This is a genomic window from Olsenella intestinalis (genome assembly GCF_023276655.1).
Lineage (GTDB): Bacteria > Actinomycetota > Coriobacteriia > Coriobacteriales > Atopobiaceae > Olsenella_J > Olsenella_J intestinalis.
This window is the reverse complement of the sequence record NZ_JALGRK010000002.1, coordinates 865071-922741: the sequence shown is the minus strand read 5'-3', so window position 1 is coordinate 922741 and position 57671 is coordinate 865071. Positions and strand designations below refer to the sequence as shown.

The window sequence follows — 57671 nt, the reverse complement described above, 5'->3', positions numbered from 1 at the left end:
GCAGCTCTCGATCGCCGTCGGCTGCACGGGCGGCCAGCACCGCAGCGTCGCCATCGCCAACGTCACGGCCGACTACCTCACCAAGCAGGGTTACCACGTGACGCTCTCGCACCGCAACCTGCCCCACGGCGCGTCTGCGAGGTGACATGTCCTTCACGGCCCAGGTAAAAGACGAGCTCTCGCGCGTCGAGGGTGACTGCGATCTGTGCGCCTACGCGCAGCTCTCCGCCATCACGCGCGTCTGCGGCACCCTCTCCTTCCACGGACCGGGGCGCTACTCGGTGCGCGTCGCCACCGAGACCGGCGCGGTCGCGCGAACCATGATCAAGCTCACCCACGAGCTGTTCGACCTCGAGACCCCGCTCACCGTGCGCCACTCCAATCTGCACAAGACGAGGAACTACCTCATCGAGGTGCCCGAGCAGGACGAGCTCGAGGCCGACCTCGAGCGCCTCGGCATCCTGCTCCCGGGCCGCGGCCTCGCTCCGGGCGTGGCGCGCGACCTCGTCCAGAACGACTGCTGCCGGCGCGCCTTCGTGCGCGGCGCCTTCATGGCCGGCGGGTTCATCGCCGACCCGCGCGGCGACTTCCACCTCGAGATCGCCGTCTCGGGGGAGGAGTTCGCCCACGACCTCGTCGAGCTCTTCTCGGCCCTCGGCGTCTCCGCCCGCCTCAACCGCCGCCGCGGCGCCTACGCCATCTACGTCAAGAGCTTCGACGACATCATCTGCCTGCTCAAGGCCATGGGCGCCCGCCGCTGCGCGCTCGCGGTCAAGAACGTCCGCCACATGAAGTCGCTCAAGAACGACGTCAACCGACGCGTCAACGCCGAGCTTGCCAACCAGGCGCGCTCCACCGGCGCCGCCGCCGACCAGGTGCAGCTCATTGCCCAGGCCGAGCGCCTCATCGGCCTGCGCGCCCTGCCGCCGGCGCTGCGCGAGTTCTGCCTCCTGCGCCGCGCCAACCCCGACGTCTCCCTTGCCGCGCTCGGCCAGCGCTGCTCGCCTCCCGCCTCCAAGTCCGCGATGTACCACCGCTTCCTCAGGCTTCAGTCCCTCGTGGACGAGAAGATCGCGGCCTCTGCAGACGACACGACCTCTGCCACTCGCTAGACGTGGGCTGCCGTCCGCCGATGCCCCCTTGCGTCTTTAGGCCCGAAAATGAATACGCATGCGTAGTCATCTATTTGCAATGGGTGTTTTTTCGGGATGTATGCATCAGAATTCATCCCTTGGTCCACGAGTTTTAGTAAGATGGCAAAAGTGCTTGTTACTAGGCCAGCTTGGGGAAGGGCCCCGAGTGGTCTCGTGAAAGGAGATAGCATGGCAGTTAAGGTTGCTATTAACGGCTTTGGTCGCATCGGCCGTCTGGCCTTCCGTCAGATGTTCGGTCACGAGGGCTCCGAGATCGTCGCGATCAACGACCTCACCTCGCCGGAGATGCTCGCCTACCTTCTGAAGTACGACTCCACTCAGGGCAACTACTCCCGTGATCACGAGGTTTCCGCCACCGATCACTCCATCATCGTTGATGGCAAGGAGATCACCATCTACAAGGAGGCGGACGCCAACAACCTGCCTTGGGGCAAGCTCGGCGTCGACGTCGTCCTCGAGTGCACCGGCTTCTACACCTCCAAGGACAAGGCTCAGGCCCACGTCAACGCTGGCGCCAAGAAGGTCGTCATCTCCGCTCCCGCGGGCAACGACCTCCCCACGATCGTCTACAACGTCAACCACGAGCAGCTGACCGCTGAGGACAACATCATCTCCGCTGCCTCCTGCACCACCAACTGCCTCGCCCCGATGGCCAAGGGTCTGAACGACTTCGCCCCCATCGTCTCCGGCATCATGACCACCATCCACGCCTACACCGGCGACCAGATGATCCTCGACGGCCCCCAGCGCAAGGGCAACTTCCGTCGCTCCCGCGCCGGCGCCGAGAACATCGTCCCCAACTCCACCGGTGCCGCCAAGGCCATCGGCCTGGTTCTCCCCGAGCTCAACGGCAAGCTCATCGGTGCCGCCCAGCGCGTTCCGACGCCGACCGGCTCCCTCACCAACCTCTACGCCGTCGTTGACAAGAAGGTCACCGTCGACGAGGTCAACGCTGCGATGAAGGCCTACGCCGAGACCATCCCCGAGACCTTCGGCTACAACGAGGACCAGATCGTCTCCCACGACATCGTCGGCGAGACCCACGGCTCCATCTTCGACGCCACCCAGACCATGGTCCAGGACCTCGGCAACGGCCAGAGCCTCGTTCAGGTTACCTCCTGGTACGACAACGAGAACTCCTACACCTCGCAGATGGTCCGCACCATCAAGTACTTCGAGAAGTTCGTCGCCTAAGTTGCGCGTCTAACCTCGAGCAACCTAAGGGGTGCGGTCGCCGGTCCAAGGGCCGCGGCCGTGCCCCTTTTTCTGTAAGCACACGTATCGATAGGAGAAACGATGGCCTTTACCAAGAAGACCGTTCGTGACGTCGACGTCGAGGGCAAGCGCATCATCATGCGCGTCGACTTCAACGTGCCCCTGGACGAGAACCAGAACGTCACCGATGACACGCGCGTCCGCGCTGCCATCCCCACCATCAAGTACCTCAAGGAGCACGGTGCCGGCATCGTCCTCATGAGCCACCTCGGCCGCCCCAAGGGCGACGGCTTCGAGCCCGAGCTCTCCCTCAAGCCCGCCGCCGAGAAGCTCGCCGAGCTCACCGGCTACGAGGTGAAGTTCGTCGACGACACCTACGGTGACAAGGCCGCCGAGGCCGTCGCCGCCGTCAAGCCCGGTGACATCCTCGTCCTCGAGAACGTCCGCTTCCTCAAGGCCGAGAAGAAGAACGACCCCGAGGTCGCCAAGAAGCTCGCCTCCTACGGCGACATCTTCGTCCTCGACGCCTTCGGCACGGCCCACCGCGCCCAGGGCTCCGTCGTCGGCCCGGCCGCCCACATCCCGGCTGTCGCCGGCTTCCTGCTCGAGAAGGAGGTCGACACCCTGACCTCGATCTTCTCCGAGCCCGAGCGTCCCTTCGTCGCCATCGTCGGCGGCTCCAAGGTGTCCTCCAAGATCGGCGTCCTCGATCACCTCATCGACGCCGCTGACACCATCATCATCGGTGGCGGCATGGCCTACACCTTCTTCCTCGCCAAGGGCTACAAGACCGTCGGCACCTCCCTCAAGGAGGAGGACTGGGTCGAGCGCGCGGCCGAGATGCTCAAGAAGGCCGAGGACAAGGGCGTCAAGATCCTGCTTCCCGTCGACAACGTCGTGACCGACGACTTCGCCGAGAACAACGTCATCGAGACCGTCCCCTCTGACCAGATCCCCGAGGATCGCATGGGCATGGACATCGGCCCCAAGACCGAGGCCCTCTACGCCGAGGCCATCAAGGGCGCCAAGACCGTGTTCTGGAACGGCCCCATGGGCGTCTTCGAGAAGGACGCGTTCGCGCACGGAACCGAGGTCGTCGCCCGCGCGGTCGCCGACTCCGACTGCACGTCCATCATCGGCGGCGGTGACTCCGTCGCTGCTATCAACAAGTTCGGCCTGGCTGACAAGATGAGCTGGATCTCCACCGGCGGTGGCGCTTCCATGGAGCTCGTCGAGGGCAAGGCCCTTCCCGGAGTGGAGGCGCTTCTCGATGCGTAACAGGATGATTGCTGGCAACTGGAAGATGAACAAGACCTACAGCGAGGGCGTCGTCCTCGCCCAGGGCCTCGCTCGCGAGCTCGAGGGCGGCACCGGCTCCGTCGACGTCGTCGTCGCGCCTCCCGCGGTCGACCTCAAGGGCGTCGCCGAGGTCATCGAGCAGGAGCAGGCACCGTTTGCCCTCTCCGCCCAGAACGTCTACTGGGAGGAGTCCGGCGCCTTCACCGGCGAGACCGCTCCCGGCATGCTCAACGCCATCGGTGCGACCTACTGCATCATCGGCCACTCCGAGCGTCGCGGCTACTTCGGCGAGACCGACGAGGACATCAACAAGAAGGCCAAGGCCCTGATGGCCCGCGACATCGTCCCCATCAGCTGCTGCGGCGAGCCGCTCGAGGTCCGCGAGGCCGGCGAGCACGTCTCCTTCGTCGTCGACCAGATCAAGAAGGACACCGAGGGCCTCGAGATCTCTGATCCCTCCAAGTACGTCATCGCCTACGAGCCCATCTGGGCCATCGGCACCGGTAAGACCGCCACTGCCGACGACGCCCAGGAGGTCTGCGGCGCCATCCGCAAGACCCTCGCCGAGATCTTCGGCCAGGAGACCGCTGACGGCATCCGCGTCCTCTACGGCGGCTCCGCCAAGCCCGAGAACGTCGCCGGCTTCCTCGAGAAGGAGGACGTCGACGGTGCGCTCGTCGGTGGCGCCTCCCTCAAGGCCGACTCGTTCGCTGCGATGGTTAAGGCGGCAATGTAATGAGTGACGTTCGCACCCCCGCTCTTCTCGTCATCATGGACGGCTGCGGCCTCGCGCCCGCCGGCCCCGAGAACGCGGTCTCGCTCGCCAAGAGGCCCTTCTTCGACTCGCTGACCGAGAAGTACGCGACCACCACGCTCGGCGCCTCGGGCGAGGACGTCGGCCTTCCCGACGGCCAGATGGGCAACTCCGAGGTCGGCCACCTCAACATCGGTGCCGGCCGCATCGTGTACCAGTCGCTCTCGCTGATCAACAACGCGATCAAGGACGGCTCCTTCAAGGCCAACGAGGTTCTCACCAAGGCCATGGACGGCGTCGTCGCCAACGGCGGCACCCTCCACGTCATGGGCCTCATCTCCAACGGCGGCGTCCACTCTGAGATGAGCCACTGCGAGGCCCTTCTCGAGATGGCGGCTGAGCGCGGCGTCAAGCGCGTCCGCGTCGACGCCTTCACCGACGGCCGCGACGTCCCGACCCAGTCGGGTGCCGGCTTCCTCGCCGACCTCGAGGCCTTCTGCGCCAAGGTGTCCGCCGAGCACGGCAACGACACCAAGGTCGGCACCGTCGCCGGCCGCTACTGGGGCATGGACCGCGACAACCGCTGGGAGAGGGAGCAGAAGTCCTACGACGCCATCGTGCTCGGCAAGGGCGTCAGCGCCTCCACCGCGGAGCAGGGCCTTCTCGACTACTACAAGGAGGACCCGCGCGGCGACGAGTTCGTCACGCCGTTCGTGCTCGACGACGGTGGAGTGGATGACGGCGACGCCGTGATCTTCTTCAACTTCCGTCCCGACCGCGCCCGCGAGATGACCCGCGCCATGACCGACGCCGACTTCGACGGCTTCGTTCGCGAGAAGTGGCCCAAGCTCTCCTCGTTCGTCACCATGACCGAGTACGACCCGACCTTCGACGTCGACGTCGCGTACCCCAAGACGGTGCCGGCCCACGTCCTGGCCGACGTGCTCGCCGACGGTGGCTACAAGCAGCTCCACACCGCCGAGACCGAGAAGTACGCCCACGTGACGTTCTTCCTCAACGGCGGCGTCGAGGAGCCCAAGAAGAACGAGGAGCGCGTCCTCATCCCGTCGCCCAAGGTCGCGACCTACGACCTGCAGCCCGAGATGAGCGAGCCCGAGGTCACCGAGAAGCTCGCCGAGGCAATCGCCAACGACGAGGCCGACTTCTACGTGGTCAACTACGCCAACTGCGACATGGTCGGCCACACCGGCGTCGTCGACGCCGCCGTCAAGGCCGTCGAGGCGGTCGACCACGGCCTGTCCAAGATCATCCCGGCGATCCTGGCCAAGGGCGGCTTCGCCCTCATCACGGCCGACCACGGCAACGCGGACCACATGTATGACGTCGTCGACGGCGAGAAGAAGCCGTTCACGGCCCACACGACCAACCGCGTGCCGCTGATCATCGTCGACGACAAGCCCGTGAAGCTTGCCGGCATCGAGGACGGCCGCCTGTCCGACATCGCCCCCACGATCCTTGCCATGATGGGCATCGACCGTCCTGAGGAGATGACGGGGAGGGTCCTGGTTGAGCAGTAGCCATCTGCTCGTTGTGTGATATGCTTTCACACTGTCGTGTGAAGCTTGATGGTCGGCGTCGCATGCGGCGCCGACCTTTTTCTAAAAGGAGTAGCTCGTGGGTGTGCTCAACGTCATTCTGCTGATCATCCTCGCCATCTCGGCGATCCTGACCATCATCCTTATCCTCATGCACTCGGGCAAGGGCACCGGCGTCTCCGACATGATCGCCGCGTCGATGTACAACTCCACCGCCGGCTCAGGCATCTGGGAGCGCAACCTCGACCGACTCACGGTCATCACGGCCGTCGTCTTCGGCCTCTGCGTCTGCATCATGGCGCTCACCTTCCCGCAGGGCGTCATCTAGGCGAGAAGAGCATGGCCCTCGCCGGGGGGCACACATTGGATATTCGAGGGGCCTCGCCTTCAGGCGAGGCCCCTCTTTGCTTCGGCGGGGGAGAGGCGCGCCCGCGCGTCCCCGACGCGACGGCGGACGTGCGGCTGGGCCACGGTCGCCTTCCCAGGGGGTCTGTTTCCTGGCGGTTAACTCTCATGTGGGGCATCGGGGTTCAGGGTGGGTTCACGGTCGGCGAAAGCCATTGTTGTACCTGCGGCAACATAATTATTGCTGGACGCGCCTGACAATTCGACGGACGGCGCGTGGTTTGCAAAGCCCTGCATATTGCGCAAAAATCATTCCTAATAATGCGGGGGTCTACCCTGTGTTTTTCGGTGGCGGGGCAACGTGTCCCGCCGAAGCAACCATAGGAGGAAAGAATGGCGGATAAGCTGATGATGGGTCGTCGTACCTTCGTCGCGGGCAGCCTCGCCGCAAGTGCGCTCGCTGCCCTCGCAGGCTGCGGAAAGAAGGACGCCGGTGCCGGCGCCGGTGCCGCTGCCGGTGGCACCATGAAGTTCTACATCAATGACCCCGTCGCCATCGATCCCTACAACACCCAGGAGTCTGAGGGCACCCAGGTCGAGCACATCCTGTTCGACGCCCTCACCGACTACGACTGGAACAAGAAGGAGATCGTCCCCAAGGCCGCCGAGTCCTGGGAGGCCAACGCCGACGCGACCGAGTGGACCTTCCACCTGGTCAAGGGTGCCAAGTTCCACAACGGCGACACCGTCGACGCCAAGAGCTTCAAGCGTGCGTGGGAGCGCATCTGCGACCCCAAGATGACCACGCCCTCCAAGATCTCCTACCACCTCGCGCCCGTCATGGGCTACGACGCCATCTCCGAGGGCAACGCCAAGGAGCTCTCCGGCGTCACCTGCCCCGACGAGTACACCCTCAAGGTGAAGCTGACCGCCCCCATGGCTGACTTCCCCTACGTCGTCGCCCACCCCGCGCTCGCTCCCGTCCCGCAGGCGGCCCTCGACGACCCCGCGTCGTTCCTCACCGCGCCGATCGGCAACGGCCCCTTCAAGATGGATGGCAAGTGGGAGAGCGGCCAGTACATCAACGTCGTCCGCTTCGACGACTACTATGGCCAGAAGGCCACCCTCGCCGGCATCAACTTCTCCATCCAGAAGGACCCGGACACCGCCTTCCGTGAGTTCGAGGCCGGCAACATGGACTTCACCGACATCCCCGCCGGTCGCCTGAAGGAGATCAGCGACAAGTACGGCACCTCCAAGGACGGCTACACCGTCACGAAGGGTGCCCAGGCCCTGACTGGTGCCGAGGCGTCCATCTACTTCCTCGCCATCAACATGAAGGACCCCGTCATGCAGGACCTCAACCTGCGCAAGGCGATGTCGCTCGCGATCAACCGCCAGAACATCGTCGACACCCTCTTCGAGGGCAGCCGCAAGGCCGCCAACAGCGCCTTCCCGGCCATCATCGACGACAACGCCTCCAACGCTTGGGAGTTCTGCAAGTACGACAAGGACGCCGCGAAGAAGATCGTCGACGACAACGGCCTTGCCGGCACCGAGATCACCCTCTCCTACAACTCCGGCGGCGGCCACGAGGACATCATGTCCATCATCCAGGCCGACCTCGAGGCCGTCGGCCTCAAGGTGAAGCAGGCCTCCATGGAGTGGGCAAGCTACCTCACCGCCCTGGGCGACGGCAACTACCAGGTGGGTCGCCTCGGCTGGAACGCCGACTACCCCACGATGGACAACTTCCTCTACCCGAACTTCTACAGCACCGCTGACAACAACTACAGCGCGTACAAGAACGAGGAGGTCGACGCCGCCATCGACGCCGCCCGCCAGATCGTCGACGAGGAGGCCCGCAAGGCCGAGTACCGTCGCATCAACGTGATGATCGGCAACGACCTGCCCATCATCCCCATCATGTTCTACGGTCACAACAAGGTCGGCTCCGCGCGCATCCAGAACTTCTACTTTGACGCGCAGAACAAGGGCGAGTTCGCCACCGCCAAGCTCGAGGGCTAACGCTCGAAGCTGGCATCGCGCAGCCTAGACAGCACGTGCTGAGTGGGGCACCCAATGTGGTGCCCCACCTGCTGTTTAGGAGCCAGGCCAAGCTCTTCTCACTATTTACGTGTAGGGACGTGGCCGGCGCTATAATAAGGAACATATGTCGCTACGTATGTGGCGAATGTGGCAACTGTTGGGCTATCAGAGGGATTCCTAGTATGGGAAAGTACATTCTCAAACGAGTTCTCCAGTTCATACCCGTTTTTCTGGGTGTGACGCTGATTCTCTTCGCGATGGAGAACATCGTTCCGGGTGATCCGATCAAGCTGATGGCGGGCGAGAAGAAGCTCGACCCCCAGACCGAGATCACCCTCCGCGCCTCGTATCACATGATCGAGACCGACGACAACGGCAACCCGATCTATGACGAGGCCGGCAACACCATCGAGACCCCGATGTGGAAGCGCTACGGCCTCTACGTCGGCGGCCTGCTCCACGGAGACCTGGGCACGTCGTTCCAGCGCACCGGCCAGCCGGTCGCGGACATCCTGCTCCAGAAGTACCCCTACACCGTGAGGCTCGCCATCGTGGCGATCATCCTCGAGGCGATCGTGGGCATCGGTGCCGGCATGGTCTCGGCGATCAAGCGCTACTCGTTCTGGGACATCCTCGTGACGCTCATCACGTCCATCCTCGTCGCAATGCCCGCCTTCTGGTTCGGCATGCTGCTCCAGCTGTTCTTCGGCATCGTGCTGAAGGACGTCACGGGCGGATCGGTGTACCTTCCGATCTCCGGCGCCGGCGGACCCAACGCCGAGTTCGCCGACTGGGTCTACTACATCCTGCCGGCGTGCACGCTCGCCGCGGTCTCGACCGCCTACTGCGCCCGCATCATGCGCTCGCAGCTGCTCGAGGTCCTCAACCAGGACTACATCCGCACGGCGCGCGCCAAGGGCCTCTCGCGCAGGGACGTCATCTGGCACCACGCGCTCAAGAACGCCCTCATCCCCGTCGTCACCTACATCGGCATCGACTTCGGTGCCATGATGGCCGGCGCCATCCTGACCGAGACGGTCTTCAACTGGCCCGGCGTCGGCTACGAGACCTATCGCGCCATCACCCAGCGCGACTGGCCGATCGTGCTCGGTTCCGTAACTGTCATCGTCGTTGTCGTCATGGTCATCAACCTGATCGTCGACGTCTCCTACGCCTTCCTCGATCCCCGCATCAGGTACGGCGCGGGCAAGAGCGAATAGGAGGTGCGCGACATGACTGAAGAGATGGAGAAGAACGAGGTGACGGAGAGCCCCGTCACCACCGACGGCGACATCGACACGTCTGCCCCCGCACGTACCCTGTGGGGCGACGCTTGGAGCCGCCTGCGCAGGAACAAGCTTGCTATCTTCGGTGCCGTCTGGATCGTGCTCATGATCCTCGTGGCCCTCACCGCCGACCTCTGGGTGCCCCAGACGCTGGGCAGCCCGACCGAGGCCGACTCCACCACCATGACGCAGGACTCGCGCCTGCCGCCCTCGCCCGAGCACCCCTTCGGCACCGACACGCTCGGCCGCGACGTGCTCTGCCGCGTCATCTACGGCGCGCGCATCTCGCTGGCCGTCGGCGTCCTCGCGACCGCGATCTCGACCATCATCGGTCTGGTCATGGGCGCGCTCGCCGCCTACTACGGCGGGATCTGGGACACGATCATCATGCGCCTGGCGGACATCTTCCTGGCGTTCCCGTACATCCTGTTCGTCATCGCGATGCTCGCCGTCATCGGCCCTGGCATCCAGAACGTCTTCATCGCGATCGGCATCCTCGGCTGGCCCTCGATCGCCCGCGTCTTCCGCTCGGCGATCCTGTCGGTCAAGGAGAACGACTACGTTGACGCGGCCCGCGCGATGGGCGCCTCCGACGCCCGCATCGTCGCCCGCCACATCTTCCCGAACTCGGTCGCCTCGATCGTCGTCTACGCGACGATGAACATCGGCGGCGCCATCCTGACCGAGAGCGCCCTTTCCTACCTCGGCATGGGCGTCGTTCCCCCCGATCCTTCCTGGGGCATCATGATCCAGGACGGCCAGACCTACCTGGCCACCCAGCCCTGGCTCATGCTCATGCCCGGTCTCGCAATCCTCACCACGGTGCTCGCCTTCACGCTTCTCGGTGACGGCCTGCGCGACGCACTCGACGTTAAGATGAAGGACGCATAATGGCACGCAAGAAGAATGACAACTGGGTCGAGCTCAAGGACCAGCCGGTTCCTGAGGGCTCGCACCTCCTCGAGGTCGACGACCTCAAGATGTACTTCCACACCCAGGACGGCGTGGTCAAGGCAGTCGATGGCGTCTCGTACACCCTCGACCGCGGCGAGACCCTCGGCGTCGTCGGCGAGTCGGGATCGGGCAAGTCGGTCACGTCGCTGACGATCATGGGCCTCATCGACATGCCCCCGGGAAAGATCGAGGGCGGCGACGTCCGCTACCGCGGCAAGTCTCTTCTCGCCATGAGCGAGCGCGAGATGGAGCACGTCCGCGGCAACGACATCGCCATGATCTTCCAGGACCCCATGACGTCGCTGAACCCCGTCTACACCATCGGGCGCCAGCTGGGGGAGGGCCTCAGGCTTCACCGCGGCTACTCCAAGGAGCAGGCGCGCGAGCGCTCCATCGAGCTGCTCAAGATGGTCGGCATCCCCAACGCCGAGCAGCGCGTCAAGGACTACCCGCACGAGTTCTCCGGCGGCATGCGCCAGCGCGTCATGATCGCCATGGCGCTCGCCTGCGACCCTGACATCCTGATCGCCGACGAGCCGACCACGGCCCTCGACGTCACGATCCAGGCGCAGATCATCGAGCTCATGAAGTCGATGCAGGAGAAGAACGGCAACGCCATCATCATGATCACCCACGACCTCGGCGTTGTCGCCGACGTGGCCGACAAGATCATGGTCATGTACGCGGGCAGCCCCGTTGAGTTCGGCACCGCCGAGGAGATCTTCTACAGCGCCTCGCACCCCTACACCTGGGGCCTCATCCGCTCCATCCCCAAGCAGGTGGAGGACAAGAAGGAGAGCCTCACGCCGATCAAGGGCAACCCGCCCTCGCTCGTGAACGCCCCCAAGGGCTGCTCGTTCGCGCCCAGGTGCCCCTACGCGAAGGACATCTGCCACCAGAAGAAGCCCGAGCCCACCTACGTCGGCGAGGGCCACTACACCAAGTGCCACTTCGCGACCGAGCCCGGCTTCATCGAGAAGAACGCGCCTGCCACCTCGCGAACCAAGAGCGCCAAGGGAGGCGAGTAGTTCATGACCGAGACCAAGAGGACCGGGGAGCCGCTGCTCCACGTCGAGCACCTCACCAAGGAGTTCCCCGTCGAGGCCGGCGTCTTCGCCAGCCGCATGAACAAGAAGAGGGTCCACGCCGTCGAGGACGTGTCCTTCGACATCTACCCTGGCGAGACCTTCGGCCTGGTCGGCGAGTCCGGCTGCGGCAAGTCCACCACGGGCCGCACCATCATGCGCCTGACCAACCCCACGGCGGGCAAGGTCATCTTCGACGGCAAGGACGTCGCCAAGATGAACAAGAGGGAGCTCAAGGAGATGCGCCGCAACATGCAGTTCATCTTCCAGGATCCCTACGCCTCGCTGAACCCGCGCATGACCATCGGCGAGATCGTCTCCGAGCCGCTCCAGATCCACGGCGTGATGAAGGACCAGAAGGAGCGCATCGAGTACGTGCGTTCTCTTCTTGACATCGTGGGCCTCAACCCCGAGCACATCAACCGCTACCCGCACGAGTTCTCGGGCGGCCAGCGCCAGCGCGTCGGCATCGCGCGCGCCTTCGCGCTCAAGCCGAAGCTGATCATCTGCGACGAGCCGGTCTCCGCGCTCGACGTCTCCATCCAGGCGCAGGTGCTCAACCTCCTGTCCGACCTGCAGAAGGAGTACGGCACGGCCTACCTGTTCATCGCGCACGACCTCTCCGTCGTGCAGCACATCTCCGACCGCGTGGCCGTCATGTACCTCGGCCACATGATGGAGGACTCCGACTGGAAGACGCTCTACGCGGAGCCACACCACCCCTACACGCAGGCCCTGCTCTCCGCGGTGCCCATTCCGGACCCCGACGTGCAGCACGCGCGCAAGCGCATCATCCTGAGCGGCGACGTTCCCTCGCCGATCGACCCGCCCGCTGGCTGCCCGTTCCACGAGCGCTGCCCGATCGCGAAGGAGCAGTGCTCCAAGGGCGAGATGCCCGAGCTTCGCGAGGTGAAGCCCGGTCACTTCTGCGCCTGCCACTTCGCAGCGCCGAACCCGATCAAGGGCTCCTCGGTGGAGCTGTAGCGCGCACCCCATGCGTCCGAGAGGGACCGACCCACGCGGGTCGGTCCCTTTTTCTATCGAGCGATGCCCCTCGTGCGAGAAGGGTCGTAATGATGTCACGCTCGGGGTGCCGTATGCGTCCGTTGCACGGACGGATGAAAGGGAAGGTGTGTCGCCGCAGGTACTATGAGAAGAACGGGTACCTGCCACCTGCGCGCGGCCGCTGTCGCGTCTCGCGTGCCAGTGGCGACGAGGATGGGAGCCGCCCATGGGACGCAAGGACCTCGCTCGCACCACGCCAGACCCCGAGGGGGCGCCTGAGCGCACGATAACGCGTCGCTCCTTTGTGGAGGTGGCCATCGGGAGCATCTTCGCGCTTCCGGTTGTCTCTGGCGGTCTCGTGCTCACCATGGACCCCAAGGAGGCCTATGCCGCCGACGCGACGGTCGTCGTCGCCAAGTGCAACGAGTGCGCCTTCGCTGTCATGGACGTCGCCGGCAACAAGAAGTCTCCCGTCAAGGACGCCCGCGTCTTCGTGAAGAGCTGCTTCAACGGCAAGACGGTCGAGGGCAAGACCAACGACAAGGGCGTCGCGATCTTCGACATCGCACCCCTCTCCGAGGACGAGGGCAAGAAAAAGAAGCCCGAGCGCTATACCTTCTCGGCGGAGATCGAGGTGACCAAGGACGGCTACCGCATCTTCCGCACGGGACGCGTCACCGTCGAGGGCGCGAAGGGCGTCGCGCTTCCCATCCGCACGATCACGAAGGGGGAGGCCTATCCCTCCCGCGTGACCTTCGACGACTGGGACATCCTCTATACCAACAACGACTTCTGCGTGACGGCCAAGAACGACGCCTCCCACACCGTGCACGTCGAACTCGAGGGGCTCTCGGGCTCCGGCCAGGTTAAGGCCGCCCTGTACGCGGGCGACAAGCGCATCGCCGAGGGGACGGGAAGCCCCTCGGGGAACAGGTGCTCGCTCGACCTTCGCGAGCAGTTCCTCCTCAAGGGCGCGGGAAAGGTCCTGCCCGAGGGCAACAACTTCTCGCTTCGCTACGAGCAGGGCGGCAAGGAGTTCAAGGCTCCGGTCGCACTGAAGATCTCGAACGCCCGTGGCGGGTACGAGGCGCCGGGCACCGACCGCAACTTCTCCCTGTCCCCCTTTACCGACTCCAAGGGCAAGGGATTCTCGATCACCTTCCCGAGCGGCCTGCCCCTCATCGGCGGGCAGACCCTTCCCATGTGGAAGCCGGAGTTCGACAACATCGACTACGGGTTCGACCCCTTCGGCTACGCCTACGTCTCCTGGCGCACGACCGAGTGGGGGTACAAGACCAAGGACGGCAAGGTCGTTGGCAACGGCTGGCAGTCCCACCCGCGCAAGACCGTCTCGGAGCAGATCAACAAGGTCTGGGAGGACGCGGGAACCAACGCGCTCAACACGATGAACGCCATCGACAAGCGCACGGGCAAGTTCACCCACGTCAAGCTCATGAGGACCTTCTCCACCACCGTCGGCGCGCAGCTCTCGCTCGCGGCCAAGTGGGGAGAGAAGGAGAAGGACCTGATCAGGCTCCGCGCCGCCGGCCAGATCATGCTCGCGATCGACTTCAGCCTCGCGTGGCAGTTCCTTGCGGGCCCGGTGCCCCTCGTCTTCGAGTTCGGCCTCAACGCGAGCGCTGTCATTGGCCTGGCAATTGCCGCCTCCACGCCGAAGCTCACCGACTGGAACCAGTGGAAGGTCGACTACACCAACTCGGCGCTCAGCCTCACCATCGACATCTCCCCGAGTATCTCGCTCGGCGTCGGCATCAAGGGCGCGCTTTCCGTCTCGGTCAAGGGCATCTTCACCATCACGATCTACCTGGCGCTCACTGTCCTTCCGGACAAGCGCCCCTCCTACGTCGAGAACCCGCACAGGGTCGTCGGCCTCGCGTTCCAGACCCAGGTCGTCATCCAGCTTCTCTTCTTCACCATCCCGTTCAACCTGCCGCTCAAGATGAAGGAGCCGCAGTTCTACGACAGCTGGAAGCCCAAGAACAAGACGGCCTCGGAGTTCGAGGCGATGGCGGCCCAGGCCGAGGAGGATGTGAACTTCCTCGACATCGTCGAGGATGCCTTCGAGAGCGGCGAGGGCTACCTGCTGCAGGACGAGGACTTCGAGCACCTCGCGGAGGACGAGGCCCTCGAGATCAACTACAACGACTTCGAGTACGACCTCGGTGCCTATACCGAAGAGACAGGGTATGAGAAGCAGTGGAAGATCGAGAGCGTCCCGTGCGAGATCACGGGAACCGACGAGACCAGCGACACCATGTTCGTCTTCTATGACAGTGATGACGCGCCCAGTGCGTCCGACGGGGGCGACACGGGCGACTTGGGCACGGGTTCCGACACGGAGTCCCAGACGCAGTCTCAGGATGCGTCGCAGACGGACGGGAAGGACGTAGCGCAGGAGTCCGAGAAGAGTGCGTCTCAGGAGTCCGAAGGCAATGCGGCCACGCCCGGCGGCGGCCAGACCGAGCCCGGCGCAAAGGACGCGACGCCGAGCGACGGCGCCCCGACGGGGGAGGGTGCGTCTGCGAACGCCGCCGCGCCCGAGTCCGGCTCTTCGACCGATACTCCCGCCACTGCCGCCGCTGCCGCCGCTGGTGCCGCGGCGGGTGTCGCCGCGACCGGTGCCGAGGCCGCGGGGACCGGCTCTGGCGCAGAGACGGATGGGAAGGCGGCCTCGCCAGGGACCTCGGATGCCGCGTCAGACGCCGCATCGGGCACCGCGCAGCAGACGGGCGCCGCGGATGCCGCCCAGGAGAAGCCGGCGGAGTCCGACGCCTCGCCCGAGGCCACGGCCGACACCAGCCCTGCCGAGTCCAAGGATGGCCTTGCCGCGCAGTCGGAGCCGCAGCTCGAGCCGCAGGCGGCGACGAGCAAGGGCGTCATCGCGCCGCGCCTGGGTCCGTCTCGTACGTACGTCTACGACTACGGCGCGATCGTCAAGGCAAAGGTCAAGCGCACGGCGAGTCACGCGGGACTGGTCCCCAACGCAGTCGAGGTCCTGGCCAAGAACTCCTTCGGCGATCCCCGTGCGCAGGTTCACCTCATCTTCGGCAGGCAGTACGTCTTCCGCATCGCCTCGGTCGGCATCTTCTCCGACGAGGCAAAGCAGGGGGGTCAGGTAATTCCTAGCACGAAGATATCCTACGCCTACCGCGCACGCGTCGTCTGCGAGGAGAGCGGCGCGAGCCAGCGCGCCGTGTGGGTCTTCGACACCGCCCCGCAGATCACCACGGGCGAGTCGAAGTACGACAAGAACAAGCGCATCAACTACGACGACTATGACTTCGACGTCAACGTCGAGGAGAAGGGTGACAAGGCGCTCATACGCATGTTCATCATCTCCGGCCACCGCGACGCCAAGAACAAGGACGTCAACAACCACCTTGCGTACCTGCTTCAGAACCAGCTGCTCACCTATGTGGTGTACGAGTTCGACAAGAGCTCGCGAACGCTCACGGTCAAGGACCAGAAGGCCCACAGCGGCGACTACCACTGGACGACCACCGGGCCTGACGGGAAGAAGGAATACCACTACGTCCTCGATGCGACGCAGACGGCCGGCAAGGACTTCTATCACCACTACTCCTGCCCGTGCATCACCCTGATGCACGACAAGGTCGGCGACGAGACCAAGGACGGGGTCATGCTCTCGTACCTCGACCGTGCGGCCGCCGATCCCAAGAAGATCCTCAGCCAGAAGGAGGGTGACGTCAAGGTCGGCGCCGGGTTCTACTTCTACAACGAGCACTTCCACTCGGGCTGGAAGTACGGCGGCCTCGCGACCTTCCCGAAGAGCAACGAGATCAACTCGACCGTGTTCAGCGAACTCAAGGACCACTCCATCTACCAGATGACCATCTTCCCGCGCGTCAAGAGCGTCGAGGGCGATGGCGTGGGCTGGTACGTCGTCATGCTCAAGGGCATCTACACCTACTACTTCCTGTACGAGGCGGGCGCGATGGCCCACAAGGAGGGGAAGGCCTACTATCCCGGCACCACCCGCCAGCCCAAGCTCTTCGCGGTCTATGACCGCGACATCGAGCAGGGATCGGGCGACCTCGGCAACTTCTTCGGTCCCGCGCAGCTCGTACGCTGGCCCAACCACGAGGGCTTCCTTGCCACGGTCAGGGGCAAGGTCATGCACGTCACCCTGGAGAACCTCGTGCGCCCCACGGGTGGGGGCGAGGTGTATCGCGTTCCCGAGCCCAGGTTCAAGTTCGCTCTCGTTGGGTCCGACAACTTCAACGTCACTTCCTTTGGCGTCGACAATGACGGTGAGTTCATTTTCTATCCTGCGGTCCGCGAGGGAACGCCGGGGTACCGCTACGACAAGGACGGAAAGGCCAGCGCGAAGAAGGACGTCGAGGAGCACGACGTCATGGCATGCCGCCTGCGCAACGGCAAGTTCTCCGACCCGTTCGTGTTCTGCGAGGTCGACTACGACATGGACACGCTCGTGGTCTGCGGAAGCCAGAAGTCGGTCGCGATGGCCTTCCTCAGCACCAACCTCACCAACGCGAAGAAGAGCGAGGCCGAGATCCGCTTCACGGCCATGCCGAACACGCGCTGCGCCAACGTCATCGGGTTCAACGCGGTCACGGACGTGGTCTTCCCCGGCATCGCGTGCCCCTTCAACGTCACGATCAGAAACGATGGCAACACCTACCTGGCGGGCTGCTCGATCCGTCTGCACAGGCGCGGCAAGAAGAACAACAAGACCGACACCGTGACGAAGCTGACCTTCTCGAAGACGACGCTCGTGCCCTCGAACTACAACCCGAAGAAGGCCGACGGCACCCTCGAGGACGTCGAGCCCGACTACGCGCTCGCACCGGGCGCGACCTCGGTCTACACCATCATGCTGGTGGTGCCGAAGGACTGGTCGGGCAAGGTCGCGGCAAGCGCCACGGCCCAGGACTTCGTGGCGGCCTCGATGAAGAAGGTGGCCACGGCCGCGGACCTCGATCTTCTCGGCGTGCAAGCCGACATGCTCTCGACCCACGACGAGCCCGAGGACGACGAGAGGGCGGACGAGGGCTACATCGACATGGCCGACCAGTACGAGGGCATTGACTACGACGCCTACGACTACGAGCCGGAGTCGATCGAGTACTCCGACTACGAGGAGCCGGGGCCGGAGTACTCCGAGGACGGCGACGAGTACGTCGACTACATCGTCGAGGAGTCCGACTACGAGGACGACGACCTTCTCGACTACCCGTATGACGAGTTCGAGGTCAGCGAGTCCGACGAGATCAACGGCGATGAGCTCAGTGACTCGTACGACGGGGAGGACGAGGACGACGACGCCGCGGCGCGCCGCTCGAGGATTCCCGACACGGGTGACCCCGCATCCGGCATGGGCGCGCTTGGCGCGGGCCTTGCCGCGGCCGGCGTGGCCATGGCCGCCTACTCGCGCCGCCGCGTCGAGAACGAGCGCGCCGAGCAGGAGGGTGCGGAAGAGGAGGAGTAGCGAGGGCCGCGGCGCAATGCGCGTCGCGGCCCCTTTGGGCCCTCCATAAGGTGAATTCGCCCTTCGACCTGCGGATTCGCGGCACGTTCACATTTTTCAAAATAGTTGTTGCATCGCGCGAAAGGTGCGTGCTAATATTGCTCTCGCACGAAACGCATGTCGGAGTGGCGGAATTGGCAGACGCGCTAGCTTGAGGTGCTAGTGACTGACTAAAAGGTCGTGCGGGTTCAAGTCCCGCCTCCGACACCACGAATTCTCAGAGGCCCGCAAGGGCCTCTTTTCGTATCTCGAGGCAATGCGCGGCGCCTCCCCCTGGCTTCCCCTTGGGCCCCTCGCGGGCGAGAGGAGCGCGCGTTATCGGTCGCGGCGCATACGGGTATGCTACTCACGTATGCTGGCGCGACAAGATCGCGGCCAATCGAGAGGGGTTTCTCATGGCGCAGGACGGACTGGCGTTCAGGCGTGAGGACGGCATGGGTGCGAGCGGCGTCAACGCCGCGCTCGCGTGCGTGCTGGGCCTCACCGACGACATCGTGGTCATGTTCGGCGACGACGGCCTGGTCACGCTTGCCAACGACAGCGCGCGGCGCACCCTGTCCGGGGCGTCGGGCGAGCTCGTGGGCACCCCCGTGACAGAGCTCTTTCCCGCAGACCTCCAGGCGACGCCGCCCGCAGGGGGTGCCCGCGCCGCGCGTGGTGCCGCCGATGGGGCGCCCGGCTCGCCCACCTCGGTCGCGTTCGCGCCACCCTTTCCCCTCGACGGCTCGGCCGTGACGGTCTCCGGCGCGGCCGCCGACGGGGGCGTTGTCTCGCTGACGGTTCGCTGCGAGCGCATCTCGGCCGAGAGCCGCACGTACGTCCTCGTCGCGCGCGAGGCGGGCGGCCCCGCTGCGTCCGAGCGCGAGCACGAGCGCCTCGTGGGCGACCTCTCGCGCGCGAACCGTCGCCTCTCGGGCACGCTCGACATCGTGCTCGCCACGCTCGACGCGCAGGACGTGACCGTGCTCTTCTCGCGCGTGATGGAGGAGATCACGCAGACGATGGAGGCGACGGGGACCCTCTTCTACGTGGCCGACGCCAACGGGTACCGCCTGCGGGGCACGAGCTCGTCGCTTTCGGGTGCGCGCGTGCCGCGCTACATGCCCTACGGCCGCACGATCGAGCGGCTCACCACGCAGGTCGGGCATGCGCTGCGCCTGCGCGTGCTGCCGCCCGGCGCAGGCGAGCTTCGCCAGGGCCACCTCGAGTGGCGCGACGTGGTGGACGAGGAGACTAGCGAGGTCTACCGCGTGCGCGCGTCGATGCTGCCGCCGCTGACGTCGTTCATCGCGGTGCCCGTGTGGTTCGGCGACCACGTGATCGCGCTGATCGAGGTGGGCTGGGCGCAGGCCACGCCGACGCGCCACGAGGACAGCGAGCTGCTCGACGCTGTGGCGCAGTACCTGTCGGTGCAGCTCGTGGGTGCGGTCTCGGCGTTTCGCGCCCGGCGCGAGCAGGCGCTCTCCGAGGTGGCGACCGACATCGCGCAGACGCTCTCGGCCGCGGAGGACGCGGGCGAGGGCGACGTGGCGGCCGCGCTTGGCAGGGTGGCCGGCGAGCTGGGATGCACGCTCGTCTCGGCGCGAATCGATGACGAGAAGAGCACGCTTCTGGTCGACGACCCCGCCGTGGGGAGCGAGGGTGCCGTGGTGGAGGTCGGGCTCGACTCGTGCGCGCTGCCCGGCGAGGTGAGCGTCACGTCCGTGGAGCAGGGGCCTGTGGGCGCGGCGCTCGCGGAGGCGGGGCTGCCCGCCATGGGCGTCGTCGTGGACGCGCGCGCGGGAGGGCGCGCCGGCGAGATCGCGCACGCCGTCCCGGGCGAGGGGCGCCTCACGTTCCTGCTGCTGAGGCCCGCCGACTCCGAGCCGGTCGACGAGATCGAGTGCGCCTTCGTGCGGCGCGTCGTGCGCTCGGTGCTCGACGCACGGCTGGGCGGCGCCCGCCGGCGCCAGGACAAGCACATCGCGCAGGCGCTGCAGACCGGCATGCGCAACGAGCTGCAGCGCGTGCGGGGCATCACGGCGGCGGGTATCTACTCGTCGGCGACGCAGGAGGCCACCGTGGGCGGCGACTTCTACGACCTGATACGCCTGCCCGACGAGCGTGCCTGCGTGATCATGGGTGACGTGTCGGGCAAGGGCGTCGAGGCGGCGTCGGTCTCGGCGGCCGTCAAGTGCGCGTTGGGCGCCTACGCCTGGCAGGGGCTCGCGCCGAGCGAGATGGTGCGCCTGCTCAACGAGTTCCTGCTGGGGTTCTCGCGGCTCGAGACGTTCGCGACGCTGTTCGTGGGCGTGATCGACCTGCGCGCCGCCACGATCCGCTACTGCTCGGCGGGCCACCCGCCCGCGGTGCTCGTGCGCGCGCGGACGGGCGAGCTCAACTCGCTCGGCGTGCAGTCCGGCGTGGTGGGCGCCTTCCACGACATGGCCTACCGCGACGGCACCGCGCCCCTCTCGCCTGGTGACGCCCTTCTGCTCTACACCGACGGCACGACCGAGGCGCGCGCCGCCGACGGCTCGTTCTTCGGGGAGGACGGCCTGCGCGACGCCGTCATGCGCGAGTGGCCGCGCGGGTTCGACGGGATCCTCGAGCGGCTGCTCGGCACGCTCGACGCGTTCACGGGGCGTCGCCTCGAGGACGACGTGGCCATGGTCTGCGTGCGTTATGACGGCCTGCCCGCCGATGAGGGCTCGCCGGCGGAGTTGCGCGCATAGCGCGCACGCGTTGGGGAACAAGCACCCTATGGAGAAGAGCGCGCACATAGCCCAGGTACCCCTTGACTGCGACCTCGACGTCACCACGGCGCCGAGGCTGCGTGGCGTTATCGACGGCCTGATCGACGACGGGTGCCGGCGCATCGTCATCAACATGGCCGGCTGCGACTACGTGGACTCGGCGGGCATGGCGCTCGTCTTCTGCGAGGTGCGCCGCATGCGCGCCGTGGGCGGGCTCATCTCCCTCGTCAACGTGAGCGAGCGCGTGATGCGCGCGCTCAGGATCTGCCGCCTGGTCGACTTCGTGCCCGTGACGGGCGCGGGCGCCAAGGGGGAGGTGCCCCGCCTCGACCCCAAGGTGGTGCCCGACTGGCGCTGCACCATGGCGATCGACCCCTGCTCGCTCGAGGGCGTGCGCGCCCGGTTCGCGCAGCTGGTGGCAGGCATGCCCTTCTCGGAGGACGAGGCCTTCGACCTCACGCTCGCGGTGGGGGAGGCCATGGGCAACGCCGTGGACCACACCTGCGGCGAGGGGGCGCTGCTCACCGTGGCGAGCTATCCCGACCGCGTGGTGGTGGACGTGACCGACTGCGGCGAGGGCTTCGAGCTCGCCGCGGACGAGGCGGCGCCGGCGTCCGAGTGCGGCTGCGAGCGCGGCCGCGGCATCCGCCTGATGCGCCTTCTGGTCGACTCGGTCTCGATCGAGCGTCGCGGCCGCGGCGTGGGGACGCGGGTGCGCATTGTGAAGCTCGTCCACATTGGCGCGTAGTCGCTTCACAAAGTTTTTTTCGGCCCTGAGCAGGCTCTTCTCGCCCGGGCGAAACTTTTTTCGATTTTCGCTTGCAACGGCGGTGCCCCTCACGTATATTACTTCCTGCGTCGCGGGCTTGGCGCAGTTGGTAGCGCGCCACCTTGCCAAGGTGGAGGTCGCGGGTTCGAACCCCGTAGCCCGCTCCATGGTTTATCCGGAGCCGATTTCAGTCGGCTCTTTTCATATACGGCGAGATGGCCAAGTGGTAAGGCAGAGGCCTGCAAAGCCTTTATCCCCGGTTCGAATCCGGGTCTCGCCTCCAAGTACAATAAGGGCACCTGCGATGCGGGTGCCTTTTTGCTGGACCGGCCGCGCCGCGCCATGACCCAGGGGGGCGCACATGTTTCTCACGATACTCTCGCTCCTGGCGCTGCTCGTGGTGGCGCACGGCTTTTTGCGCGTGGTGCGCTACTTCTGGCAGTGGCTCGGCTACGACGTCGACCTCGACCGCGCCGTGGCCGGCGGCTACGTGAGCGCCGAGGTGGCCCTGGCCGCCGAGGGGGACAAGCGCGCCCTCACGGCCGAGCAGCGACGCGAGCTCGCCCTCGGGCGCGAGCGCATGCGCGAGGAGTTCCTCGACCGGCTGCGCATCGGCTGGTACCAGGTGGTCTTCCTCTTCGTGATCGGCTCGGTCGCGGGCCTTCTGCTCGAGGAGCTCTGGATGCTGGCCACGGCCGGCGTCAGCCAGAGCCGCGTCGGCCTGGTGTGGGGGCCCTTCTCGCCGCTCTACGGCTGCGGCACCGTGCTGCTCACGGTCGCCACCTTCCTGCTGCGCCGCAACGGCGCCCGACTGTGGCAGGTCTTCCTCGTCTCGATGCTCATCGGCGGCGCGCTCGAGCAGCTCACAGGCTGGGGCATGGAGGCGCTCTTCCGCGCGCAGTCGTGGACGTACGTCTACCTTCCCGACCACATCACGCAGTGGGTCGCCTGGCGCTTCCTGGTGATGTGGGGGCTCCTCGGCGTGGTGTGGACCAAGTTCGTGATGCCGTGGGTGCTCTTCCGCATCGGCGAGCCGACCACGCGCCGCCAGGTGGTCTTCGTGACGATACTCGCCGTGTACCTGGCCCTCGACATCGTGATGACGCTCGTGTGCTTTGGCCGCGCGGCCCGGCGCGACGCCGGCCAGCCGCCCGCCGGCCCCGTCGACCAGTGGGTGGACGAGCACTACACCGACGAGTTCATGAGCAACAAGTTCCAGAACCTCGTGATCGGGAGGGACCTGTGATGTCCGCCGCCGACCACGACAACGCCGCCGAGAGGAGCGTGGCGCCTCGCCCCGCAGGCGGCGCGGGTGCCGACGCGCCCCGCCGCTGCTACCTCGACTACGCGGCCGCGACGCCGATGGCGCCCGAGGCCGTCTCTGCGATGCTGCCCTACCTGAGCGAGCGCTTCGAGAACCCCTCGGCCCCCTACGCCGCGGCGCGCGCGGTGCGCGCCGACCTCGAGGACGCCCGCGCCCGCCTCGCTCACGCGATCGGCGCGCGCGCCGACAACGTCACCCTGACGGCCGGCGCGACCGAGGCCAACAACCTGGCCTTCGCCGCGGCCGAGGGCACGGTCGTCACGATCGCGACCGAGCACGAGTCCACGCTCGCCTGCGCCCGCGCGCGCGAGCACAAGATCGTCGGCGTGGGGACCGACGGGCGCGTGTCGCCCGCCGACGTGGCAGACGCTCTCGACGACGGCGTGGGGCTCGTCTCGGTCGGCCTCGCCAACGGCGAGATCGGCTGCATCCAGCCCGTGCGCGAGATTGCGCGCGTGGTGGCCGCCGAGCGCGAGCGTCGCCTCGAGGCGGGCATCACACGGCCCATCTACCTGCATACGGATGCCTCGCAGGCCGCGGGCCACGTGTCCGTCAACGTGTCGTCGCTCGGCTGCGACCTCATGACGCTCTCGGCTGCCAAGGTCTACGGTCCCAAGCAGGTCGGCCTGCTCTGGGCGGCCGACGGCGTCGAGCTTCGCCCGCTGGTCAGGGGCGGCGGACAAGAGCATGGCGTCCGCTCCGGCACCGAGAACGTGGCGGGCGCGGTCGCCTTCGCCGTGGCGCTCGAGCTCGCCGAGGCCGCGCGCGGCGTGGAGTCGCGGCGCCTCGCGGCCCTGCGCGACGACCTCGAGCGACGCCTGCTTCGCGAGTTCCCGTGGGCGCGCGTCACCGGGCCGCGCGCGCGAAAGCTGCGCCTGCCGGGCCTTCTGCACGTGAGCTTCCCGGGGCTCGAGGCGCGCCGCCTCGTGATCGGCCTCGAGCGGCTCGGCGTCTCGGTGGGCACGGGCTCGGCCTGCGCCGCGAGCCGCATGCGCGTCTCGCACGTGCTGGAGGCCTTGGGCGTCCCCGAGGAGGTGGCCGCCGGGTCGCTTCGCATCACGCTGGGCCGCCCCACGACCGAGGCCGACGTGGACTATGCCGCGTCCTGCATCTGCCGTGTGGTGCGCGAGGAGATGGTGCGCCTCGGCATAGGCGGACCCGCGACGGGGGAGAAGTAGGGAGTACGCGCCGTGGCTCTTCTCGGCGGCGCGATCGATTGCGACCTGGGAGATCATATGGGCAAGCGCGTGTACCTTGGCATGAGCGGCGGCGTCGACTCGGCGCTGTCGGCTGCGCTCCTGCTCGAGCAGGGCTATGACGTGCATGCCGTCTACATGCGCAACTGGTCGCGCGACCTGCCGGGCTTCAAGTGCACCTGGGCCGACGACCTGGCCGACGCCGAGCGCGTCTGCGTGACGCTCGGCATCGACCTCGCCGTGTGGGACTGCGAGCGCGAGTACAAGGAGACCGTGGTCGACTACCTGGTCGACGCCTACGCGCGCGGCTACACCCCCAACCCCGACGTCATGTGCAACCAGACCGTCAAGTTCGGCACCTTCGCCGAGCGGGCCTTCGCCGAGGGCGCCGACTTCGTGGCGACGGGCCACTACGCGCGGCGAACCACCGACGACGCGGGCGCCGCGCACCTGCTGCGCGCGGCCGACGAGCACAAGGACCAGACCTACTTCCTGTGGCGCGTGGCCGCCGACACCTTCGCGCGCACCATCTTCCCCGTAGGCGACATCGCCAGCAAGGCCGAGGTGAGGCGCATGTGCGCCGAGCGCGGCCTGGGCGTCGAGCGCAAGCCCGACTCCGACGGCATCTGCTTCATCGGCCCCGTGGGCATCCGCACCTTCCTTCTCGACACGCTGGAACGGCGCGCCGGAGACGTCGTCGAGTGGGAGACCGGGCGCGTCCTGGGCCGCCACGACGGCGCCTTCCTCTTCACCGTGGGCCAGCGCAAGGGACTCAACCTCGGCGGAGGTCCCGCGCGCTACGTCGTCTCGACGGACGTCGAGAAGAACGTGGTCTACGTGACCGCCGACCGCGACTGCCCCGCGCTCTGGTGCACCTCGATGGAGCTCTCCGACGCCCGCTGGATCGGCGGCGCCGAGCGCGCGGCCGAGCTCGAGGGCCGCGACCTTCTCGTCCGCACCCGCCACACCGGCGAGCTCGCGCCCGCGCGCGTGACCGTGCTCGACGACGCCGACGCCGCGCCCGCCTCGCGCGTCCGCATCGACTTCGCCGAGCCTCGCCGCACCGTGGCGCCCGGGCAGAGCGCCGTCGTCTACGACGGGCTCGAGTGCCTCGGCGGCGGCATCATCGAGAGAAGCTCGGGCGATGGCGCGCGCTAGCGACAAGCCAAAGGCCACGCCCGCGGCCAAGGCGCCCCGCGTCAAGGTCGGCGTGGGGCAGCCCGCCGGCGCCTTCGACGCCTCCGACGAGTCCGAGCGCAAGAACCTCAGCACGGTCCGCAAGAGCCTCGTCTTCCTCGGCTTCGTTGCCGTTGCCTACGTGCTGTACCTGGTCCTCTCGGGGCAGGTGGGCACGTTCTTCTCGGCGCTCAACAACGTCGCCGTCGGCTGGGTCATCGCCGCCATGCTCGCCTACGTCGTCTACTACCTGCTCGGCGTCGGCGCCTACGCCATGGCCGTCGCGAACGACCCCGCAAGCCCGCTCGGCATCCGCGACCTCATGAGCGTCGAGGCGGCCGGCATCTTCTTCTCCAACCTCACGCCCAACGGCACCGGCGGCGCGCCCGCGCAGATCTTCCGCCTCACGCGCGCGGGCCTCTCGATGGGCCAGGCCGGCGCCCTGCAGTACACGCGCTTCATCATCTACGAGGCCGCCGAGGGCATCTTCGCCGCCATCATGCTGATTTTCCGCCTCGACTACTTCACTTCGACCTACGGCGACGTCTTCCTGGTCGGCGCGATCCTCTTCAGCTGCAAGATCGCGAGCGTGGCGGGGCTGCTTCTCGTATGCCTCTTCCCGCGCCCCACGATGACGCTCGGAAACGCCCTCATCGGATTTCTCGAGCGCCGCCGCTGGCTCAAGCGCCCCGAGCACTGGCGCGAGGTCGTCAACACCCAGCTGCTCGACTTCTCGCGCGGCTTTCGCGCCGCCGCCGCCAACGTGCGCGGCATGCTCGCGACGCTCGCCCTCACCCTCGTCCAGCTCGGATGCCTCTACGCGCTGCCCTGGTTCGTGCTGCGCGCCTTCCACATCGAGGCCGACCTTCTGACCTGCCTCGCCTGCGGCTCGATGCTCGAGCTCCTCACCTCGGCGATCCCGCTGCCGGGCGGCACGGGCGGCGCCGAGGGCGGCTTCGCGTTCCTCTTCGGCCCCATGTTCGGCGACGCGATCGCCGCGGGCTTCGTGGTCTGGCGCATGGTCGAGTACTTCCTGCCCGTGCTCGCCGCCGTGCCCCTGCTCGGCCTTCGCTCCAACGGTCGCGACAACGTCTACGAGAAGAGCCAGCGCCTGCGCTCGTCGCTCGCCCGGCTCCGCGCGCGCCTCCTGGGCGAGGGGGAGGGCCCTGCCGTGCGCAGCTCCTCTCGTCCCGCGGCCCCCTCGCACGGCTCTGGCGTGACCGTGAGCCCGAAGTCGCTCAAGGCCAGGGGCGGCGCCCGCGCCTCGACAAAGGGGCGAGATCGCGAGTGGACTTCTTCCGACTGATCGCCTCGTGGTGCGCTCCCGTCACGCCTGCACATACGACACGTCCTGTTACCTGCGACTATGCGGAATATAGGACGAATTGTGAAGCGAGCCAAATTCTCTGTTGCGCGAAGCGCTTCGTTCCTCTATAGTAGCTACCGCGCTGCGCGACCCCACGCGCGGCACCACAGATTCGGGCGTTTAGCTCAGGGGGAGAGCGCTTCCCTGACACGGAAGAGGTCACAAGTTCAAATCTTGTAACGCCCACCAAATAATCGCTGGTAGGAAGTATAGTTTCCTACCAGTTTTTTATTTGTCGATTTGGGCCTTTGGAAATAATCGGTAACATTGATGTTTTTGATGGCTGCATTGTTGATATCCAGAACCACCAAATCGCTCCCTGAGGCACCCTCGAGCACCCAAAAACACCATGCACATACATGGATAGAATGGCAACTTCTATTCTTATAGTTAGCGGCCTCGCGCGCATTCAATGCACGAGGCCGCTAAGGTTCTTGCGTCTATGCGGTTGATTCTAACGGCAGCGACGGCGCATGCTACCATGAACCCTATCGCTATGGAGCGCGTCATGCGCGCGCTGGATTGCTTCGCCAAACACGTCGGCCGCGTCGTTAAGGACCTTGTTGGTCGGTATCAGGTAGTGCTGCTGGTCAACACTGCTGGGATCCACATGGCCATGGTAGTCGGCGATGACGCTGTCCCTACCCCGTTCTGTCGCATGATGATCGAATTGGTATGACGAAGACGACCAAGCGGTAAAAAGCTCGTTCGAGGAGGCTCTGTCATCTTTGCGGGAATCTCTTAGAGGCTACGAAATCCACTCGATCTCGCGCTCGGCTTCGTTGAACGTCATACCGTCCCAGATCTTCGCTGCGAGGAAAGCCTCCGTGCACTCCCCGCGACTCGTGCCGTTGTAACGGAATTCGTAGTCGCGTTCGAAGTTCTCTCCGAGCTCGAACATCTCGATGTGCGGTCCGGCGCTGGCGTCGGCTTCGGACCAATCCCACCCTTGAATCAGGTACTTCTTCCCGCGGAAGGATACTTCAAGCTCCATGCCCAACGCGAGCTTGTCTAGGAACGCTTGCAGGTTGCCGTTGATCATGTCCAGCTCCTTCCGAAGTACTTGCCGTAGCGTTTGCGCATGGCTCTGGTTGCCTTGCGCGCTTCTCCGTGCCAATTGGCCTTCCCAGTGATGCCGTACACATGATAATGAAGAACAGGCCTTCCCGATGGGTCCAGGTTTCGCTCGCCGTGGTAGGCGATCTCGTAGCGTAGCCTGTGTTGGCTGTCGTAGAAGCGCATAGTGCGGACGGTGCCGTCCTTGTTCAGCTGGATGTATGCATTGCTCGAGTGCGCCTCTTCTGGCAGGCCGTGCGTGCCCCCTATTCCCTCGAGTACCTTGATCCCGCCGATTTTCATGGTCGTTCGGTACGTATAAGGCACATTGTTGCCGGAAGCGTATGTCCCTCGTCCGCCCATCACCTCACCGCCTTTCGCGCCTTCACATGGTCAACCACGATGTCCACCTCGCTCATCTCTGGGAACGGCTCTCCCAGGCAAATGATGTGCTCTGGCTCCAACTGCCGCAGCATCTCGTAGTAGCCGGGCAGGTATAGCGACTTGGCGCTCTTGCAGGCGTAGGTAGCGATTGCCACCGTGCCGCCGCGCTCGAACCCCCTGAAGCAGAACTCGAAGGTCTGGGCCGTACCCCAGCTCATCGTCGGGTACACGGTCAGCCCATGGCTTTGCCAACACGCCCCGACCCATCGGCTCTTCGCCACACTCTGGAGCTGCATCCACGGCTTCATGTCGGCGTAGACCGAGTGGTCGGGCGTCAGCAGGAAACGGTACTGGGCGACCTTTGCCAGCGTGTTGTCTGGGTTTTTGTAGATTCCCTCGAATCGCGGATCGTCGATGAAGAAGTGGACGCCTCGTCGTGTGTTTGCTTCGATATCGTGCGGCTTTGTGTCCGCGTAGGCTATCAAGTCGATCTTGCCGTCTACAAGTTGCTGTCGCCTCACAAGTGGGATGCCCCAGCGGCCTTCCGTTTCGAAGGAGGAGCGCCATGCCAACTCAGCTCTGAATTCGTCACCTGTTTGCTTTGTCAAACTCATTCCTTTCTAGCGGTGTTCGATTGTCCCGTGCGCAACAATGCGTTCGGAGACGCGCGTGACGCAGGTGACCCTGTTCTTGCCGATGGCGTGGAGGGCGTCAATCTCGCTCTGGGTGTAACCCACGACAATAGTCTGCGCATGATCGTTCTTCTGTTTGATCGCGGTCATGGTTAACTCCGTTCTCGTGATGCAATGGCCGGATCGTGCACGTCCTTCTTGTCTGCTAGCAACTCGAATATACGGCGCTGTCACAGATGACGCAATTGAAGAAACCGCAGTTAAACAGGCATATATAACTAGCAAATCGCACGTATGGATACGGTTTGTCCTGCATCAAATCGCTTTGTTCTTGGATGGCCCGAATAGCAAAGCGCCGCCCCATCGGCGGAATGCTTTGGGGCGGCGTTTGTATTGGTGGGCAAAGCGTTATCTGGCGAGCGGTTTGCTTTCAGAAGAGTCGTCGGTCAGCCTATAGACAAACCGTTCGCTGGCTGACGGTTTGGTCTGTCATTCCTCAGATTCGGTCTCTACATTTTCTCCATTATCTAGCTGTTCAAGACCCAACGCATGCCGACCAGTATCAAGTCTCTGGACCTCTAACCCGCTGCTCCTGAAGTAATCAGCAACCTCCTCAGCAAAGAGCCTGTCTGCCTCTTCCTGCTCGGGATCGTAGATACTCCCATCGGCTTCCATGAAGTAACCGGTGATGTCTGAGATCTCAGGACCATGCCCATCCTCGTCATCGCGCCATTCAGCATGGAAGTAAGGGCCATAATCGCTATAGGATTCGTCGGTCTCGTACCATCGCGGCCACTGATCGTCCCCATTCATCTTGTCGCCGCTGATAGTACGCTCTGCGTCTGCGAGCGCATGGGGAATGGCGGCATGCCTTGGTATGTATGTGCCAGACTTCCCGCTGAGGAACTCGGCCATCTCTCCAATATACCTATGGTCCTCGACGGCTCCCAAACGGTGCATATTTCTTACGGCTGAGGCATCCTCACCATCGATGAAGCCGAGGGCCACGCTGGGATCGACCTCCAAGGTCGCGCACAGAGCAAGGAATTCTCCCAGCTTCATGTTCTCGACCGCACGCATCTTGGAGCGAAATGTCGACTCGTTCACGCCGATGGCCTCTCCGGCCTGCGCTGCCGTTATCTGGCGCAACCGCCTGTACTCTTCAAGGTTCTCGGAGGCAACCGAGCAAGCGTCCTTAACTTCATCGTTGAGGGAGTTGCGGGCGGCGTCTACCTCGGCATCGAAGTCGTACGGTTCGTCGTATGATGGATCGTCGATTGTCGCGGCGGCGCGCTCCACGTTTTTGACCGTCGTCTTGATGGCGTTATCGTGGCTGAAGAACTGCACTTTCGCGTTTGGCGTAGCGCCGGGTCCTCCGTGGGTGCGCTTGAAAAGAATCTCGTGCTTCAGCTTGGAGCCCGCCATCCAAAGCCATATCCAGTCGTGCCTAACGAACTGTCCGGTTGGACGGTTCGGCCCGCGAGTGCGACCTTTTGCCATCAGTCCTCATCCTCCTCGGCTTCGTCGATGCCATTCGCCGCGTTGTAAAGCATCCGGGCAAACTCTACGCTATGCTCGTGCGCCAGCTCTTTGAGGCCATCCGCCTGCCGCTCGTTGCCTTCGATCTCGAGGTCCCGGATCGTTTCTTTGATACGCCTGCACTGGTCGAATTTGCTCCTGATTTCGGGCCGAGCCTTGAGCGCCCTGACGACCTTTGTGGCCGCTTCGGCTTTGGCCTCGTATCCCGCCGCCCAAGGCTGACCGTGATTTGCGATCTGCAGATATGCGTCAACGAGCAAGTTGAACTCGGTATAGTCGAATTCGGTCTTCCACCAAAGTGGCCAGGAGGGAAGCATCTCCCGAAGCACCCTGTTCCAGTTGAGATCGGAGGCGTTGTCCGATATGACGTCCCCGTCCTCAATCGTCTCATCGTTATCCCAGCCAAGGTCCTGCTCGACAATGGGCGACACCGACCGGCGTATCATGGTTCGACCGTTTTGCTTGTTGGCAAGGACCTCAACCAGTTCGCCAACTGCGCGATGGTCGCTTGCCTTGTCCAGGTAGTGAAGGGCTTGAACGAATTTGATGTCCTCGCTGTCGACGTAGCCGAGGATGACGCAAGGGTCAGTAAGGCATACAGCGCAGAGAGTCAGAAACTCCTTGAGCGTAAGGGTGCCGTCCTTCATCTTCTTTCTCAGTGTCGATTCGCTTACGTCTATGGCCAAGGCTAGCTCTGCAAGTGTTACGTGGAAGATCTTGCGGTACTCATTTATGTTCCAAGCCGCTGCATCGCAGATTTCGTTCACCTCGCTGTCGAGCCTTGCTCTCGCGATGCCGAGGGCGTCATAAGGCTTGGCCTCGGTATCATCCCCCTCGGGATCTTCATGGGACTCGGTGTAAACGGCATCGAGTAGATCCACGCCCTTGCTCCAAGTCCAGAACCAATCGCTACGCGCAAATGCGCCCGCCGGCTTCGCAGCACCCCGTCTGCGTGCGGCCGTTTTCATGGCGGTTTCAACGCGTTCGTTCTCATCTTCCTCGGTCAGGTTCTCCCCGAGGGTCTCATCGGTCTCTATAACGGTCTGCCTGCTGTCCATACCATCCTCGCTTTCTGCTTAGCTGGCCACTCCGATGATGGCGAAGGGGCCAGTAGTATGTCGAAACTGGTCATTTGAACGTTTTGCCTTCTTTGGAACCACGCCCGTCAACAATCGAAAGGTCACGTTTCTCGCTGACGATGCGGCATTCGTCTCAGACTAAGACGTCAACAAGTCTCTTACGGCACCTGTCGCACATTGCGTATCGCGCCCTTATCTCGTTACGGAAGTGCCCCCCTGCGGCACAAACACAATCCTATGAAAAAAGCTCTGTAGGAAACTGTCGGCATGGAGAGTATTTTTGTGTGTCCGAGAGTGAAACAAGTCTACAGAGCATAACGCTGGGTGTTTTGCCATACCTGCATTTACCTGCATAAGCTCAACCTGAGTGCAATAGCTCGTATACATTTCCGTTTCTGACACGGAAGAGGTCACAAGTTCAAATCCTGTAACGCCTACCACAATCGAGTGTCTTCTAGGAGAAGCCTTTAACTTGCCGAGCTGAATTCGAATCGGCGCTTTCCTTCTGAGGTGCGTCGCTGTGCTCGATTCGACAGACTGGTCGACATTGCCTGGTTGCGGCTGAACCTGGATATGGTTTCGAGTTGGTTTCCTAGTCGTTAACCTAAGGTTTCAGCGCATTGGCGAAAAGCGTTTGAAACGCAGCCCCGCTATCTTCTAATAGGTTTCGACGAGCGATTGACCAAGAACATGAGGAGGCTCGAAAACAGAATGCAGCCAAACTGTCATGACGAAAGGCCGGACAGGCTCGAGGAAGCCTGCGCGGTTTTCGGCGTGTACGCGCCAGGCGAGGACGTCGCTCGCCTGACGTGCTTCGGCCTGCAGGCGCTTCAGCACCGTGGGCAGGAGAGCGCGGGCATCGCGGTCGGCGATGGCGACACCATCCTCATCCACAAGGGTCTCGGACTCGTCGACCAGGTTTTTGACGAGGAAGCACTCGCGCATCTGAAGGGCGCAATCGCAATTGGCCATACACGCTATTCCACGGCGGGCGGCGGCGATTGGAAGGAGGCGCAACCGCATGTGTCGGCCATTGACGACGAGCCGATCGCGCTGGCCCATAACGGGACTCTGGTCGATACTGCTCCTCAACGAGTTTGGCTCGCCAACGAGGGGATCCAGCTGTACGGCTACACCGATAGCGAGGTGGCCGCGCGCACCATCAGCGTGGATACGAGACGCGCCGGACACATCCGCGCGGGTATCCGCCTAATGATGCAGCAACTGCACGGCGCTTATGCGATAACCCTGGCAACGCCTTCCGCCCTCTACGCTTTCCGCGACCCGAACGGCATCCGCCCGTTGTCGCTCGGCGAGCTTCCCCGCGGGAGGGGTTGGGTCGTCGCGAGCGAGACATGCGGTCTTGATGCTGTCGGCGCCACATTCGTTCGCGAGATCGAGCCGGGCGAAATCGTGAAGATAAGCTCGGCGGGGCTGGAATGCGAGCAGGGTGTCAAGCCTGGGCTTCGCTCCAGCTGTATTTTCGAGTACGTCTATTTCGCCCGTCCCGACAGTCGTCTTGATGGCGAGCTAGTCTATAATGCGCGCCGGCGCATGGGTGAAATCCTTGCAAGTGAGGCGCCGGCAGAAGCCGACATCGTGCTCGGCGTCCCGGATTCAGGCATTCCCCCAGCGCTCGGATATGCTTCGGCAAGCGGTATTCCGTATTGCGACGGCATCGTGAAGAACCGTTACGTAGGCCGGACGTTTATCCAGCCTACGCAGGAGATGCGCCAGATGGGTATCCGCATCAAGTTGAATCCGCTCCCTTCGGTCATACGCGGCAAGCGCCTCGTCGTCATCGACGATTCCATCGTGCGCGGAAACACGTCGAAGCAGCTCGTCACCCTTCTTCGCGATGCGGGTGCCGTCGAAGTGCATCTGCGCATTGTGAGCCCGGAAGTGCTCTGGCCGTGTTTCTACGGAATCGACACCGATACATGCGACCAGCTGATATCTGCGAACAAGTCGGTTGCCGAGGTGGCGAATTACGTCGGCTGCGATTCCCTGGCGTTCATAAGCCTGGAAGGCCTGCACAATGCCATCCGCTCGGAGCACGGCGGATTCTGCGATGCGTGTTTCAGCGGGAATTATCCTGTCGAGATTCCTGAGTTGCTCAGAAGAAAGAGCGGGATGCCCAGTCTGCGCTCCGTTTAGGCGCTCCCTGTTCTCGTTGAGTGGGAATGACGGTGACCCGGTCGTTGTGAAACGTGCCATCGGTACGGCAACCCGCTCGAACCGCTCGGGCCATAGATGCCGACGATCCCGTCGCGCTTGCGAGAGAGACTTGGAACGAGGGGGCGGCTGTGGGGAGCCTTGCACGATTCGGCCGTCCCTCGACGAATTGCCCCGCACCGCCGAAACGGCGTGGACGGAACAGCCAGTAGATTAAAGTAGTTGTCGGTCGTGCCCGAGGCTCCTTGCGGAATGGCGCGTCTGGCACCGTGTCCCACTGTTGAATAGGGAAATGCGAGGGGCAAGATGGATCTACTTGGTGGAGCGATCTCTGTTACGGGAATCACATTCCTGGTCCTCATGAGCTTCGACGTCATCTTTCTCGGGTACCTGCTCGGACGCATCCGCATCAAGGGGGTCAGCCTGGGAGCGGCGGGCGTCTTCATAGTCGCGTTGCTGTTCGGCGTGATGTACAGCACTGAGATCGGGCAGAACATCACCCAGACCGTGGCAGGGGAGAAGGTCGACATCTCCCTGAACACGTTGAAGGTCATTGAGACCACCGGCCTCGTGCTGTTCATCGGGGCGGTCGGCCTGATTGCGGGGCCGAACTTCATCAGGGGCTCCAAGAAGAACTTCAAGTATTACGCCCTCATCGGCCTCGTCGTCACCGCGGCCGGCGTGCTCGCCACGGTCATCTGCTACTTCGTGGGACGCGGATCGGCTGGAAACCAGCAGGAGTTCCTGGCGGCAATCACCGGCGTCATGTCGGGCGCGTTGACGAGCGCCGCCGCCATGTCATCGACGCAGACTGCCGTCGCGACGGTGGCGTCTGGCTCCGCCTCGACCCTGTCGGTCGCCGATGCGGAGGCGATTGTCGCCGTTGGCTACGGCGTCGCCTACATGTTCGGGGTTATCGGCACCGTCCTCTTCGTGCAGGTCATCCCCAGGATGACCAAGGCAAACATGGAGGAGGAGCGCGAGAAGATCCGCCTTACGGAGAAGAGCGAGGACGTTGCTCGGAAAAAGCTCTTCGAGGTTGAGCCCATGGGCTTGTGCGTCGTGGCGTTCGTGGTGGTGATAGGCATTCTGCTCGGATCGTTTAAGGTCCCCCTGACGCCTTCGGGCTATAACGGCGCGACGTTCAGCCTGACTGCCACGGGTGGCGTGCTGTTGGTTGCCCTGGTCGTGGGCCACTTCGGGCACATCGGTCCGATCGAGGCAAGCCCGTCGCAGAACACGCTGAAGTCCGTTCGCGAGCTGGGCCTCGTATTGTTCCTGTTCGGGTCCGGCGTTGCGGGCGGCATGAAGCTCGTCCAGTACTTCAAGCTGATCTACTTCTTCTACGGCGTCATCATCACCGTGGCTCCCATGGTGGTCGCCTACCTGTTCGCGAAGCACGTCCTGAAGATGAGCCTGCTGAACAACCTCGGCTCCATTGCCGGAGGCATGACGTCCACGCCCGCGCTCGGCGCGCTTATCAACGAGGCCGAGACCGACGACGTGGCCTCCGCCTATGCGGCTACGTATCCCGTGGCCCTGATCAGCTTGGTCATCTGCTCCCAGTTCCTGATACTGCTCCTGTCATAGCGCGTTGGCTGTGCCCGCCTTTGGGCGACGCTCGCATGCGCCATGTTGAACGGAGGACGTCGCACGAACATCGATGACCTGAGGCTTTCGCCCGAGCTCAAGGAGAAGGCGTGGGGCTGCAAGAGCCCCGAGGAGTTGCTCGCTCTTGCGGAGAAGGAGGGCTACAAGCTCTCTGACGAGGAGATGGAGGCCGTTGCCGGCGATGGGTTCGCCTAGGTGCGCAGGACCCTGGCTCGACGATCCGCCTCTCCTGTGCGCCCTGCACCGAAGGGCGGTTGCAACGCCTAACGATATACTGTGCAAGCGAAATCTGGCGTCCGCCTACGGTTCTTTCGGATTTCCCGGATCGTAGCAGGTTGACGGGCGTGTCGCGCATCGTCAATTGCACTCAATGGCCAAGCCGTGAATAGTAACGCCTATTACCGTTTGTCTCGGCCTCAATCGAGAACTGTTTGATTCGTCGCCCCGAAGGGGCTAACATTGGATGCGTCCGTGAGGGCCGCCGGCCGGCCTCCCCGCATGGGCGGTGGCGGAAACGCAACCGCTTGCCTCCATCATCCACATCCATCCGCACATAGGCGGCGCTCGTACTAATAATGAACGCAAATGCTTTTGCTACGTTGACGCAGGCCGTTTCAAGACATTGTCGCGTCACGCGTTGGGAGAGGAGACCAACATGGGGGCAACTCTCAAAGGGAAGCTGCCAAGGCTCGCACTAAGCCTGATTTTGGTCATCACCATGGTGCTGGGGCTTATGCCCGGCGCGGGTTTAGGGAAGGCCCTGGCGGATGATGCCGAGACCGGTCGCATTGCGCCCGCAGAGCTGCAGACCGCCGCCGAGACGTATCCCCTCTGGGTTGGCGAGACGCAGGTCACGAGCGCTAACCTGAAGGGTCAGGGCTGGAGCTTCACGCCGGCTGCGAACGGCAATCCCGCTACGTTAACGCTGAGCGGCTACAGCTACACGGGCCCGGGCCATATGGAAACGCTGCAGGACTACGATGGCGAATGGGACTATTATCGCCACGCCCCGATCTTTTGGAACGCTGACAGCGCGTTGGTAGTCGAGCTTGCAGGCGAAAGCGGCATCGTCGTCACCGCCGATTCTACGGGCGGCAACGCTTCAGAAGGCAGCGCCGACGAAGAGGATGAAGATCCAACTCATCGCTACTGCGGCATCTTCTGCGCGGGGAGCCTGACGGTCAGAGGGACGGGCAGCCTTTCTGCAAATGCCGGCGGCATGGAAGACGGAGGGGCCGGCATCTATGCAAAGGGCGACGTGAACGTCGAGGGCGGCTCGGTAACGGCGACAGGCTGCGATTACGGCATCTATTCGTACGAGGGCACGATTGCCATCGGCGCAGACGCCGGAACGGTTGTCGCCGAAACCACAGGGGGCGCGAACACGCTGTACGGGATAAGCGCCGAATACGGTGACGTGAAAATCGACGGCGGTACGGTCACCGCCAGTGGATATCACGGCATCTCCGTGGGAGGCGACATCGTCATCAACGGCGGAGAGGTTTCCGCCCAATGCTCCGTTCCCGCTTCCTACACCACAAGCATCATGGCCCCCTGTGCCATCGCCTGCGACTACGGCACCCTGACCGTCAACGGCGGCACGATCACCGCAAAGGGCCACCAGTACGGCATCTACGCCGTGCGTCACCCCTCATCGGGCGAAACGGGATTGGTGCCCGGCGTCGTCATCAACGGCGGCAGCGTCGTAGTGGAAAGTAGGGAAAGCGAAAGCAGCGCCATCGGCATTGACGGCTGCATCATGACCGTAAAGGGTGGCTCCGTCCAGGCAACTGGAAGCGGCGACAAGGCGTACGGTGTGAGCGCCAACAATTCTCTGGGCAAATCCGGCAGCGGCTTGCTCGTGATCGAAGAGGGGGTTGCGTCTTTTATCGCCCAGGGCCCGGCCGGCGCCATCAACGCGGATACCAGCGTGAAGAACGCCGTTTTAGGCCTTGGCTATTCAGACGTTGCCGGTGCCGAAGGCAAGACGGCCATTGCGGCCAACGCGGAAGGCGCGGATTTGAGCGGCTACAAGCGGGTCCTCTTTCCGGCTGCCGCGGCTTCCGTCACGACGCCGCCTGCGGGGAAGAGCCTTCCCTACACCGGTAAGCCCCAGGAGCTGGTGACGGAGGGCATGGCCAGCGGCGGCACCATGCTGTACTCGCTCGACGGGAAGGCGTATGCCGCCGAGCTGCCTACCGCGACGGATCCGGGCGAGTACACGGTCTACTACAAGGTGGCCGGCGATGCGAGCCATGTCGACTCCCAGACGCAGACGGTGACCTCCACCATTGCCGAGAAGGCCTATCCCGCGCCGACCACGTCCAACAGTGCGGGCGGGTCGAGGTCGGGCCTCCCAAAGACCGACGACACCATGCCGTACGCGGCTCCCGCAGCCACCGCCCTCGTGGTGCTGGCCGCTGCGGCGCTCGCGCTCGCGGCTCGCAGGCGCCAGCGCGACTAGACGAAATTAGTGCGGGCTTCGTCCAGTACTTCAAGCTGATCTACTTCTTCTACGGCGTCATCATCACCGTGGCTCCCATGGTGGTCGCCTACCTGTTCGCGAAGCACGTCCTGAAGATGAGCCTGCTGAACAACCTCGGCTCCATTGCCGGAGGCATGACGTCCACGCCCGCGCTCGGCGCGCTGATCAACGAGGCCGAGACCGACGACGTGGCCTCCGCCTATGCGGCTACGTATCCCGTGGCCCTGATCAGCTTGGTCATCTGCTCCCAGTTCCTGATACTGCTCCTGTCATAGCGCGTTGATTGTGCCCGCCTTTGGGCGACGCTCAATGCGGCCCTCTCGTCCGCCCACCTGCTATCCACCCGCCAGTCACGTGCGCTGGCGGACTTCCCCAATGGAAGTCGAATGGTGACGTTTACCATTGTTAGAAATGGTTTGCGCCACGTACACGCCATGTTGAACGGAGGACGTCGCATGAATATCGATGACCTGAAGCTTTCGCCCGAGCTCAAGGAGAAGGCGAGGGGCTGCAAGAGCCCCGAGGAGCTGCTCGCGCTCGCGAAGAAGGAGGGCTACAAGCTCTCTGACGAGGAGATGGAGGCCGTTGCCGGCGGCTGGTCGTGCGATTCCTTCGGAGAGCGCAGCGACTGCCACCTGAACCAGTGGTACGAGTAGCCGCGGCCCGCTAGGGCGGGTTTCGGTCGCATGGCGCGACCTGCTTCAGATGCAACAGCGGGGGAGGGTGCGGGCCTGGTCCGCGCCCTCCCGTTATGCTTGTCCTGGCCGCCTCCCCGTACGCATTCGTTTGGCGAGAGGAGCGCGCATCCTCGGTCGCATCCGTTCTCGACCGCCCATCGACCACGCTTCGATTGGCGGAGGCCCCTCGATTGCTCCTGCGCCACAATGGCATCGGCTTGAGGCATCGCGAAGGGGAGGGGGGTACCGTGGGTGTCACCGTGTGGCTTGCGCTCGTCATCGCGACCATCGTCGCATGGTCCGCGACGAGCCTCCTGTACAAGGCCGGCATCCGCGATGCGGACGAGCCTCACGTCTGCCTGAAGTACTCCGTCTGCATCGGCCTCGTATTTCTCGTGATCGCCGTCGCCTACCTCGCCATGCGCGAGGAGCCGTTCACGATCTGGGAGAGTGCCGTCAGGTTCTGGCCGATGACGCTCTACGGGCTGCTTTATGTCGTGATCAATACGGTCTCCTTCAAGGGCTTCGTCTACAACGAGGCCTCGGTCGAGTCGCCCGTCGAGCGCGCCAGCTCGGGCATCTCGACCATCTTGCTCGTGTTTGCCTTTCTTGCCCTGGGGCGCGCCGGCTCGATTTCCGAGGTCCTTAACGCCCCCAAGGCCGTGGGCATCGCGTTCATCGTCGTCTGTGTCGCCGCGCTGGCCTGGGTCCGCAACAGGGATCGTCGCAAGAATGCGGAAAGCGATGCCGGCCGTTGGAGGTACGTGGGGCTGGGCACGCTCGTGTTCCCGCTCCTGTTCGCCCTCGGCGACGGCGTCGAGACGATCGTGACCGGCCTGTGTCTCGACACCACCTATGGCTTCGGCATGCCCGAGGGCGACAGCGTCATCATCATCGGCCTGGAGTACGCCGCCTTCGCGCTCGCCTTCTGGCTCTACATCCTCTGGAGGGAGGGTCGTCCCTACAACCCCTTCACGCGCCACAGTGCGCCGCGCATCCTCGGGGCCGTTGCAGACAACGTGGGCATCGTCATGTATGCCTATGCGATGGCGATCGACTCGGTCTCGACCGACCCAATCGTCGCGACCTATCCCATACTCGTGATGCTGGGCGGGCGCGTCTTGATGGGGGAGCGCCTCAGTGCGGCCCAGTACGCGCTCCTGCTCGGAATCGTCTCGGGCAGCATCCTGATCGTCGCGGGGACGATTTGACGCCCGCGGCCGCGCCCGCAGTCCTGTCCGCCACGCACCGGAGGTTCGCCTTGCCAGATCTCAACTTCGCGCTACCAGACTTCACCTCGAACCTGAGCCTGAACCTCGCACTGGTCCGCCTGCTGCGCGAGGAGCCCGCCCTCTTTCGCGAGGGCGTTCGCATCGACAGCGTCTACGGCTCCTTCCCGCGCTGCCGCGCAAACGGCGGCCGCACCCACTTGGGTCTGCAGTACGCGGACGAGAAGATCCGCGCCACGCTCTCGGCGCTCAACGACGCGGGTGCAAAGGCGAGGCTCACCTTCACGAACATGTTCGCGGACGAGGCCATGCTGCGAGACGACCCCTACGTCCGCTCGATCCTCGACATCGCGAGCGACTTCGACGTCGAGGTCATCGTGTATGCCGACGAGGTGGCCGACTACCTGCGCAACAACTACCCGTTCAGGCTCGTGCTGTCGACGACCAGGGGGATCTCGGACGTCGAGACGCTCAATGCGGCCCTGGAGAGGTTCGACTACGTGGTCCTCGACTACAACAGGAACAAGGACCGCGACTTCCTTTCGCGCGTGTCCCGTCCCGAGCGCCTCGAGGTCATGGTCAACGAGCTCTGCGTGCCCGGATGCACCGCACGGAAGCGCCACTACGAGTACGAGAGCCGCCGCCAGCTGGGAGAGTCTCTGCCGCCGTTCGAGGGCTGCAAGAGGAACCACGAGGACATCTTCGACCTCTTCGACGGACCCGTCGTCCTCACGAACGACGGCGTGGCGCGACTGCGCGAGGACTATGGCATCCGCTACTTCAAGGTCGTCGGCAGGGGCCGTCGCCACGACGCCCTCCTCGCCAACCTCCTGTACTACCTTGCGGCACCCGGCTGCGAGGACGACATCAGGCGTCGCCTCGATATCTAGCGATCCCGGGGCGCATCGGATGCTAGGCGGCCGCGAGCATCGATGCGATGGCCTCCGCGGTCTGCTCCTGCTGGTCCTCGCGCGAGATCGTGGCCTGGCCGTCGCCCGCCTGCTCGCCGTAGTTGCCGAAGTAGGCGTGGTTGCCGCCCTCGATGTCGCGCTCGCTCGCGGCCGCGGGCAGGTCCTTCTTCGCCTCTGCGCACCGGTCGCGGTTGAGCACGCCGTCGCTGGTGCCCACGATCGTGAGCGAAGATCCGCCGAAGCCCGTCAGGTCGGCCGACGGGTACGATGCGAGAAACGCCACCGCCGAGAAGTCCTGCGCGTGGCGGCTGGCGAAGTCGGCCGCGGCGACGCCGCCCATCGAGTGGCCGGCGATGCCCCAGCGTCTGACCTCGGGGAACTGCGCCTGGATGCCGTCGGCGGCGTTGGCGTCGAGGATCGCCAGGTTGAAGGTGGGCCTGACGAGCACGCAGAGGATGCCGTGCTGGGCGAGTCGCTGCATCAGCGGGGCGTAGGCCTCCGGCTGCACCTTCGCGCCGGGGTAGAAGACGAGGCCTGCGGTGGGTTGCGCGGGCACGAAGGCGAGCGCCTTGGGCGAGACCTCGCGCACGCTGACGCCGTCGGCGTCCCCGTTGGCGTCTGAGGCCGCGGCGAGCGCCACCTCGTCGGCTCGGTAGTAGTCATTCACATACCAGACCATTGCGACGACGGCGACCGCCAAAAGGGCGGCAAGGGCGACGGCGACGCGCCTCGCGACCACGTGCTTGCGCTCGGACATCTCTTCTCCTCTCGTCTCCTGCCTCCATGGTAGGCAACTCCGCCTGTGCCCGCGGCGGGCTTCGGCCGATGACCCTCGTCGCCGCACCTGCGGGCGCGTGCCGAAAAAGCCCCGCGTCGCGCCCTCGGCTCCCGCTCGCGATGGTAGGGTTTTGCATGGCAAGCGGACGCGCCTACCAGATTGGACGCATATATGGCAGAGCAGGACATCGTCGACCTCACCCGCGACGTGGTCGCAGACGGCCGCCTGGACGAGAAGGGCGTGCAGACCATCCTCGAGGCCGCCCGCAGGCGCAGCGAGGAGACCCCGCTCACCGCCAAGGAGCGCGGCCAGGTCATGGGCGTCGTGCGCGACCGCATGAGGGGCCTCTCCTTCTCGGAGCTCCCGACGCCGCTTCGCGTCCTGAGCATCATGCTCATGGTCGCGTCGCTTCTGGGCATCGGCGCCGCCGTGATGGCCCTGCTGCCTATGGTCAACAGCGGCTTCCTCGAGCAGGAGCTCGGCAAGATCACCGCCACGACCGCCGCGGTCATCATCCTGGCGGCGGCCGCCTCGCTCGCCTCGACCGCGCTCTCCTTCTTCGTGGGCCTGCGCCTCATCCGCGGCAGGCGCGGCGCGGCCAGCGCGCTCATCAACCTCAACATGGCCCTCACGGTCGTCTCGCTCGTCTGCGAGTTCATGCTCTACGGCATCGGCTGGCACCTGCTGTTCAACTTCGTCCACCTCGCGGCCCAGATCGCGCTCTCCACGTACCTCAACCCCTCGCTCGTGAGCGAGTCCAACCTCCAGGCGGGCCTGCGCGCGCTCGACACCGAGGTCCACGCCAAGAGCGGCACGCTCGGCCTTGCCGACCCCGGCGAGGGCTACATCCGCCTCGACTTCTTCAACCTGTTCTGGACCTTCATGGTCGGCTGCTTCCTCGGGCTGGTCGTCGAGGTCATCTTCCACATGGCCGTCATCGAGCCCGGCGTCTACCAGGACCGCGCGGGCCTGCTCTGGGGCCCCTTCTCGCCGATCTACGGCATCGGCGCCGTGCTCATGACCATCGCCCTCAACCGCTTCAAGGACCGCAGCATCATCCTCGTCTTCATCGTCTGCACCATCATCGGCGGCGCCTTCGAGTACTTCGTCAGCTGGTTCATGGAGGTCTCGTTCGGCGCCACCGCCTGGGACTACTCCGACCAGTTCCTCGGCGACCTCTTCGGCGGCCGCACCTGTCTGCTCTACGCCTCGATGTTCGGCGTGCTCGGCACCGCGTGGATCAAGCTCCTGCTGCCCATCTTCCTGCGCCTCTTCAACCTCATCCCGTGGAGGTGGCGCTCCACCGTGACGCTCGTCTGCGCCACGTTCATGCTCGTCAACTGCGTGATGACGCTCCAGGCGCTCGACAACTGGGGCGCGCGCAGGGCCGGGCACGTCCCGCAGCCCGGCATCGAGGAGTTCTATGCGAAGAACTTCGATGACGCCTACATGGCCAACCGCTTCCAGTCGATGACCATCGACCCGAACAAGTCGGTCCGCGCCTAGCAAGGGGGCCGGCATGGCGGAAGGCCGAGAAGAGCGACAGACCATCCTCTGCAGCTTCGCCGACGTGGCGGGTCTTACCGACGATGACGCATTCGAGACGGGCATGGCGCTTCTGCCATGGCCGTCTCGGCGCGAGAAGGCCCTGCGCTACCACCGTCGCGAGGACCGCGCGCTCTGCGTCGGCGCGGGGCTCCTTTTGGCGGACATGCTACGCGAGGCGGGCGTGGTCGACCTTGCGGTCGAGGTGGGGGAGAAGGGCAAGCCCTTCCTTTTGGCCGAGCCTTCCGTCCACTTCAACCTTGCCCATGCGGGCACGGTCGCTGCCTGCGCGGTGTCGGACGCCCCCGTGGGGGTCGACGTCGAGGCCGTGGCTCCTCTCGACAAGGGGCTCGTCAGCCACTGCCTGACGGACGTGGAGCGCGCTTGGCTCGAGGGCCAGGAGGAGCCCGGCCGCGCCTTCACGACGCTGTGGACGCGCAAGGAGAGCTACCTCAAGCTCAAGGGCTGCGGGCTCGAGGTCGAGCCGTCGGAGATTTCCGCCGAGCCGGGCTCGGCCCTGGGGCGTGAGGCGCGCTTCTTTGAGTATCATCTTGGGAATTACGTCCTGTGCGTCTGTGCATGGGCGACCGATGACGAGACGGGGACGCCCTGCTGCACGTTCGCGCCCCACGAGGGAGGCTTGGCACACCATGGCTGACAAGGCGGCGACCGGCGAGGTCGACTTCAAGGCGGAGAACACCCTCATTCACCGGAGCAGCGTCCACTACATCATCCCCGCGATGATAGGCCTGCTCTTCGGCCAGCTCTCGCCCATGATCGGCGGCATCTGCATCTCGCAGAGCCTCGGCGAGGTGCCCTTCTCGGCCCTCAGCACCGTCGAGCCCGTCAACCTCATCTTCAGCGCGATCGGCGCACTGGGCGGCGTCGGCTGCGGCATCACGGTCTCCAAGTGCACGGGCTCGGGCGACAAGTCGCTCGCCGCCCGCGTCTTCACGCGCTCCATCATCGCGCTGACGGCCGTGACGACCGTGCTCGCACTCGTCCTCTACTTCTGCACCGACCCGATCCTCACCTTCCTCCAGGCGACGCCCGAGAACTTCGGATACGCCCGCGAGTACCTGCACATCGTCCTTCTCGGCTCGCTGCCCATCGTGTTCATGTTCGCCGGCGACTACCTTCTGACCGATGACAACGACCCGCAGCTCGTGCTTGCGGCCAACATCACGGCCGCCGTCGTCAACGTCGCGCTCAACCTGATCCTGCTCGAGGGCTTCCACATGGGCATCGGCGCGAGCGCGTTCGCGATGGTGTTCGGCGAGCTGGTGGCCGTCCTCATGTTCATCCCGCACTTCCACAAGAAGGGCAGCCTCTGCCGCTTCGTGTCGCCCAAGCGCCGCGAGGGCGATCCGTCGATGTTCGCCACCCTCAGGCCCGGCACGCCCATGTGCATCATGTACCTCATGTTCGCCATCCAGATGATCGTGCAGAACCTCGTGCTCGGCCGCGAGAGCGGCACGAGCGGACTCGGCAACTCCGCGGTCATCGACAACCTCGTCCTGTTCCTCACGATCTTCACCGCATCGGCCTCCGAGCCGGTCATGCCCCTCGCCTCGTCGTACTTCGGCGAGAACAACCGCTGCGGCACGCTCCTCGTCAAGCGCTCGCAGTACCGCTTCGGCATGTACCTGCTCGTGCCCATCGTCCTTCTGCTCGTCGTCTTCCCGCAGGTCTTCATGGCGCTGTTCGCGGTGAGCGACCCCGTGATGCTCGAGTCGCTCCCGTTCGCGATCCGCATCGTCGCGCTCAACGCGCTGTTCACCTTCACCAATGACGCGCTCGTCAACTACCTCTCCGCGACCGAGCGCGAGCACATCGCCAACATCTCCTATGGCATCCAGATCGCGGTCAACATCGGCAGCACGCTGCTGCTCGCGCGCGTGATCCCGATGGACGCCCCCTGGTACGGCGCCATGATCGCCAACGTCTGCGCCTGCCTGTTCCTCTTCGTTGCCGGCAGGCTCCTGAAGGGCATGTTCCGCATGCACCGCGAGAACGTCGCGATGCTCACGGGTGGCACCCCCGAGGCCGAGAACGTCGAGCAGTGGAAGGCCCAGGCCGCCGATGTGCTGAGCGCCGAGCAGATGGCCGTCGTGGAGGAGAAGCTTTTCCCCGCGTTCGAGAAGGCGATCGGGGAGGAGCGTCCGCACGCCTGCTCGTTCACGGTCCTGAACCGCGACGACGGCGACGTCTCGGTCATCATGCGCTTTGACCACAAGGTCGGCCTCTTTGCCGGCGAGTTCGAGGAGGAGGCCGACGAGGAGGAGCTCTCCCGCGTCTACGACACCGTCGTCGTGTCGGAGTTCAACACCCTGCACCGCCTCATGATCAACTTCAAGGCAGCCTAACGGCTCCGTCCGCGCGCCTTGTCCGTCGCCGGCCGTCCGCACCTGGCGGGTGGCGCACCGTAGAACAATCCTGAACCACAGGCAACAAGGAGGGCCCACATGGCCAGCGAGATCGAGAACGAGCTTCTGAGGGGACAGGACAGCGCCTGCGAGGTGCCCGAGCGGCCGGCCTGGCGCCTGCTCCAGGACTCGGCGCACGCCCATCCCGAGCGGATGGCCCTCGTGGCGCGCGACCGCAGCCTCACCTACGGCCAGCTCAACGCCGAGGCCAACGCCGTCGGCCGCGCCCTCGTCGAGCATGGCGCCGCGCCCGAGACCATGGTCGCGGTCATGGCAGACCGCGACTCCTGGGCCTACGTCATGCGCGAGGGCACGCTCAAGGCTGGCGCGGCCTTCATGCCCATCGACCCCGAGTATCCCGAGGAGCGCGTTCGCTACATCCTCGAGGACTCCGGGGCCCGCATGGTGCTGACCACCTCCGCCGTGCTCTCGCGCAGGGCTGAGCTCTTCTCGGCACTCTCCGACCTCGACCTCGACGTGGTCGAGGCGCGCGAGGCCGTGTTCTCCCACGACGTGGACGACCTCGACGTCGAGGTCGCGCCCGAGAGCCTGGCCTACGTCATCTACACCTCGGGCTCGACGGGGCGCCCCAAGGGCGTGATGATCGAGAACCGCAACCTCGTGAACCTCGTGTACGACAGCGACCGCAACATGGAGGTCATGTCCTATACGCGCCACGGCTCGGTCAGCCTTGCCATGGCCGCGCTCACCTTTGACGTCTCGGTGGAGGAGGAGTTCATCCCGCTCTCCAACGGCATGACCGTCGTGATGGCCACGGCCGACGACATCATGGACCCCGAGGCGATGGCGCAGCTCATTCGCGACAATCACGTCGACGTGCTCACCTGCACGCCGAGCTACCTCTCGAACATGATCGAGATCGACACGTTCGCCGCGGTCGTGGGCGAGCTCTCGTCGGTCGTCGTCGGCGCCGAGGCGTTCCCCGCGGACCTCTTCGACCGCCTGCGCGCGCTCAACGCTCACCTGCACGTCACCAACAGCTACGGCCCCACCGAGTGCACGTGCGCGAGCACGGCGCTCGAGGTGGTCGACTCCTCCGACGTCACCATCGGTGGTCCGCTCGCCAACTACTACGTCGCGACCGTCGACGACGAGGGCCGCCTGCTTCCCGCCGGCGAGCCCGGCGAGCTTGTCATCATGGGCGCCGGCGTGGGCCGCGGCTACATCGGCCGCGATGACCTCAACGCGCGGAACTTCTTCGAGCTCTGCGGCATGCCGGCCTACCGGTCGGGCGACCTCGCGCGCGTGAGGGCGAACGGCGAGGTTGAGTACCGCGGTCGCATCGACGACCAGGTCAAGCTCCGCGGCCTGCGCGTCGAGCTCGGCGAGGTCGAGCGCGTGATCGAGAGCTTCGAGTCCGTCCGCTCGGCCGTCGTGGTCGTCGTGAAGGACGCCCAGGAGTACCTCGCGGCCTACTACGTCGCCGACGACGACGTCGACACCGACGCCCTGCGTGCCCACGCCCGCCGCTACCTCGCCTCCTACATGGTGCCGCAGAGCCTCACGCGCCTCGAGGAGCTGCCGCTCACGGCAAACGGCAAGGTCGACAAGGCCGCGCTGCCCGAGCCCTCCCTCGACGACGTCGAGGTCGAGCCCGCCGTGGGCGAGGTGGAGGAGAAGATCCTGGGCCTCGCCCGCGAGATCCTGCGGACCGAGCGCCTGGGTGCGACCACCGACCTCGTGGAGGCCGGCCTCTCGTCGCTCGGTGCCATCCGCCTCTGCAGCGCCCTGCGCGACGAGTTCGGCGTCGCCGTCAAGACCTCAGAGCTCGCGAGCGCCCCCACGGTGCGCGACCTCGCCCGGCTCGTGGACGCGGCCGCCGACGCGGTCGACTACGCGCTGCGCGAGGACTACCCGCTCTCGCAGACCCAGCAGGGCATCTACTTCGAGTGCGTGAACCACCCCGGCTCCACGTCCTACAACCTGCCCATGCTCTATCGCCTCGACGCGAGCGTCGACCTCGGGCGCCTGGCCGCGGCCGTGCGCACGATGGCCGAGGCGCACCCGTACCTCAACATGCGCGTGCGCACCGACGATGAGGGGCTGCTGCGCGCCTGCCGCCGCGACGACCTTAAGCTTGACGTGGCGATCGTCGACTGCGACGAGCTGCCCGGCGTCGACGAGCTCGTGCGTCCCTTTGACCTCGAGAGCGACGAGATGCTCTGCCGCGCGGCGATCTTTCGCACCCCCGATGCCTCCTACCTCTACCTCGACGCGCACCACATCGTGAGCGACGGCGCCTCGATCGACCTCATGATCGCCGACGTCCAGCGCGTCTTCGGCGGCGAGGCGCTCGAGCGCGAGACCTACACCGGCTTCGAGTTCGCCCTCGACGAGGAGGCCGCCCGCGCCTCGTCGCGCCTGGCCGAGGCCCACGACTTCTACGACGCCCACTTCCGCGGCTGCGGCGGCGAGACCCTGCCCCCGAAGGACGGCGACCCCGAGGCCGGCCACATGGCCTTCGAGCGCACCTGGGGCGAGGCCGACGGCGCGGCCGTGCGCGCGTTCTGCGCCGAGCACGGCCTCACCCACAACGCCTTCTTCACGGCGGCGTTCGCCTATGCGCTCCAGGCGTTCTGCGGGGCGGAGCAGCCGATCTTCTCGGCGATCTACAACGGTCGCAGCGACCCGCGCCTCGAGGGCTGCGTCTCGATGCTCGTCAAGACCCTGCCCGTGACGCTCGCGAGCGAGCCGGACGACTACGTCGTCTCGCTGGTCGAGCGCTGCAAGTCCTACCTGCTGTCGGCCATGGCCAACGACGTCTTCAGCTTCGCCGAGGTCCGTCGCGCCTACGGCATCCAGGCAGACGTCATGTTCGCCTTCCAGGGCGAGTACGTGCGCAGCGTGAGGCTCGGCGGGGCCGAGGCCTCGCAGGTCATGCTGCCGCTCTCGCGCGCCCGCGCCGCCCTCGGCGTCGACCTCATGCTCGACGGCGACCGCATCGTCTTCGAGACCGAGGTCGACCCGAGCGCCTACTCGCCCTCCACGGTCTCGCGCCTCGTGCGCCTCATCGACCAGGTCGTCTCCGAGTTCCTCGTGCGCGACCGCCTGCGCGACGTGCACCTCGTCTCTGCGGATGACGAGAAGAGCCTGCGCTCGCTGCACGACAGCGACGTGCCGGTCGCATATCGCCCGGCCTACCGGCTCCTCCAGGACCAGGCCGACGCCCACCCCGACCGCACGGCCGTCATCGGCCGCGACGCCACCCTCACCTTCGGCGAGCTCAACGCCCGCGCCAACGCCGTCGGCCGCGCCCTCGCCGCGCACGGTGCGGGCAACGGCACCATGGTCGCCGTGCTCGCGGACCGCACCACCTGGGCCTACGTCATGCGCGAGGGCGCGCTCAAGGCAGGCGCGGCCTTTATGCCGATCGACCCCGAGTACCCGGAGGAGCGCGTGCGCTACATCCTCGAGGACTCCGGGGCGCGCATCGTGCTCACGGTGGCAGACGTCCTCGAGCGCAGGGCTGAGCTCTTCTCGGCCCTTGCCGACCTCGAGCTTGACGTGATCGATGCGGGCGAGGCCGTCGCCGACTTCGACGGCTCCGACCTCGACGTCGAGGTGGCGTCCCACGACCTCGCCTACGTCATCTACACCTCGGGTTCCACGGGCCGTCCCAAGGGCGTGATGATCGAGAACCACAACCTCGTGAACCTCGTCGACGACAACGGGAAGAACGCCGAGGTCGCGGGCTTTGTGCAACACGGGTCGGTCAGCCTCGCGATCGCCGCGCTCACCTTCGACGTCTCGGTGGAGGAGGAGTTCATCCCGCTTGCCAACGGCAACACGGTCGTGATCGCCACCAACGACGACATCATGGACCCCGCCGCCATCGCGGGCCTGATCCGCGACAACGACGTCACCATGATCTGCTGCACGCCGAGCTACCTCTCCAACCTCATCGAGCTCAAGACGTTCGCCTCGGTGGTGCCGCAGCTGAGGTCGGTGCTCGTGGGCGCCGAGGCGTTCCCGCCCGACCTGTTCAGCCGCCTGCGCCAACTCAACCCCGACGTGGTCGTCACCAACAGCTACGGCCCGACCGAGTGCACCTGCGCGGCGACCGCGCTCGAGATCGCAGACGCCACCGACGTCACCATCGGAGGCCCGCTCGCCAACTACCACGTGGCGACCGTCGACGACCTCGGCAGGCTGCTGCCGCTCGGCGCCGTGGGCGAGCTCGCGATCCTGGGCGAGGGCGTCGGCCGCGGCTACATCGGCCGCGACGACCTCAACGCCCGCAGCTTCTTCGAGCTGCTTGGCATGCGCGCCTACCGCTCCGGCGACCTCGTGCGCATCCGCGAGGACGGCCAGGTGGAGTACCGCGGCCGTATCGACGACCAGGTGAAGCTCAGGGGCCTTCGCGTCGAGCTCGGCGAGATCGAGAGCGTTATCAACGCCTACCCGGGCGTGCGCTCGAGCGTCGTGGTGGTCGCGCACGGCCAGAGCGACTACCTCGCCGCCTACTTCACGGCGGACGAGGTCGTCGACCACGAGGCCCTCAAGGCGCACATGGGCGCCTACCTCACGGCGTACATGGTGCCGCAGGCCATCATGCAGCTCGACGAGCTGCCGCTCACGGCCAACGGCAAGGTCGACAAGCGCGCCCTGCCCGAGGTCGAGGCAGCCGCCCGCACCATCGTCGGCCCCAAGACCGGGTCCCAGGCCGAGCTGCTCGAGATCGTGCGCGACGTCGTCGACACCGACCAGGTCGGCATCACCACGGACCTCTTCGAGGCCGGCCTCTCGTCGCTCGGCTGCATCCGCCTGTGCTCGCTGGTCGACTCGCGCATGGGCAAGGTGCTCAAGGTCGCGGACGTCTCGCGCCTGCGCTGCGTCGAGGCGATCGACGCGACGCTTTCGACCACGCCGGCCGAGGCCGCCTTCGAGCTCCTCGACGAGTACCCGCTCTCCCAGACCCAGCAGGGCATCTTCTTCGAGTGCATGATGCACCCCGACACCACGATCTACAACATCCCCGAGCTCTACCGCATCGACGACTCGCTCGACCTCGAGCGCCTTCGCGACGCCCTCACGCAGGCCCTTCTCGCCCACCCGTACCTCTTCGCGACGATCGCGCGCAACGGGCGCGGCGAGGCCGTGGCGCGCCGCAACGAGCCCGCGCCGGTCGAGATCCCCATCGGCCGCGAGGTGCCCTCCGCCGACGAGCTCGTCCGCCCGTTCGACCTCGAGGGCGGCGAGCGGCTCTTCCGCGTCGCGCTCTTCGACGCTCCCGACGGCAAGTTCCTCTTCCTCGACACGCACCACATCGTGAGCGACGGCGAGTCCATCGACGTCCTTTTGACCGACCTCGGCCGCGCCTACGCCGGCGAGGCCGTCGAGCCCGAGGCCTTCACCGGCTTCGAGTTCGCCCTCGCCGAGCAGCGCGAGCGCGCCGGCGAGCGCCTCCAGGCGGCGCACGACTTCTATGAGCGCGCGCTTGCGGGATGCGGCGGCGACACGCTGCCGACGCACGACGGAGAGGGCCAGGGCCAGGGCATCGCCTTTGCCCGCCTTGCCGAGAAGAGCCTGGCATCCGAGGTACGCGCGTTCTGCCAGGAGCGCAACCTCTCCGCCAACGCCTTCTACACGCTCGCCTTCGGCCTGGCGCTGCGCTCCTTCTGCTTCGCCGAGGAGGCGACCTTCGCCACGATCTACAACGGCCGCAGCGACTCGCGCATCGCGCGCTCGGTCTCCATGTTCGTCAAGACCCTGCCCGTGCGCGTGACCGCGCCTGACAAGCTCGCGCCTGCTGATGCCGTCAGCGCGCTCCAGTCCTACCTGCTCGACGCGATGGCCAACGACATCTTCAGCTTCGCCGAGGTCAGCAACGAGTTCGGCGTTCACGGCGACGTCATCTTCGCCTTCCAGGGTGAGGTCTCCGACGCCGCGGACACGCACATCTGCGGCCTGCCGTCATCTCCCGGCATGCTCGAGCTCTCGCAGGCCAAGGCCGGCATCGACCTCGACGTCTTCACCGACGGCGACGACGTCAGCCTCGACTGCTCCTATGACCCGTCGGCCTTCGGCCAGCACACGGTCGAGGCGCTGCTGCGCACCTTCCTGAACGTGGCGCGCGAGCTCACGCGCCGCGACAGCCTGGCCGAGCTGCACCTGACGAGCGTGGCCGACGAGGCCGCCATCCGCGCGCTGCACGACACCGACTGGCCCGTGGCCGAGCGGCCGGCCTACCGCCTCGTGCAGGACCAGGCGGCCCTCAACGGCGACCGTGTGGCGCTCGTCGCCTGCGACCGCACCCTCACCTACAGCGAGCTCAACGCCGAGGCGAACGCCATCGGCCACGTGCTCGCCGAGGCGGGCGCCGGACCCGAGACCATGGTCGCCGTGCTCGCCGACCGCGACTCCTGGGCCTACGTGATGCGCCAGGCCGCGCTCAAGAGCGGCGGCTGCTTCCTGCCGATCGACCCCGAGTACCCGGAGGAGCGCGTCCGCTACATCCTCGAGGACTCTGGCGCCCGCCTCGTCCTCACCACGGCAGAGATCCTCGAGCGCCGCGCCGAGCTCTTCTCGGCGCTTGCCGACCTCGACCTCACCGTCGTCGAGGCGACCGAGGCCGCAGGCCGCGGCAGCCGCGAGAACCTCGACGTCGCGGTCGCGCCCGAGAACCTGGCCTACGTCATCTACACCTCGGGCTCGACGGGCCGCCCCAAGGGCGTCATGCTCACGAACGCCAACCTCGTGAACTTCGTGGACGACGACGAGCGCAACGCCGAGATCTGCGGCTACACGAGGCGCGCCCTCGTGAGCCTCGCCGTCGCGGCGCTCACGTTCGACTTCGCGATCATGGAGGAGTTCGTGCCGCTCGCGAACGGCATGTGCGTCGTCCTCGCCACGGCCGACCAGATCATGGACGCGGCCGCGCTCGGCAACCTCATGGTTGCCAACCGCGTGGACGTCATGAGCTGCACGCCGAGCTACGTCTCGAGCATGCTCGACATCCCGGCGTTTGCCGAGGCCGTGCGCGGCCTGCGCTCGATCGACTTCGGCGCCGAGGCGTTCCCGCCGGGGCTCTTCGACCGCCTGAGGGAGATCAACCCCGACCTGCACGTCATGAACGGATACGGCCCGACCGAGGCCACGATCAGCTGCACCATGCAGGTGGTCGACGGCACTGGTGCGATCACGATCGGCACCCCGAACGTCAACGTCCACGTCGCGACCGTCGACCGCGCCGGACGCCTGCAGCCGCTCGGCGCCACCGGCGAGCTCGCCATCATGGGCGCCGGCGTCGGCCGCGGCTACGTGGGCCGCGACGACCTCACCGAGCGCAGCTTCGTCGAGCTGCTCGGCATGCCGGCCTACCGCTCCGGCGACCTCGCGCGCATCCGCGCCGACGGCCAGATCGAGTACCACGGCCGCATCGACGACCAGGTGAAGCTTCGCGGCCTGCGTGTCGAGCTCGGCGAGATCGAGAGCGTCCTCGACACGTACCCGGGCGTGCTCACGAGCGTCGTGGTGGTCGCCCACGGCGAGACCGACTACCTCGCCGCCTACTTCACGGCGGACGAGAAGGTCGACCTCAATGACCTGCGCTCTCACCTGTCCGACTACCTGACGGCCTACATGGTGCCGCAGGCGATCATGCAGCTCGACGAGATGCCGCTCACGCCCAACGGCAAGGTCGACAAGCGCGCCCTGCCCGAGATCGCCCTCGAGGCTTCCGACGTCGTCGCGCCGACCTCCGAGCTCGAGCGCCGCGTGCTCGACCTCGTCTGCGAGGTCATCGGCACGAGCTCCCAGATCGGCGTCGAAACCGACCTGTTCGCCTGCGGCCTCTCCTCGATCGGCTGCATCCGCCTGTGCGGCGTGCTCTCCGAGGACTTCGGCGCCTCCGTCAAGGTGGCCGACGTCTACGAGCACCGCACGGTGCGCGAGCTCGTGGGCCTCGTGGGCGACGCGGCGCCCGCCGAGGCGTGGGAGCTTCGCGAGGAGTACCCGCTCTCGCAGACGCAGCAGGGCATCTTCGTCGAGTGCCTGCGCATGCCGGGCTCGACGGCCTACAACATCCCGATGTTCTACAAGCTCGACGCCGGCGTCGATCCCGCGCGTCTCGCCGACGCCGTGGCGCAGGCTCTTCTCGCCCACCCGTACCTCTTCATGCAGGTCCGCACCGCCAAGTCCGGCGACGTCGTGGCCGTGAGGAGGGAGCCCTGGCGCGTGGAGGTGCCCGTCATCGACGGCCTGCCGGACGACCTGACCTCGCTCGTGAGGCCCTTTGACGTCTGCGGAGAGGAGCCGCTGTTCCGCGCGGAGGTCCATCGCGCTGACGGCGACGTCTTCCTGCTTCTGGACACGCACCACATCGTGAGCGACGGCGAGTCGATCGCCGTGCTGCTCGACGACGTGAGCCGCGCGTACGCGGGGGAGGAGGTCGAGGCCGAGTCCTACACCGGCTTCGAGTTCGCCCTCGACGAGGAGAGCGGCCGCGCCTCCGGGCGCCTGGGGTCGGCCAAGGCGTTCTTCGACCGCATCTTCCTGGGCTGCGGCGGCGACACGCTGCCGCCGCGCGACGGCGACGCCGATGCCGGCCCGGTCGCGACCCTCGAGCTGCGCTCGCCGCACGCCGCCGTCGTGCGCGACTTCTGCGCGAGCCGCGGCCTCTCGGCCAACGCCTTCTTCACCTTCGCCTTCGGCCACGCCCTGCGCTCGTTCACGGCGACCGAGGACGCGGCGGTGTTCGCGACGATCTACAACGGCCGCAGCGACGCGCGCCTCGAGCGCGCGGTCACGATGCTCGTCAAGACCCTGCCTGTCGCCAACGACGTCGGGCCGGAGGCCGACGTGGTCGCCTCGATCGAGGCCTGCCAGGCCTACCTGGTCGATGCCATGGCCAACGACCTCTACAGCTTCGCCGAGGTCAGCCGCGCCTACGACATCCACGGCGACATCCTCTTCGCCTACCAGGGCGACTCCGCCGAGGACGGCCCCGAGACCATCTGCGGCCTGCCCGCCGAGGAGATCGACCTCGCGCTCTCCGAGGCCAAGGCCGGCATGGACGTCGACGTGAGCCTCGAGGGCGACGACGTGGTGTTCGACTGCTCCTTCAGCCCGACGCAGTTCAGCGAGCACACCGTGCGCGCCCTGCTCAAGTGCGCCAGCACCGTGAGCCGCGAGCTCACGCAGCGCGAGCGCGTCGGCGAGCTGCGCCTGACGAGCCCTGCCGACGAGGCCGCCATCCGTGCGCTGCACGACACCGCATGGCCCGTCGAGCAGCGCCCCGCCTACCGCCTCGTTCAGGACCAGGCCGAGAAGAGCCCCGATGCGCCCGCCATGGTCGCCTGCGACCGCACCCTCACCTACGCCGAGCTCAACGCCGAGGCCAATGCCGTGGGCCACGTGCTCGCCGAGGCGGGTGCCGCACCCGAGACCATGGTCGCCGTGCTTGCCGACCGCGACTCCTGGGCCTACGTGATGCGCCAGGCCGCGCTCAAGAGCGGAGGCTGCTTCCTGCCGATCGACCCCGAGTACCCCGAGGAGCGCGTCCGCTACATCCTTGAGGACTCCGGAGCGCGCCTCGTCCTCACCACGGCAGAGATCCTCGAGCGCCGTGCCGAGCTCTTCTCGGCACTTGCCGACCTCGAGCTCACGGTCGTCGAGGCGACTGAGGCCGCAGGACGCGGCTCCCGCGAGAACCTCGACGTAGCGGTCGCGCCCGAGAACCTTGCGTACGTGATCTACACCTCGGGCTCGACGGGCCGCCCCAAGGGCGTCATGCTCACGAACGCCAACCTCGTGAACTTCGTCGACGACGACGACCACAACCTGGAGATTTGCGGCTACACGAGGCGCGCGCACGTGAGCCTCGCCGTGGCGGCGCTCACGTTCGACTTCGCCATCATGGAGGAGTTCGTGCCGCTGGCCAACGGCATGACCGTCGTGCTCGCGACCAAGGAGCAGATCCTCGACCCGCTGGCGCTCGCGCGCCTCATGCTCGACAACGAGGTCGACGTCATGAGCTGCACGCCCAGCTACCTCTCGAACATGCTCGACATCGACGCGTTCGTGCCCGCGGTCAAGGGGCTGCGCTCGATCGACTTCGGCGCCGAGGCGTTCCCGCCGGGCCTCTACGACCGCCTGATGGCCGTGAACCCCGACCTGCACGTCATGAACGGCTACGGCCCGACGGAGGCCACGATCAGCTGCACCATGCAGGTGGTCGACGGCACGGGCGACGTCACGATCGGCATCCCGAACGTCAACGTCCACGTTGCCACCGTGGACCGCGCCGGTCGACTCCAGCCGCTCGGCGCCACCGGCGAGCTCGCGATCATGGGCGCCGGCGTCGGCCGCGGCTACGTGGGCCGCGACGACCTCACGGCTCGCAGCTTCATCGAGCTGCTCGGCATGCCGGCCTACCGCTCCGGCGACCTCGCGCGCATCCGCGAGGACGGCCAGATCGAGTACCGCGGCCGCATGGACGACCAGGTGAAGCTCCGCGGCCTCCGCATCGAGCTCGGCGAGATCGAGAGCGTCCTCAACAACTACCCGAGCGTGCGCACGAGCGTCGTGGTGGTCGCGCACGGCAAGACCGACTACCTCGCCGCCTACTTCACGGCCGACGAGCAGGTCGACCTCGCCGCGCTCAAGGAGCACCTCGGCTCCTACCTGACGTCCTACATGGTCCCGCAGGCCATCATGCAGCTCGACGAGATGCCGCTCACGGCCAACGGCAAGGTCGACAAGCGCGCGCTTCCCACGGTCGAGGAGACCCAGGAGGCCCGCGAGGTCAAGCCCGCCGCGACGGAGCTACAGCAGACGCTGCTCGACATGTACATGAGCGCCCTCGGCATCGACGAGGTCGGCGTCGACGACAACTTCTTCGAGGTCGGCGGCACCTCGCTCACGGCCGCGAAGGTCATGATGGCCGCCATGGTGGCCGATCTGCCCATCACCTACCAGGACGTCTTCGACGCCGGCACGGTCGAGGAACTCGAGCGCGTGGTCCTCTCCAAGCAGGCTGCCGACGCGGCTCCCGCGCCCGCTGCGCTCGAACCCGAGCCCGAGCCCGCCGCTGCGGCCCGTACCGTCTCCTATGTCGACATGGCGCTCGCGAACAACACGCCCGACCTCGTCGACGACGTCCGCCCGGGCGAGCTTGGCAACGTCCTTCTCACCGGCGCCACCGGCTTCCTCGGCTCGCACATCCTCTACGAGCTCCTGCAAGGCGACACCGAGAAGATCTTCTGCCTGGTTCGCGGCCAGGGCGACGTCAGTGCGTCCGACCGCCTGCTCCAGAGCATGTTCTACTACTTCGAGCACGACATCTCGGGCGAGCTGGGCAGCCGCGTCATCGTCGTCGACGGCGACATCTGCGACATGGAGCGCCTCGCCGACGTCTTCGAGCTCGACTTCCAGACGGTCTTCAACTGCGCCGCGAGCGTCAAGCACTTCGCCGACTTCGACTTCCTCAAGCGCATCAACGTGGACGGCGTGCGCAACCTGGCCGAGCTCTGCCTCGAGAAGGGCGCTCGTCTCGTCCACGTCTCGACCGTGTCGGTCTGCGGAGACGTCGTCGGCAACGACGCCGAGATGCACACGCTCACCGAGGCGGCCCTCGAGCTGGGGCAGGACACCATCTCCAACGGCTATGTCCACACGAAGTTCCTCGCGGAGCGGGCCATCCTCGAGCTGGTGGGGGAGAAGGGTCTCGACGCCAAGATCATGCGCGTCGGCAACCTCATGAGCCGCCAGGTCGACGGCGAGTTCCAGGTCAACTTCGGCACCAACAACTTCATGAGCACGCTTCGCTCCTACGTGGCCATGGGCTGCTTCCCGATGTCTGAGATGGACGAGCGCGACGAGTTCTCGCCCATCGACGAGGTGGCCCGCGCGATCGTTCTGCTCGCCGGCACCGACCGGCGCTTCACGGTCTTCCACCCCTACAACTCCCACGAGGTGGAGATGGGCAACATCGTGCTCGCGATGCAGCGCTGCGGCTTCGACATCGACGTCGTGGACGACGACACCTTCGAGGAGCGCCTGCGTGCGGCCCTTGCCGACGACGCCATCAACGCGTACGTTTCGCCGCTCGTGAACTACAGCCTCGACGACGATGACATGCGCTTCGAGAACCCGGTGACCAACACCTTCACGGTCAAGGCGCTCTACCGCCTGGGCTTCCAGTGGTCGATCACCGAGACGCACTACCTCGAGCAGGCCATCCAGATGATGGAGATGCTCGGCTTCTTCGACCTGTAGCCGCAGGCGCGAACCGGCAACGCGCGACGTGCGCAAGAGAGAGGGGGAGGGCCCGCGTGGACCCTCCCCCCCTCGTTTCGTCTCCGTGGGCTTGGCTCTGGCTAGAGCG

At 65.7% G+C, this 57671-nt stretch carries 39 protein-coding genes and 4 tRNA genes (2 of these 43 cut by a window edge); 35 read left to right on the top strand and 8 right to left on the bottom strand.

Annotated elements, in window-relative coordinates; translation table 11 throughout:
• From rapZ to M5D76_RS08500, 23 genes are all read left to right on the top strand, one after another.
• A protein-coding gene (gene rapZ, locus M5D76_RS08610) for an RNase adapter RapZ (RefSeq protein ID WP_248922973.1) crosses the window boundary here: on the top strand, window positions 1-145 show its 3' portion. The gene continues 779 nt to the left of window position 1, outside the view; the window shows 145 of its 924 coding nt (coding positions 780-924); its start codon lies beyond the left edge, outside the window; it ends in the stop codon at window positions 143-145.
• A gap of 1 nt (window position 146) precedes the next feature.
• Window positions 147-1112 (top strand): DNA-binding protein WhiA, encoded by a 966-nt coding sequence (whiA, locus tag M5D76_RS08605; protein ID WP_248922972.1) that lies wholly within the window; start codon window positions 147-149, stop codon window positions 1110-1112.
• A gap of 210 nt (window positions 1113-1322) precedes the next feature.
• Window positions 1323-2348, top strand: a complete 1026-nt coding sequence (gap, locus tag M5D76_RS08600) for a type I glyceraldehyde-3-phosphate dehydrogenase (protein WP_248922971.1) — start codon at window positions 1323-1325, stop codon at window positions 2346-2348.
• Between the two features lie 102 nt (window positions 2349-2450).
• Window positions 2451-3647, top strand: a complete 1197-nt coding sequence (locus M5D76_RS08595) for a phosphoglycerate kinase (protein WP_248922970.1) — start codon at window positions 2451-2453, stop codon at window positions 3645-3647.
• The gene (gene tpiA, locus M5D76_RS08590; RefSeq protein ID WP_248922969.1) at window positions 3640-4404 is read left to right on the top strand and encodes a triose-phosphate isomerase; all 765 of its coding nucleotides are present in this window, start codon (window positions 3640-3642) and stop codon (window positions 4402-4404) included. The genes M5D76_RS08595 and tpiA overlap by 8 nt, the downstream gene beginning before the upstream one ends.
• Window positions 4404-5960, top strand: a complete 1557-nt coding sequence (gene gpmI / locus M5D76_RS08585) for a 2,3-bisphosphoglycerate-independent phosphoglycerate mutase (RefSeq protein WP_248922968.1) — start codon at window positions 4404-4406, stop codon at window positions 5958-5960. The genes tpiA and gpmI overlap by 1 nt, the downstream gene beginning before the upstream one ends.
• A gap of 97 nt (window positions 5961-6057) precedes the next feature.
• On the top strand, window positions 6058-6306 hold the full coding sequence (gene secG / locus M5D76_RS08580) for a preprotein translocase subunit SecG (RefSeq protein ID WP_248922967.1): 249 nt from the start codon (window positions 6058-6060) through the stop codon (window positions 6304-6306).
• Window positions 6307-6716: 410 nt separating this feature from the next.
• Window positions 6717-8351 carry a peptide ABC transporter substrate-binding protein gene (locus M5D76_RS08575; protein ID WP_248922966.1) on the top strand — a complete coding sequence of 545 codons (1635 nt, stop codon included), beginning with the start codon at window positions 6717-6719 and terminating at the stop codon, window positions 8349-8351.
• Window positions 8352-8554: 203 nt separating this feature from the next.
• Window positions 8555-9592 (top strand): ABC transporter permease, encoded by a 1038-nt coding sequence (locus tag M5D76_RS08570; protein WP_248922965.1) that lies wholly within the window; start codon window positions 8555-8557, stop codon window positions 9590-9592.
• A gap of 24 nt (window positions 9593-9616) precedes the next feature.
• Complete coding sequence (locus M5D76_RS08565; RefSeq protein ID WP_248923076.1) at window positions 9617-10549, top strand: ABC transporter permease; 933 nt, start codon at window positions 9617-9619, stop codon at window positions 10547-10549.
• Window positions 10549-11640, top strand: a complete 1092-nt coding sequence (locus M5D76_RS08560; RefSeq protein ID WP_248922964.1) for an ABC transporter ATP-binding protein — start codon at window positions 10549-10551, stop codon at window positions 11638-11640. The genes M5D76_RS08565 and M5D76_RS08560 overlap by 1 nt, the downstream gene beginning before the upstream one ends.
• A 3-nt stretch (window positions 11641-11643) precedes the next feature.
• Window positions 11644-12681, top strand: a complete 1038-nt coding sequence (locus M5D76_RS08555) for an ABC transporter ATP-binding protein (protein ID WP_248922963.1) — start codon at window positions 11644-11646, stop codon at window positions 12679-12681.
• A gap of 247 nt (window positions 12682-12928) precedes the next feature.
• Window positions 12929-18193: a hypothetical protein gene (locus M5D76_RS08550; protein ID WP_248922962.1), complete on the top strand. Its 5265-nt coding sequence runs from the start codon at window positions 12929-12931 to the stop codon at window positions 18191-18193.
• Between the two features lie 158 nt (window positions 18194-18351).
• Window positions 18352-18442: transfer RNA gene (locus M5D76_RS08545), tRNA-Leu, on the top strand.
• A gap of 185 nt (window positions 18443-18627) precedes the next feature.
• On the top strand, window positions 18628-20946 hold the full coding sequence (locus M5D76_RS08540; RefSeq protein ID WP_248922961.1) for a SpoIIE family protein phosphatase: 2319 nt from the start codon (window positions 18628-18630) through the stop codon (window positions 20944-20946).
• A gap of 28 nt (window positions 20947-20974) precedes the next feature.
• The gene (locus M5D76_RS08535; protein ID WP_248922960.1) at window positions 20975-21715 is read left to right on the top strand and encodes an anti-sigma factor antagonist; all 741 of its coding nucleotides are present in this window, start codon (window positions 20975-20977) and stop codon (window positions 21713-21715) included.
• A gap of 112 nt (window positions 21716-21827) precedes the next feature.
• A tRNA-Gly gene (locus M5D76_RS08530) sits at window positions 21828-21903 on the top strand.
• Between the two features lie 42 nt (window positions 21904-21945).
• Window positions 21946-22019, top strand: a tRNA-Cys gene (locus M5D76_RS08525).
• Between the two features lie 78 nt (window positions 22020-22097).
• The gene (locus M5D76_RS08520) at window positions 22098-22982 is read left to right on the top strand and encodes a putative ABC transporter permease (protein ID WP_248922959.1); all 885 of its coding nucleotides are present in this window, start codon (window positions 22098-22100) and stop codon (window positions 22980-22982) included.
• On the top strand, window positions 22982-24238 hold the full coding sequence (locus M5D76_RS08515) for a cysteine desulfurase family protein (RefSeq protein ID WP_248922958.1): 1257 nt from the start codon (window positions 22982-22984) through the stop codon (window positions 24236-24238). The genes M5D76_RS08520 and M5D76_RS08515 overlap by 1 nt, the downstream gene beginning before the upstream one ends.
• A 57-nt stretch (window positions 24239-24295) precedes the next feature.
• Window positions 24296-25414, top strand: a complete 1119-nt coding sequence (gene mnmA, locus M5D76_RS08510) for a tRNA 2-thiouridine(34) synthase MnmA (protein WP_248922957.1) — start codon at window positions 24296-24298, stop codon at window positions 25412-25414.
• Entirely contained in the window at window positions 25401-26738 is a 1338-nt protein-coding gene (locus tag M5D76_RS08505; protein ID WP_248922956.1) for a lysylphosphatidylglycerol synthase transmembrane domain-containing protein, read from the top strand. The genes mnmA and M5D76_RS08505 overlap by 14 nt, the downstream gene beginning before the upstream one ends.
• A gap of 174 nt (window positions 26739-26912) precedes the next feature.
• Window positions 26913-26987: transfer RNA gene (locus M5D76_RS08500), tRNA-Val, on the top strand.
• Window positions 26988-27546: 559 nt separating this feature from the next.
• Here M5D76_RS08500 and M5D76_RS08495 read toward each other — a convergent pair.
• The 6 genes from M5D76_RS08495 to M5D76_RS08470 all read right to left on the bottom strand — a co-directional run bounded on the left by M5D76_RS08495 (window position 27547) and on the right by M5D76_RS08470 (window position 31467).
• The gene (locus tag M5D76_RS08495) at window positions 27547-27840 is read right to left on the bottom strand and encodes a hypothetical protein (protein WP_248922955.1); all 294 of its coding nucleotides are present in this window, start codon (window positions 27838-27840) and stop codon (window positions 27547-27549) included.
• The gene (locus tag M5D76_RS08490) at window positions 27837-28217 is read right to left on the bottom strand and encodes a hypothetical protein (RefSeq protein WP_248922954.1); all 381 of its coding nucleotides are present in this window, start codon (window positions 28215-28217) and stop codon (window positions 27837-27839) included. The genes M5D76_RS08495 and M5D76_RS08490 overlap by 4 nt, the downstream gene beginning before the upstream one ends.
• Window positions 28217-28846, bottom strand: coding sequence for a DUF4417 domain-containing protein (locus M5D76_RS08485; RefSeq protein WP_248922953.1), 630 nt, complete (start codon window positions 28844-28846; stop codon window positions 28217-28219). Before M5D76_RS08485 ends, M5D76_RS08490 begins: the two co-directional genes overlap by 1 nt.
• Before the next feature lie 12 nt (window positions 28847-28858).
• Window positions 28859-29020 (bottom strand): hypothetical protein, encoded by a 162-nt coding sequence (locus tag M5D76_RS08480; RefSeq protein WP_248922952.1) that lies wholly within the window; start codon window positions 29018-29020, stop codon window positions 28859-28861.
• A 339-nt stretch (window positions 29021-29359) separates the two neighbouring features.
• Window positions 29360-30295: a helix-turn-helix domain-containing protein gene (locus M5D76_RS08475; RefSeq protein ID WP_248922951.1), complete on the bottom strand. Its 936-nt coding sequence runs from the start codon at window positions 30293-30295 to the stop codon at window positions 29360-29362.
• A 74-nt stretch (window positions 30296-30369) separates the two neighbouring features.
• Window positions 30370-31467: a hypothetical protein gene (locus M5D76_RS08470; protein ID WP_248922950.1), complete on the bottom strand. Its 1098-nt coding sequence runs from the start codon at window positions 31465-31467 to the stop codon at window positions 30370-30372.
• Window positions 31468-32199: 732 nt separating this feature from the next.
• Between M5D76_RS08470 and purF the strand changes: the two genes are divergently transcribed.
• The 8 genes from purF to M5D76_RS08430 all read left to right on the top strand — a co-directional run bounded on the left by purF (window position 32200) and on the right by M5D76_RS08430 (window position 40555).
• Window positions 32200-33645: an amidophosphoribosyltransferase gene (purF, locus tag M5D76_RS08465; protein ID WP_248922949.1), complete on the top strand. Its 1446-nt coding sequence runs from the start codon at window positions 32200-32202 to the stop codon at window positions 33643-33645.
• Between the two features lie 324 nt (window positions 33646-33969).
• Complete coding sequence (locus M5D76_RS08460; protein ID WP_248922948.1) at window positions 33970-35253, top strand: aspartate-alanine antiporter-like transporter; 1284 nt, start codon at window positions 33970-33972, stop codon at window positions 35251-35253.
• Window positions 35254-35295: 42 nt separating this feature from the next.
• The gene (locus M5D76_RS08455) at window positions 35296-35469 is read left to right on the top strand and encodes a Nif11-like leader peptide family natural product precursor (protein ID WP_248922947.1); all 174 of its coding nucleotides are present in this window, start codon (window positions 35296-35298) and stop codon (window positions 35467-35469) included.
• Between the two features lie 460 nt (window positions 35470-35929).
• Complete coding sequence (locus M5D76_RS08450; protein WP_248922946.1) at window positions 35930-37738, top strand: carbohydrate-binding domain-containing protein; 1809 nt, start codon at window positions 35930-35932, stop codon at window positions 37736-37738.
• A gap of 5 nt (window positions 37739-37743) precedes the next feature.
• Complete coding sequence (locus tag M5D76_RS08445) at window positions 37744-38034, top strand: aspartate-alanine antiporter-like transporter (protein ID WP_346348413.1); 291 nt, start codon at window positions 37744-37746, stop codon at window positions 38032-38034.
• Window positions 38035-38214: 180 nt separating this feature from the next.
• Complete coding sequence (locus M5D76_RS08440) at window positions 38215-38415, top strand: Nif11 family protein (RefSeq protein ID WP_248922945.1); 201 nt, start codon at window positions 38215-38217, stop codon at window positions 38413-38415.
• 269 nt (window positions 38416-38684) lie between these two features.
• Entirely contained in the window at window positions 38685-39647 is a 963-nt protein-coding gene (locus tag M5D76_RS08435) for a hypothetical protein (protein WP_248922944.1), read from the top strand.
• A 50-nt stretch (window positions 39648-39697) separates the two neighbouring features.
• A complete protein-coding gene (locus tag M5D76_RS08430; RefSeq protein ID WP_248922943.1) occupies window positions 39698-40555 on the top strand; it encodes a hypothetical protein in 858 nt (285 codons plus the stop codon).
• Window positions 40556-40577: 22 nt separating this feature from the next.
• Here M5D76_RS08430 and M5D76_RS08425 read toward each other — a convergent pair whose 3' ends face one another.
• Window positions 40578-41333 carry an alpha/beta hydrolase gene (locus M5D76_RS08425; protein ID WP_248922942.1) on the bottom strand — a complete coding sequence of 252 codons (756 nt, stop codon included), beginning with the start codon at window positions 41331-41333 and terminating at the stop codon, window positions 40578-40580.
• A 192-nt stretch (window positions 41334-41525) separates the two neighbouring features.
• On the opposite strand from M5D76_RS08425, the gene M5D76_RS08420 reads away from it, so the two are divergent.
• From M5D76_RS08420 to M5D76_RS08405, 4 genes are all read left to right on the top strand, one after another.
• The gene (locus M5D76_RS08420; protein ID WP_248922941.1) at window positions 41526-42860 is read left to right on the top strand and encodes a putative ABC transporter permease; all 1335 of its coding nucleotides are present in this window, start codon (window positions 41526-41528) and stop codon (window positions 42858-42860) included.
• 13 nt (window positions 42861-42873) lie between these two features.
• Complete coding sequence (locus tag M5D76_RS08415) at window positions 42874-43557, top strand: 4'-phosphopantetheinyl transferase family protein (protein ID WP_248922940.1); 684 nt, start codon at window positions 42874-42876, stop codon at window positions 43555-43557.
• The gene (locus M5D76_RS08410; protein WP_248922939.1) at window positions 43550-45265 is read left to right on the top strand and encodes an MATE family efflux transporter; all 1716 of its coding nucleotides are present in this window, start codon (window positions 43550-43552) and stop codon (window positions 45263-45265) included. Before M5D76_RS08415 ends, M5D76_RS08410 begins: the two co-directional genes overlap by 8 nt.
• A gap of 99 nt (window positions 45266-45364) precedes the next feature.
• The gene (locus M5D76_RS08405) at window positions 45365-57562 is read left to right on the top strand and encodes a non-ribosomal peptide synthetase (protein WP_248922938.1); all 12198 of its coding nucleotides are present in this window, start codon (window positions 45365-45367) and stop codon (window positions 57560-57562) included.
• Window positions 57563-57663: 101 nt separating this feature from the next.
• Here the strand turns inward: M5D76_RS08405 and M5D76_RS08400 are convergent, their stop codons facing one another.
• On the bottom strand, window positions 57664-57671 hold the 3' end of the coding sequence (locus M5D76_RS08400) for an ATP-binding SpoIIE family protein phosphatase (protein ID WP_248922937.1). Its footprint extends 2080 nt past the window's final position; only the last 8 of its 2088 coding nucleotides appear in the window; its start codon lies beyond the right edge, outside the window — the gene reads right to left on this strand; the stop codon is at window positions 57664-57666.

Bases quoted from the DNA above. Each gene is read 5' to 3' on its own strand.
- whiA (WP_248922972.1), top strand. From the start codon at position 147: ATGTCCTTCACGGCCCAGGTAAAAGACGAGCTCTCGCGCGTCGAGGGT.
- gap (WP_248922971.1), top strand. From the start codon at position 1,323: ATGGCAGTTAAGGTTGCTATTAACGGCTTTGGTCGCATCGGCCGTCTG.
- M5D76_RS08595 (WP_248922970.1), top strand. From the start codon at position 2,451: ATGGCCTTTACCAAGAAGACCGTTCGTGACGTCGACGTCGAGGGCAAG.
- tpiA (WP_248922969.1), top strand. From the start codon at position 3,640: ATGCGTAACAGGATGATTGCTGGCAACTGGAAGATGAACAAGACCTAC.
- gpmI (WP_248922968.1), top strand. From the start codon at position 4,404: ATGAGTGACGTTCGCACCCCCGCTCTTCTCGTCATCATGGACGGCTGC.
- M5D76_RS08575 (WP_248922966.1), top strand. From the start codon at position 6,717: ATGGCGGATAAGCTGATGATGGGTCGTCGTACCTTCGTCGCGGGCAGC.
- M5D76_RS08570 (WP_248922965.1), top strand. From the start codon at position 8,555: ATGGGAAAGTACATTCTCAAACGAGTTCTCCAGTTCATACCCGTTTTT.
- M5D76_RS08565 (WP_248923076.1), top strand. From the start codon at position 9,617: ATGGAGAAGAACGAGGTGACGGAGAGCCCCGTCACCACCGACGGCGAC.
- M5D76_RS08560 (WP_248922964.1), top strand. From the start codon at position 10,549: ATGGCACGCAAGAAGAATGACAACTGGGTCGAGCTCAAGGACCAGCCG.
- M5D76_RS08555 (WP_248922963.1), top strand. From the start codon at position 11,644: ATGACCGAGACCAAGAGGACCGGGGAGCCGCTGCTCCACGTCGAGCAC.
- M5D76_RS08550 (WP_248922962.1), top strand. From the start codon at position 12,929: ATGGGACGCAAGGACCTCGCTCGCACCACGCCAGACCCCGAGGGGGCG.
- M5D76_RS08540 (WP_248922961.1), top strand. From the start codon at position 18,628: ATGGCGCAGGACGGACTGGCGTTCAGGCGTGAGGACGGCATGGGTGCG.
- M5D76_RS08535 (WP_248922960.1), top strand. From the start codon at position 20,975: ATGGAGAAGAGCGCGCACATAGCCCAGGTACCCCTTGACTGCGACCTC.
- M5D76_RS08520 (WP_248922959.1), top strand. From the start codon at position 22,098: ATGTTTCTCACGATACTCTCGCTCCTGGCGCTGCTCGTGGTGGCGCAC.
- M5D76_RS08515 (WP_248922958.1), top strand. From the start codon at position 22,982: ATGTCCGCCGCCGACCACGACAACGCCGCCGAGAGGAGCGTGGCGCCT.
- mnmA (WP_248922957.1), top strand. From the start codon at position 24,296: ATGGGCAAGCGCGTGTACCTTGGCATGAGCGGCGGCGTCGACTCGGCG.
- M5D76_RS08505 (WP_248922956.1), top strand. From the start codon at position 25,401: ATGGCGCGCGCTAGCGACAAGCCAAAGGCCACGCCCGCGGCCAAGGCG.
- M5D76_RS08495 (WP_248922955.1), bottom strand. From the start codon at position 27,840: ATGATCAACGGCAACCTGCAAGCGTTCCTAGACAAGCTCGCGTTGGGC.
- M5D76_RS08490 (WP_248922954.1), bottom strand. From the start codon at position 28,217: ATGGGCGGACGAGGGACATACGCTTCCGGCAACAATGTGCCTTATACG.
- M5D76_RS08480 (WP_248922952.1), bottom strand. From the start codon at position 29,020: ATGACCGCGATCAAACAGAAGAACGATCATGCGCAGACTATTGTCGTG.
- M5D76_RS08475 (WP_248922951.1), bottom strand. From the start codon at position 30,295: ATGGCGGGCTCCAAGCTGAAGCACGAGATTCTTTTCAAGCGCACCCAC.
- M5D76_RS08470 (WP_248922950.1), bottom strand. From the start codon at position 31,467: ATGGACAGCAGGCAGACCGTTATAGAGACCGATGAGACCCTCGGGGAG.
- purF (WP_248922949.1), top strand. From the start codon at position 32,200: ATGCAGCCAAACTGTCATGACGAAAGGCCGGACAGGCTCGAGGAAGCC.
- M5D76_RS08460 (WP_248922948.1), top strand. From the start codon at position 33,970: ATGGATCTACTTGGTGGAGCGATCTCTGTTACGGGAATCACATTCCTG.
- M5D76_RS08455 (WP_248922947.1), top strand. From the start codon at position 35,296: ATGTTGAACGGAGGACGTCGCACGAACATCGATGACCTGAGGCTTTCG.
- M5D76_RS08450 (WP_248922946.1), top strand. From the start codon at position 35,930: ATGGGGGCAACTCTCAAAGGGAAGCTGCCAAGGCTCGCACTAAGCCTG.
- M5D76_RS08440 (WP_248922945.1), top strand. From the start codon at position 38,215: ATGAATATCGATGACCTGAAGCTTTCGCCCGAGCTCAAGGAGAAGGCG.
- M5D76_RS08425 (WP_248922942.1), bottom strand. From the start codon at position 41,333: ATGTCCGAGCGCAAGCACGTGGTCGCGAGGCGCGTCGCCGTCGCCCTT.
- M5D76_RS08420 (WP_248922941.1), top strand. From the start codon at position 41,526: ATGGCAGAGCAGGACATCGTCGACCTCACCCGCGACGTGGTCGCAGAC.
- M5D76_RS08415 (WP_248922940.1), top strand. From the start codon at position 42,874: ATGGCGGAAGGCCGAGAAGAGCGACAGACCATCCTCTGCAGCTTCGCC.
- M5D76_RS08410 (WP_248922939.1), top strand. From the start codon at position 43,550: ATGGCTGACAAGGCGGCGACCGGCGAGGTCGACTTCAAGGCGGAGAAC.
- M5D76_RS08405 (WP_248922938.1), top strand. From the start codon at position 45,365: ATGGCCAGCGAGATCGAGAACGAGCTTCTGAGGGGACAGGACAGCGCC.